General features: G+C 62.1%; 47 protein-coding genes and 2 pseudogenes (1 of these 49 running past the window's edge). 32 read left to right on the top strand and 17 right to left on the bottom strand.

Annotated elements, in window-relative coordinates:
* From IN820_RS05175 to IN820_RS05160, 4 genes are all read left to right on the top strand, one after another.
* A protein-coding gene (locus tag IN820_RS05175) for a D-amino acid dehydrogenase (protein WP_193679956.1) crosses the window boundary here: on the top strand, positions 1 to 1167 show its 3' portion. The gene continues 78 nt to the left of window position 1, outside the view; 1167 of the gene's 1245 nt are visible here — the last part of the coding sequence; its start codon lies off the left edge, out of view; it ends in the stop codon at positions 1165 to 1167.
* Between the two features lie 52 nt (positions 1168 to 1219).
* Complete coding sequence (locus tag IN820_RS22760; RefSeq protein WP_268939432.1) at positions 1220 to 1345, top strand: RidA family protein; 126 nt, start codon at positions 1220 to 1222, stop codon at positions 1343 to 1345.
* 57 nt (positions 1346 to 1402) lie between these two features.
* On the top strand, positions 1403 to 2377 hold the full coding sequence (locus IN820_RS05165) for a TAXI family TRAP transporter solute-binding subunit (RefSeq protein ID WP_193679955.1): 975 nt from the start codon (positions 1403 to 1405) through the stop codon (positions 2375 to 2377).
* Positions 2378 to 2583: 206 nt separating this feature from the next.
* On the top strand, positions 2584 to 3030 hold the full coding sequence (locus IN820_RS05160) for a hypothetical protein (protein ID WP_193679954.1): 447 nt from the start codon (positions 2584 to 2586) through the stop codon (positions 3028 to 3030).
* Positions 3031 to 3149: 119 nt separating this feature from the next.
* Here IN820_RS05160 and IN820_RS05155 read toward each other — a convergent pair whose 3' ends face one another.
* Positions 3150 to 4730: a winged helix-turn-helix domain-containing tetratricopeptide repeat protein gene (locus tag IN820_RS05155; RefSeq protein ID WP_193679953.1), complete on the bottom strand. Its 1581-nt coding sequence runs from the start codon at positions 4728 to 4730 to the stop codon at positions 3150 to 3152.
* 203 nt (positions 4731 to 4933) lie between these two features.
* Between IN820_RS05155 and IN820_RS05150 the strand changes: the two genes are divergently transcribed.
* The 10 genes from IN820_RS05150 (at position 4934) to IN820_RS05105 (ending at position 18325) form a co-directional block, all read left to right on the top strand.
* Entirely contained in the window at positions 4934 to 5689 is a 756-nt protein-coding gene (locus tag IN820_RS05150; protein ID WP_193680010.1) for an SDR family oxidoreductase, read from the top strand.
* Between the two features lie 109 nt (positions 5690 to 5798).
* The gene (locus IN820_RS05145; protein WP_193679952.1) at positions 5799 to 6278 is read left to right on the top strand and encodes a carboxymuconolactone decarboxylase family protein; all 480 of its coding nucleotides are present in this window, start codon (positions 5799 to 5801) and stop codon (positions 6276 to 6278) included.
* A gap of 64 nt (positions 6279 to 6342) precedes the next feature.
* The gene (locus tag IN820_RS05140) at positions 6343 to 6741 is read left to right on the top strand and encodes a cupin domain-containing protein (RefSeq protein ID WP_193679951.1); all 399 of its coding nucleotides are present in this window, start codon (positions 6343 to 6345) and stop codon (positions 6739 to 6741) included.
* 455 nt (positions 6742 to 7196) lie between these two features.
* On the top strand, positions 7197 to 7676 hold the full coding sequence (locus IN820_RS05135; protein ID WP_193679950.1) for a chemotaxis protein CheW: 480 nt from the start codon (positions 7197 to 7199) through the stop codon (positions 7674 to 7676).
* The gene (locus IN820_RS05130) at positions 7663 to 9201 is read left to right on the top strand and encodes a CheR family methyltransferase (RefSeq protein WP_193679949.1); all 1539 of its coding nucleotides are present in this window, start codon (positions 7663 to 7665) and stop codon (positions 9199 to 9201) included. The genes IN820_RS05135 and IN820_RS05130 overlap by 14 nt, the downstream gene beginning before the upstream one ends.
* Positions 9198 to 9800: a chemotaxis protein CheW gene (locus IN820_RS05125; protein ID WP_193679948.1), complete on the top strand. Its 603-nt coding sequence runs from the start codon at positions 9198 to 9200 to the stop codon at positions 9798 to 9800. Before IN820_RS05130 ends, IN820_RS05125 begins: the two co-directional genes overlap by 4 nt.
* 18 nt (positions 9801 to 9818) lie before the next feature.
* Positions 9819 to 11453, top strand: a complete 1635-nt coding sequence (locus IN820_RS05120; RefSeq protein ID WP_207793500.1) for a methyl-accepting chemotaxis protein — start codon at positions 9819 to 9821, stop codon at positions 11451 to 11453.
* Between the two features lie 6 nt (positions 11454 to 11459).
* Entirely contained in the window at positions 11460 to 13658 is a 2199-nt protein-coding gene (locus IN820_RS05115; RefSeq protein WP_193679947.1) for a hybrid sensor histidine kinase/response regulator, read from the top strand.
* Positions 13659 to 13673: 15 nt separating this feature from the next.
* Complete coding sequence (locus IN820_RS05110) at positions 13674 to 14729, top strand: chemotaxis protein CheB (RefSeq protein ID WP_193679946.1); 1056 nt, start codon at positions 13674 to 13676, stop codon at positions 14727 to 14729.
* Positions 14730 to 14731: 2 nt separating this feature from the next.
* Positions 14732 to 18325 carry an EAL domain-containing protein gene (locus IN820_RS05105; protein ID WP_193679945.1) on the top strand — a complete coding sequence of 1198 codons (3594 nt, stop codon included), beginning with the start codon at positions 14732 to 14734 and terminating at the stop codon, positions 18323 to 18325.
* A 35-nt stretch (positions 18326 to 18360) separates the two neighbouring features.
* On the opposite strand, the gene IN820_RS05100 is transcribed toward IN820_RS05105, so the two are convergent.
* Positions 18361 to 19839 carry a sensor domain-containing diguanylate cyclase gene (locus tag IN820_RS05100; protein WP_193679944.1) on the bottom strand — a complete coding sequence of 493 codons (1479 nt, stop codon included), beginning with the start codon at positions 19837 to 19839 and terminating at the stop codon, positions 18361 to 18363.
* 253 nt (positions 19840 to 20092) lie between these two features.
* On the bottom strand, positions 20093 to 23290 hold the full coding sequence (locus tag IN820_RS05095) for an EAL domain-containing protein (RefSeq protein WP_193679943.1): 3198 nt from the start codon (positions 23288 to 23290) through the stop codon (positions 20093 to 20095).
* A gap of 212 nt (positions 23291 to 23502) precedes the next feature.
* On the opposite strand from IN820_RS05095, the gene IN820_RS05090 reads away from it, so the two are divergent.
* Entirely contained in the window at positions 23503 to 23931 is a 429-nt protein-coding gene (locus IN820_RS05090; RefSeq protein WP_193679942.1) for a response regulator, read from the top strand.
* A gap of 67 nt (positions 23932 to 23998) precedes the next feature.
* On the opposite strand, the gene IN820_RS05085 is transcribed toward IN820_RS05090, so the two are convergent.
* The 6 genes from IN820_RS05085 to IN820_RS05060 form a co-directional block, all read right to left on the bottom strand.
* Positions 23999 to 24625, bottom strand: a complete 627-nt coding sequence (locus tag IN820_RS05085) for a response regulator transcription factor (protein WP_193679941.1) — start codon at positions 24623 to 24625, stop codon at positions 23999 to 24001.
* 61 nt (positions 24626 to 24686) lie between these two features.
* A complete protein-coding gene (locus tag IN820_RS05080; RefSeq protein WP_328822073.1) occupies positions 24687 to 26849 on the bottom strand; it encodes an ATPase, T2SS/T4P/T4SS family in 2163 nt (720 codons plus the stop codon).
* Between the two features lie 100 nt (positions 26850 to 26949).
* Positions 26950 to 28074 (bottom strand): sensor histidine kinase, encoded by a 1125-nt coding sequence (locus IN820_RS05075; RefSeq protein WP_193679939.1) that lies wholly within the window; start codon positions 28072 to 28074, stop codon positions 26950 to 26952.
* The gene (locus tag IN820_RS05070) at positions 28074 to 28727 is read right to left on the bottom strand and encodes a GTP-binding protein (protein ID WP_193679938.1); all 654 of its coding nucleotides are present in this window, start codon (positions 28725 to 28727) and stop codon (positions 28074 to 28076) included. Before IN820_RS05070 ends, IN820_RS05075 begins: the two co-directional genes overlap by 1 nt.
* 142 nt (positions 28728 to 28869) lie before the next feature.
* Entirely contained in the window at positions 28870 to 30246 is a 1377-nt protein-coding gene (locus tag IN820_RS05065; protein ID WP_193679937.1) for an HD domain-containing phosphohydrolase, read from the bottom strand.
* The gene (locus tag IN820_RS05060; RefSeq protein WP_193679936.1) at positions 30246 to 31526 is read right to left on the bottom strand and encodes an ATP-binding protein; all 1281 of its coding nucleotides are present in this window, start codon (positions 31524 to 31526) and stop codon (positions 30246 to 30248) included. Before IN820_RS05060 ends, IN820_RS05065 begins: the two co-directional genes overlap by 1 nt.
* Positions 31527 to 32633: 1107 nt before the next feature.
* On the opposite strand from IN820_RS05060, the gene IN820_RS05055 reads away from it, so the two are divergent.
* From IN820_RS05055 to IN820_RS05015, 9 genes and pseudogenes are all read left to right on the top strand, one after another.
* Entirely contained in the window at positions 32634 to 33845 is a 1212-nt protein-coding gene (locus tag IN820_RS05055) for a PepSY-associated TM helix domain-containing protein (protein WP_193679935.1), read from the top strand.
* Positions 33842 to 34384, top strand: coding sequence for a thiamine pyrophosphate-binding protein (locus IN820_RS05050; RefSeq protein WP_193679934.1), 543 nt, complete (start codon positions 33842 to 33844; stop codon positions 34382 to 34384). Before IN820_RS05055 ends, IN820_RS05050 begins: the two co-directional genes overlap by 4 nt.
* Before the next feature lie 149 nt (positions 34385 to 34533).
* Complete coding sequence (locus IN820_RS05045) at positions 34534 to 34860, top strand: hypothetical protein (RefSeq protein WP_193680008.1); 327 nt, start codon at positions 34534 to 34536, stop codon at positions 34858 to 34860.
* Entirely contained in the window at positions 34857 to 35423 is a 567-nt protein-coding gene (locus IN820_RS05040) for a DUF6162 family protein (RefSeq protein WP_193679933.1), read from the top strand. Before IN820_RS05045 ends, IN820_RS05040 begins: the two co-directional genes overlap by 4 nt.
* Before the next feature lie 14 nt (positions 35424 to 35437).
* Complete coding sequence (locus IN820_RS05035; protein WP_193679932.1) at positions 35438 to 36376, top strand: metal ABC transporter solute-binding protein, Zn/Mn family; 939 nt, start codon at positions 35438 to 35440, stop codon at positions 36374 to 36376.
* Positions 36373 to 37131 carry a metal ABC transporter ATP-binding protein gene (locus tag IN820_RS05030; protein WP_193679931.1) on the top strand — a complete coding sequence of 253 codons (759 nt, stop codon included), beginning with the start codon at positions 36373 to 36375 and terminating at the stop codon, positions 37129 to 37131. Before IN820_RS05035 ends, IN820_RS05030 begins: the two co-directional genes overlap by 4 nt.
* Complete coding sequence (locus IN820_RS05025) at positions 37128 to 38033, top strand: metal ABC transporter permease (protein ID WP_193679930.1); 906 nt, start codon at positions 37128 to 37130, stop codon at positions 38031 to 38033. Before IN820_RS05030 ends, IN820_RS05025 begins: the two co-directional genes overlap by 4 nt.
* Entirely contained in the window at positions 38030 to 38923 is an 894-nt protein-coding gene (locus IN820_RS05020; RefSeq protein WP_193679929.1) for a metal ABC transporter solute-binding protein, Zn/Mn family, read from the top strand. The genes IN820_RS05025 and IN820_RS05020 overlap by 4 nt, the downstream gene beginning before the upstream one ends.
* Before the next feature lie 288 nt (positions 38924 to 39211).
* Positions 39212 to 39750 (top strand): annotated as a pseudogene (locus tag IN820_RS05015) (REP-associated tyrosine transposase).
* Positions 39751 to 39831: 81 nt separating this feature from the next.
* Here the strand turns inward: IN820_RS05015 and IN820_RS05010 are convergent.
* The 5 genes from IN820_RS05010 to IN820_RS04990 all read right to left on the bottom strand — a co-directional run bounded on the left by IN820_RS05010 (position 39832) and on the right by IN820_RS04990 (position 47210).
* Complete coding sequence (locus IN820_RS05010; RefSeq protein WP_408005193.1) at positions 39832 to 42042, bottom strand: TonB-dependent siderophore receptor; 2211 nt, start codon at positions 42040 to 42042, stop codon at positions 39832 to 39834.
* 318 nt (positions 42043 to 42360) lie between these two features.
* Positions 42361 to 43326 (bottom strand): FecR domain-containing protein, encoded by a 966-nt coding sequence (locus IN820_RS05005; RefSeq protein ID WP_193679927.1) that lies wholly within the window; start codon positions 43324 to 43326, stop codon positions 42361 to 42363.
* Positions 43323 to 43832 carry a sigma-70 family RNA polymerase sigma factor gene (locus IN820_RS05000; RefSeq protein WP_193679926.1) on the bottom strand — a complete coding sequence of 170 codons (510 nt, stop codon included), beginning with the start codon at positions 43830 to 43832 and terminating at the stop codon, positions 43323 to 43325. The genes IN820_RS05005 and IN820_RS05000 overlap by 4 nt, the downstream gene beginning before the upstream one ends.
* Before the next feature lie 376 nt (positions 43833 to 44208).
* Positions 44209 to 46515 (bottom strand): bifunctional acylase PvdQ, encoded by a 2307-nt coding sequence (gene pvdQ / locus IN820_RS04995; protein ID WP_193679925.1) that lies wholly within the window; start codon positions 46513 to 46515, stop codon positions 44209 to 44211.
* A gap of 167 nt (positions 46516 to 46682) precedes the next feature.
* A complete protein-coding gene (locus IN820_RS04990; protein WP_207793498.1) occupies positions 46683 to 47210 on the bottom strand; it encodes a sigma-70 family RNA polymerase sigma factor in 528 nt (175 codons plus the stop codon).
* Between the two features lie 194 nt (positions 47211 to 47404).
* On the opposite strand from IN820_RS04990, the gene IN820_RS04985 reads away from it, so the two are divergent.
* The 6 genes and pseudogenes from IN820_RS04985 (at position 47405) to IN820_RS04960 (ending at position 52908) form a co-directional block, all read left to right on the top strand.
* A complete protein-coding gene (locus IN820_RS04985; protein ID WP_193679924.1) occupies positions 47405 to 48400 on the top strand; it encodes a FecR family protein in 996 nt (331 codons plus the stop codon).
* 355 nt (positions 48401 to 48755) lie between these two features.
* Positions 48756 to 50411 carry a cyclic peptide export ABC transporter gene (locus IN820_RS04980; protein ID WP_193679923.1) on the top strand — a complete coding sequence of 552 codons (1656 nt, stop codon included), beginning with the start codon at positions 48756 to 48758 and terminating at the stop codon, positions 50409 to 50411.
* 327 nt (positions 50412 to 50738) lie between these two features.
* The gene (locus IN820_RS04975) at positions 50739 to 51143 is read left to right on the top strand and encodes an antitoxin Xre-like helix-turn-helix domain-containing protein (RefSeq protein WP_193679922.1); all 405 of its coding nucleotides are present in this window, start codon (positions 50739 to 50741) and stop codon (positions 51141 to 51143) included.
* A pseudogene (locus IN820_RS04970) lies at positions 51137 to 51833 on the top strand (RES family NAD+ phosphorylase). Before IN820_RS04975 ends, IN820_RS04970 begins: the two are co-directional and overlap by 7 nt.
* Positions 51834 to 51997: 164 nt before the next feature.
* Positions 51998 to 52543, top strand: coding sequence for a zeta toxin family protein (locus IN820_RS04965; RefSeq protein WP_235989074.1), 546 nt, complete (start codon positions 51998 to 52000; stop codon positions 52541 to 52543).
* A gap of 203 nt (positions 52544 to 52746) precedes the next feature.
* The gene (locus IN820_RS04960; RefSeq protein WP_193679921.1) at positions 52747 to 52908 is read left to right on the top strand and encodes a hypothetical protein; all 162 of its coding nucleotides are present in this window, start codon (positions 52747 to 52749) and stop codon (positions 52906 to 52908) included.
* Positions 52909 to 53091: 183 nt separating this feature from the next.
* Here IN820_RS04960 and IN820_RS04955 read toward each other — a convergent pair whose 3' ends face one another.
* Entirely contained in the window at positions 53092 to 54219 is a 1128-nt protein-coding gene (locus tag IN820_RS04955; RefSeq protein WP_193679920.1) for a cupin-like domain-containing protein, read from the bottom strand.
* A gap of 39 nt (positions 54220 to 54258) precedes the next feature.
* Positions 54259 to 55863 carry a pyoverdine maturation tyrosinase PvdP gene (pvdP, locus tag IN820_RS04950; protein ID WP_193679919.1) on the bottom strand — a complete coding sequence of 535 codons (1605 nt, stop codon included), beginning with the start codon at positions 55861 to 55863 and terminating at the stop codon, positions 54259 to 54261.
* Between the two features lie 384 nt (positions 55864 to 56247).
* Between pvdP and IN820_RS04945 the strand changes: the two genes are divergently transcribed.
* Positions 56248 to 56529, top strand: coding sequence for a type II toxin-antitoxin system ParD family antitoxin (locus IN820_RS04945; protein ID WP_193679918.1), 282 nt, complete (start codon positions 56248 to 56250; stop codon positions 56527 to 56529).
* Positions 56526 to 56945, top strand: coding sequence for a type II toxin-antitoxin system RelE/ParE family toxin (locus IN820_RS04940; protein ID WP_193679917.1), 420 nt, complete (start codon positions 56526 to 56528; stop codon positions 56943 to 56945). Before IN820_RS04945 ends, IN820_RS04940 begins: the two co-directional genes overlap by 4 nt.
* A 249-nt stretch (positions 56946 to 57194) precedes the next feature.
* On the opposite strand, the gene IN820_RS04935 is transcribed toward IN820_RS04940, so the two are convergent.
* On the bottom strand, positions 57195 to 57671 hold a 477-nt coding region (locus tag IN820_RS04935; RefSeq protein WP_193679916.1), incomplete at its 5' end, for a DUF4351 domain-containing protein.

Here is a 57671-nt window from a genome sequence, read left to right as displayed (position 1 = left end):
GACCTGATCGAGCAACGCGACCAGGTGGCGCTGGAAACCAGCTTCGCCAATGGCGGCCAACTGAGCTATCGCTACGTCTCGCCGCTGGCCGATACCGGCGTGCCGCTGCAGGCCCTCGGCTGGATGCTGCGCGGCGACGAGGCGCCGCTGCATTTCCGGCCGACGATGAGCCTGCGCCAGTGGCGCTGGTGCCTGCGCTTCCTGCTCGCCTGCCGCCGCTCGACCAACCGCCGCAACGCCGCGCACCTGCTGCGCCTGGCCCTGCACAGCCAGCAGGTGCTGCGGGGCTGGCGCGAGCAGGATGGGCTGGACGACTTCGCCTGGCGCGCCAACGGCAAGCTGGTGATCTACCGCAACCGGGCGCACCTGGACAAGGCCGCGGCCGGGATCGATGCCAGCGCCGACCAGCAACTGCTCGATGCCCGTGGCTGCGGCCTGATCGAGCCAGCGCTGCTGCCGCTGGTCGACAGGCTGCAAGGCGGCATTTATTCCCCCGGTGACGAGGTCGCCGACTGCCACCTGTTCTGCAAGCGGCTGCTGCAGCGACTCGAACGATCAGCGAACTTTCGCCTGCATTGCGGGCAGGCGGTCAGCCGGCTGCATCGCGAAGGCGGCAGGATTCGTACGCTCGTTCTCGGCGAACGGGAACTGCCGGTGGATCATCTGGTCATCGCCGCCGGCACCGCCAGCGTGGCGCTGCTGCGGCCGCTGGGCATCGAGCTGCCGATCTACCCGCTCAAGGGCTACAGCCTGACCCTGGCGCTGCACAGCCATACGGGCATCCCCGAAACCAACGTGACCGACTACGACAACAAGGTGGTCTACGCGCGTCTCGGCGAACGACTGCGGGTCGCCGCCATGGTCGACATCGGCGGCTGGGACGCCAGCCTCGATAGCCGGCGGATCGCCATGCTGCAGCGCCTGGCCAGCGAAGCCTTTCCCGCCGCGGGCGACTACCGCAACGCCACGCCATGGGCCGGCCTGCGCCCGGCCACCCCCGAAGGCACCCCTCTGCTGGGCGCCTGCGGCATGGACAACCTCTGGCTCAACGTCGGCCACGGCAGTCTAGGCTTCACCCTGGCCTGCGGCAGCGCCGACCTGCTCTGCGACCTGATCGACGGCCAGCGTCCGGCCGTGGCGCTGGATGGCCTGGTGCTTGCTTCCTGAAACCGACGAGAACGATTCACATGCTCCTGCAACGCTTCACTCGAACGAACGCATGTCCGCCGCGGTGACTTTCGCCAATCTGCTGTTTCTCTCCGGCCAGGTGCCGGACGACCGCACCCAGGACGCAGCCGGGCAGACCCGCCAGGTGCTGGTCATGGTGATCGCGGCCAGCAGTTGATTCGCCGCGTCAGTGGACGTACCCCATTTCGACCAACCACACGCAAGAGGAAAAACAATGAACAAGAAAATACGTGTCGGCCTGCTTGTCTGCACCCTCCTCGCCGGCGTCCTGGGCGCGACCACCGGCATGGCCCAGGAGCGCTTCGTGACCATCGGCACCGGCGGCCAGACCGGCGTCTACTACACCGCTGGGCAGTCGGTGTGCCGCTTTCTCAATCGCGCCGAGACGCAGCCGGCGATCAAGTGCAACGCGCCCTCCACCGCCGGCAGCGTGACCAATATCGTCTCGCTGCAGAACGGCGAATTCGAGTTCGGCTTCATCCAGTCCGACCACCAGCACAAGGCGCTGAACGGGCTGGCCCCGTTCGACAAGGGCGGGCCGATCGAAGAGCTGCGTGCGGTGTTCTCGTTGCAGACCGAGATCCTCACCGTCGTCGCCCGGCGCGACAGCGGCATCGAGACCTTCGACGACCTCAAGGGCAAGCGCGTGAACATCGGCGTGCCCGGCTCCGGCAGCCGCGACACCTTCGACGAAGTCATGAAGGCCAAGGGCTGGACGAATGCCGACTTCGCCCTGGCCGGCGAACTGAAGCCGGCGGAAATGGCTTCCGCGCTGGGTGACAACAACCTCGACGTCATCACCTATGTGGTCGGTCATCCCAGCGGCGCCATCCAGGAGGCGCTGACCAACGTGCAGGCCGAGCTGATCCCGGTCAGCGGTCCGCAGATCGACGCGTTCCTCAAGGGCGCCGACTACTACACCGCCGCCGAAATTCCAGCCGGGCTCTACCCGGGTGTGGACACGGCGGTACCGTCGCTCGGCGGCAAGGCGGTGCTGGCCGCCACCACGAAAACCGATCCGGAGGTGGTGTACCAGCTGGTCAAGTCGGTGTTCGACAACCTCGAGCGCTTCAAGCGCCTGCATCCGGCATTCGCCGATCTGCAGGCCGAAGACATGATCCGCGTCGGCCTGACCGCACCGCTGCACGAAGGCGCCGAACGCTTCTACAAGGAGAAGGGCTGGCTCTAAGTCCGGCACCACCACGGCCATCGAGCACTCGATGGCCTCCGCTACACGCTGGAGCAGATACTGCAGGGTCCGAGCCCACTCTGCAGCGGTCTGCCGGCCGCTCGCCGCTTCTCGCAACCACGAGCTGCCAAGAAATCCGAACCCACGCTCAAGTTCAGGGCATTCAGGTCGATCTGGAGGCTATGAACGGTGCGAGGAACCGCGCGATGCATATCGAATCCAGCCGTCCGCTGAACAACCTGGCCAGGAGTGTCCAGCGACAAGCCAGCGCAGCCGAGCGAACCCCGGAGGCGTTGCGCCAGGGCTTGCGCGTCAGTCTTTCCGAGCTGGGCCGGAGCCTGTCCGCCAAGGCCGGGGAAAAGAACCGGGACATCGATGAAAGCGGACTGCCCGACAGCATCAAGCAACTGCTGAAGATGATCCGTGAACTCAAAGCGCAGATCGCCGCGAAGGAAGCCGAGCTCAAGGCCCTGATGGCGGATCGGAACCTCGACCCGGAGGCCAGGCGGCTCAAGGTTGAGGCCCTGCAGTCGGAGCTGGCGATGCTCAACGGCGCCTGGGCTTCGGCCAATGCCAGCCTGATCACGCAGATGCACGAACAGGGTCTCGGCGATGAGCAGATGCTCACTGCCACGTCCCTGGCCATCGCCTGAAACCGCCCCGCTCGCAGACCCAAGCCGGTGTTCGGCAACCTCGAGCGCATCGAGCGCATGCCCCTGCCTTGCAAGCCAAGGACATGATCCGCTGCGGCCAGAGGCCGTGCCGCCCTTCTTCATTCGGGCAGCCCCGCCCTGCGTAGCCCCTCCACCAGGGTGGCGAGATTCTCCGCCCGGTGGATCGGCAGCCAATCCGCGATATTGGACAGGCGCAGTCCGGGATCGAACTGGCGCAATTGAGCCATCGCCCGTTGCGCTTCGATCCTTCGCCCCGCCAGTGCATGGCTCGCCGCGAGAATCGCGGCCGCCAGCAGAAACCCCGGCAGCTCCCGGGAGGCTTTCTCCGCCCACGACGACGCGACGTCGAAACGCCCCAGAAAGAGATTCGCCAACGCCATTCCACCCTGCATCCGGTACAGCTCCGGATCGAGGGGGCTCAGGCGCATGGCGTGCGCAAGGTGCTCGATGGCCGCATCGGTTTCGCCATGCCAGATCTTGAGGAACGCCCCGAGGAACCACGCCGCCGCGAGATTCGGATTGAGTGCAAGCGCCTTGTCCAGCAAGGCGATGCCGCCTTCCAGATCGCCGGCCAGATGGCCAAGCGCGTGACCGCTTCTGGTGAGCGCGACTGCATCGCTCTTGTCCAGCTCCACGGCCCGTCGAGCCAGCCGGATTCCTTCAGCCACCTCGCGGGGGCGATCCGCCATCCAGCCATTGATCTTTCGCCAGCAATGGCACCAGGCCGCCATCGCGTAGGCCGAGGAAAAGTCCGGATCGATATCTATCGCCTTGTGGAAGAGCTGCAGCGCCTGCCCGATCTTCTCCTGGGAGCCGTGGTGCAACGCGGCCATGGCGCGCAGATAGTAATCGTAGGCGTCGAGGCTTGCGGTTGGTTTGTGCCGCGCCCGCTCGATCTCGGCTCGTTCGAGCTGGGGCGCGATCGCACCGACCACGCTCTCGGTGATCTGGTCCTGGAGCTCGAAAATGTCATCGAGGACGCCTTCGAAGCGGCCCGCCCAATGGTGCGCCCCGGTCGTCGCATCGATCAGCTGGCCGGTGATGCGTACGCGATTGCCCGCCCTGCGCCAGCTGCCCTCGAGCAGATAGCGCACCCCCAACTCCCGGCCGACCTGTTGCGCATCGACCACTCGGCCCTTGTAGGTGAAGCTCGAGTTACGCGCCACGACGAAGAGCCAGCGATACCGCGACAACGCCGCGATGATGTCCTCCACCACGCCGTCGGCCAGGTAGTCCTGCTCCAGGTCGCCAGTCAGGTTCACGAACGGTAAGACGGCAATGGATGGCCTGGCCGGCAACGCCGGCGCAGCGGCCTGGCCTTCGGGGGCAGGCGTGCCGGGGCCGGGCGAATCGACGCCCTGCATTGGCTCGATCGCCCTGAGCTCGGCGACGAAACGGAACCCCTTGCGAGCGATCGTTCGTATCACGCGTTGATGCTGGCCGCTGTCGCCGACCGCCTTGCGCACCGCATTGATGTGACTGGCCAGGGTCGATTCCGAGACGATTCGGCCGGCCCATATCGCTTCGATCAGATCATCCCGGCTGACGACGCGCTCGCGGTTCTGCGCCAGATAGACCAGCAGATCGAAAACCTGGGGCGCGGTCGCAACGCTTCGGGACTCCCGCGAGAGCTCCCGCCGGTCCAGGTCGAGCACGCAGTCCTCAAACAGCAATTGCATTCCGGGCTCCTTGCTCCGCATTCGCGTGTCGGGCACCTGGCACGACCGCTGGCGGGGACGCCGGTTCTGGGGTTTCCAGAGGAATATTCAAGCCAAATTCAATGGAAACCCAAGGCACCGGCAAAGCATTCGTATTGCACGACCCGCAAGCTGAACCCATCGATCGCCGCAACGAGATGATCGACAGCAGCGAGGGACAGAACATGAAAATAGTCGTAATTGGCGGCAGCGGCCTTATCGGGTCGAACATTGTAAACAGGCTGCGTCTCGATGGTCACGAGACCGTCGCGGCCTCGCCCAGCGCCGGTGTGAACGCCATCACCGGACAGGGTCTGGCGCAAGCCCTGGAGGGCGCCCAGGTCGTCGTCGACGTGGCGAACTCGCCGTCGTTCGAAGACCGTGCCGTGCTGGAATTCTTCGAAACGTCCTGCCGAAACCTTCTCGCCGCCGAAGCCGAGGCCGGTGTCGAGCACCACGTCGCGCTTTCGGTCGTCGGCGCCGATCGCCTTTTGCAAAGCGGCTATTTCCGCGCGAAGGTCGCCCAGGAAAACCTGATCAAGGCCTCGAAGACGCCCTACACCATCCTGCGCTCGACGCAATTCTTCGAGTTCATCGGGAGCATCGTCGAATCGAGTGCCGACGGCGACACGATTCGTCTTTCGCCGGCGCTCATGCAACCCGTCGCGGCGGACGATGTCGCGGCCGTGCTGGCCGATCTGGCGGTCGGCGCGCCGCTGAACGGCACCGTCGAGGTGGCCGGCCCGGACTGTTTTCCGCTCGACGAACTGGCGCGCAAGTGTCTCGCCGCACGGGCGGACAAGCGCCAGGTGATCGCCGACGTCCATGCGCGCTACTTCGGTAATGCATTGAGCGATCGCTCGCTGACCGCCGGCGCCAACCCGCGCATCGGCCCGACGCGCTTCCAGAACTGGCTCAGCCGTGCCTCGGCACGAGGATGAACCGACCAGGCCGCCCACGTTCCTGCCCGGCGAGCAGAGCCGCCGGGCAGACCATGGCGGCCGCTCGCCCCTTTCCTTCAACCGTCGTTCCACCTATCGAGGTTTCACCATGACCCAGCGCATCGATTACCAGCAGCAATCCCCCGAGCTGTTCAAGAAACTCGTCGAGTTCAGCTTTGCCCTCAGAACGTCCACCATCGAACAGTCGATCCGCGATCTCGTGGAAATCCGCGCCTCGCAGATCAACGGCTGCGCATTCTGCGTCGACATGCATGTCAAGGAAGCCACGATGCATGGCGAGCGCGCGCTCAGGCTGCACCACATCGCCACCTGGCGCGAATCGACCTTGTTCAGCCCACGCGAGCGCGCCGCCCTGGCCTGGACCGAAATCCTGACCCTGATTCCCGCCGAAGGCGTGCCTGACGACGTCTATGAGCGCGTTCGCACGCAATTGTCCGAGAAGGAGCTGTCCGACCTGACCTTCCAGGTGATGTCGATCAATGCCTGGAATCGCGTCAACGTGGGCTTCCGGGTCGTGCCCGGCACCTATGACAAGGCGTTCGGCGTGGACAAGTCCGGACTGGCATGACCGCGGGCGGGGCACTCCGGGGCCCCATCCCACCCACTTCGCGATCGATAACGAGGAACAAGCCATGTCCAGGTTCAGAATCTTCGCCATCCTGATGCTGGCGGCCTGCACCGCCAACGCAGAGCAGGCGCCCCCGCAAGTCCAGGTATCGCTGCTGATGAGCAAAGCGCTGGCCGAGTATCCGGGCAAGGAAGCCGTGGCCATCGAAGTGACCTATCCGCCGGGCGGCAAGGACCCCGTGCACAAGCACGACGCACACGGATTCGTCTACGTGCTGGAGGGCTCGATCGAGATGGGCGTGCGCGGCGGCAAGAGCGTAACGCTGACACCGGGCCAGACCTTCTACGAAGGCCCGGACGACATCCATACGGTGGGACGCAACGCCAGCCTCACGGAGCCCGCCCGGTTCCTGGTCTTTCTGCTGAAGAACAGCGATGAACCCATCCTGACGCCGGTGCCGTGACGCCGACTCGCACTGCCATGCAGCTGAACGGCAGCGTGCCCGATATCAGGGCCTGATGGCTAATCAGAACTTCGATCAAGACGCTTGGTGGGTCAAGACCGAAGCCCTGCCGTCGGAGCTGACAAGGCTCAACGGTGCAGGGCTTCGGCCCTGTCAACCCGCTCATCGCCGAGGCACGAATCGAGCCTCGGCGATGAGCGGATACTCACTTCCTTCTTCATGGGCATCACCTCCGGATCGGGGGCGGTTCACCATGCTGGCACTTGCATGGCCAGGGTTTCTGGGCCAGCCTCATGAACGGTTGCTCAATCCGGGGCTGACTGGCGCCTGAGCCCTATCGTTTTCGTTTTTGCCCGTGTCGTAAAAAGCCTTGCCTAATTCATTCCGAGGGCGTATTTAGCTCCCACAATATCCGGGTTCATCAGAGCAAAAAAAACCTTTGGAATTATAAGGTTATGGACACATATTCAGTGCTGCCCTTCGCCATCTCGGGGCATCAGCTAGCCGTTCCTGTCCACGATGTATTGAAGGTACTCCCGGCATTGCTGAGTACCCCCTTGCCTGGAGCACCCGATACTGTTCACGGACTTGTGAACGTTCACGGTCAGTTGCTACCGGTAGTCGATCTTGCCCGCCGCTTTGGCTGGGCTTCACCACAGCGATCGTTATGGCAACCCTTCATCTGGCTGAAGAGCAGTCGCAGGGAGCTGTTGTTGGCAGTTCAAGCGGTTGAACCCGTGCGCTCATACCAGGCGGCCGACTTTTCTCCAGCGCCGGACCCCACCGTCCCATCCGACCTGCTGCGCGGTGTGGTCCGCACCGCGGATGGCATGCTGCTGATTCAGGATGTCGAGAAAGTGCTTTCTGCGACAGATGAAGAGTGCTTGGCCCGTGCCATGGCTCAGCATGGCGGGGCCTTCGATGACCACGATTGAGACCGGCAATTCGCTGCATCGCTCGCAACGTCTGCTGGATGCGCTGAGCCACAAGGTCCATCAGCACCTGGGAATGGATTTCTCCGGCGCGCGCCAGGCAGAGTTGATCAAACGCCTGACCGGCCTGGCTCAGGCGCGGGCGCATTCCGATGTCGATAGCTGGCTGACCGAGCTCGCCTTCGCCGACTGGAACGCGAATCGGATCCAGACACTGGTACCGGCCTTCTCGGTGGGCGAAACCTATTTCCGACGCGATGCCGACGCCTTCGACTGGTTGGTTGAGCATCACCTCAAACCGCTGCTGGCACGTCGCCGCGGTGAGGGTCAACGGCATTTGCGCTTATGGAGCGCGGCCTGCTGCACCGGCGAAGAAGCCTATGGCCTGTTGTTTCTCATCGACGACCTGCTGGGCGCAGAGAGAGATGGCTGGACGGTGGAACTGCTCGGGACGGATATCAGTGAAGACTTCCTCGCTCAGGCGAGGACAGGCATCTACGGACGCAACGCCTTTCGAGGGGATGACGATGCCTATCGCCAGCGTTACTTCGAACCGCACGGCTCTCGCTGGCGCGTGCGCGCCGCCTGGCGCGGGCGCATCCGCTTTGCCCGGTTCAACCTGGCCGACGGTCGGCAGGCCTGTCCAATGCCGGGGGCCGACCTGGTGCTCTGCCGTAACGTGCTGATGTATTTTTCGGCCGCGCGGGCCAGCTCCGCGTTGCGGCGGTTGCTCGCGGGGATGGACCAGGACGGTCTGCTGATGCTGACGTCCGTCGAGGCTGGCATAGCGACTCAAGCGGGACTCAATGGCCGTCTTGCGGGAAGCAACTATGCCCTGTCCAAGCAAGCCGCGACTGTCGCTCAGCGCTCTCGCATAGCGCAACCGCGAACGACATCCAGGCTCAACGCTGTGGCGCCCCCTGCGCCACGACGGCCTGTGTCCGCGCGAACGTTGCAACCGAAAGCCGCCATCCCCGTGCCCCGGGAAAACCTCGAGGATCGGGCTGGCAGCAAGCCTGCGGATCCATTGGCCCTGGCGGAGCAGGCATTGGCAGCGGGCCAGCCCCGAACGGCGCGAGAAGCCTTGCGGAGCTACCTGGAGTCGGCCGATCTGGCCTCTGCTCTGCGCCATAGGGCTTGCTTGCTGGTGGCCCGAAGCTGGGCCAATGAACAGAACATCGAAGCGGCCAGGGAATATTTGCAACTGGCCTTGGCGACAGGGGTAAATTCACCGGAGGCGTACTGGCTGCAGGCCCTGCTCGAGCAACAGTGCGGAAATAGCCAGGCCACGCTGAAGGCGCTGCAGAAAGCGCTGTACCTGAACCCCGGGTTCATTCTTGCCTACTTCCTCCAGGCCCGCCTGTTCAAAGCCGAGCGGCGCATGCCGGCCAGCCGCAAGGCCCTGCAGGTGTGTCGACAATTGCTGACCGAACGGAACGACGATTATCTGGTGCCGCATTCGGATGGCATGAGCGCTGCCCAGTTGCTGCGCCTCTGTGAGCAGCTACAGGATGAGGGAACCGAATGACCGATTCGATGCACGACAATCAGCGCTGGGAGCAAGTCAATGCCAGGCTGGCCGAGTTCGGCAGGCGTCTGACCGCTGACTTTGCCCCCGGCGCTGAAGAGCGCGATGAGCGGTTACGCCAGCGCACTCGCCAATGGGCGGCGACGCCGGAAGCGACGCAATCAGACGACTGGATCGAAGTGCTCACTTTCAGCCTCAGCGGTGAAACCTACGCGGTGGAAAGCGAGCATGTGGCATTGGTGATGCTGCTCTCCCAGTACACCCCCCTGCCCGGCACGCCACGCCATGTGCTGGGCATCGTCAACGTGCGCGGGCGCATCGTCTCGGTACTGGATTTGCGTGTGCTTCTCGAGCTGCCGATGAGCGGATTATCCGACAAGAACTTTCTGGCAATCCTGCACGGTTTCGGAATGGAATTCGGGGTGCTGGTCGATCGCGTGCTGGGCATCAGACAGATCCATCGCAGCAGCCTGCAGGCCGAAGTGGCGAATCTTTCGGGCATTCGTGCAGCCTATCTGCTCGGTGTCACGCCGGACCAATGGACGGTACTGGACGGCGCCCGGCTGCTGAGCGACCCCTCGATGCGCATCAACAATTAAAAAGCGGAGACAAATGGCATGGGGAACCTGTTGCGGTTCAGCATCGGTAATAAATTGGTGATCGCGTTCGCCGTGTTGATTCTCGGTTTCGGCGGTCTGCTGTTCGGCACCCTGCAACGCTTCGTCGATCTGCAGGCAGCCGAGGAGCGACAGTTCCAGCGCAACTATGAGCTGGTCACCCAAGTGGGCCAATTGCGCATCAATCTCGAGCAAATGCGCGCCGTGGTCCTGCAGACCGCCAATGACGCGGCAGGTGCCGACCTGGCCAGCCTCGAACAGGAAGTTCGCCGTGGCAGCGAAGCCAATGACCGGATTCTTCAAGAGTTACAGGCCAGTGCCGCCAAAGACACGGAAACCGGTCGAATCATCGACCAGATAGACAGGCTTCGCAGCGAGGTGGTCGAGGCTCGCGCCCAGCAGTTGCAGATGCTTCGCAATGGCGAGGTGGAGACCGCGGTCCGCTGGCAGGCTGACGAGCAAGCCGAGCGGCTCCAGCGCATCAACGAACATGGCATGCAGCTTACCCAACTGACGGATCAGCGCATCGCCGAAGCGCTCGCGGCGTCACGCCAGGAACTGGAGAGTACCCAGCAAAAGATCTTTGGGCTCTGTCTGTTACTGGTGGGTCTCGGCGCGCTGCTGGCCTGGTTGCTGAGCCGGCATATCGCGAAACCGCTGGCAGCGCTCACGCGCCTTGCCGAACAGATCGGGCGCGGCGAGATCCCGCAGTCGGTCGCAACCAGCAAGCGCCAGGACGAGGTCGGCAGCCTCGCCCAGGCATTCGCCGACATGAGTCACTACCTGCGCGACATGGTGCAGGAAATCGATGAAGGCATCTCGGTGCTGGCCAGCTCCAGCGAGGAGATTCTCGCAGCCACCAGCCAGTCGGCTTCCAGCACCCAGGAAACGGCGACCGCGGTCAGCGAAATCGTGACCACGGTCGAGGAAGTCAAACAGACCGCGATGCTCGCCAGCGACAAATCCAAGACGGTGACCGAAAGCGCCGAGCGCACCAGGCAGGTGGCCCAGGGCGGTTTCCAGGCGGTGGACGAAGCCCTCAAGGGCATGCAGCAAATTCGCGAACAGATGCAGGCGGTGGCCGAAAGCATCATGCGCCTCGGGGATCAGACCCAGGCCATCGGCGAGATCGTCGCGACGGTAGGCGACCTGGCCGAGCAATCGAACCTGCTGGGCGTCAACGCCTCGATCGAAGCCGTCAAGGCGGGCGAAGCGGGCAAGGGCTTTTCGGTGGTCGCACAAGAGGTCAAGGCGCTGGCCGATCAGTCCAAGCAGGCCACGGCACAGGTACGCGGCATACTCGGCGACATCCAGAAAGCCACGACCAAGGCGATTTTGCTGGCCGAACAAGGCAGCAAGGCGGTGGAGATCGGCTACGAACGGGCCAGAGTCAGCGGTGAATCGATCCGTACGCTGAGCGTCAGCATCGAGGAGTCGAGCGACGTCGCCCAGCAGATCGCGGCCACCAGCCAGCAGCAGATGGTAGGCATGGATCAGATCGCCAGCGCGATGGAATACATCAACCAGGCCAGCCAGGACAACGTGGCCGGCACCCGCCAGGTGGACCTGGCAGCTCGCAACCTGCATGAAGTGGGTCTCAAACTCAAGGCTTTGACCAGCCGTTTTCGGCTCTGACCGATCATGAGCCTGGATCGCGCTGCGCTGCAGCAACGCCTGCTGGAAAGCTTTCGCATCGAAGCACGCGAGCGGCTGATCGTGCTGGCCGACGGGCTGGCCGACTGGCACGAGGCCGCGGCCGATCAGGCGTCGATCGAGTCGGTATTTCGCGAAGTTCACAGCCTCAAAGGAGCGGCCCGGGCCGTCGGACTGCAGCCGCTCGAGCAGCTCTGCCATGCCTGGGAAACCCTGCTCGGCGCTGTGCGCAACGAAAGGTTGCAACTGAGCGCCACGTCCATCGAGCTTTGCCGACAAGCCCTGAGTGCCGTACAGAAGCTGAGCGCTGCCCAGCCAGTGGAAACCGAAGAACTCCAGCAACTCGCCGAGATGCTGGAAGCTGCCGGCCGTGGCGAGACGGTGCGGTTGAAAGAGACGGCACCTGTGCGAACGCAACAAGCAACCGACTCGAGCATGGTCAGGGTGTCGGCGAAGAATCTGGATGCTCTGCTGTTTCATGGCGAAGCACTGCTCCAGCACAAGCTCGAAGCCCAGGCCCTGGCGCAGGGCTTGCACGAGCATGCGCTGGCCTTCGATGCGCAGCGCAACAGGAAATTCGTCGGCCAGCATGGCTGGAAACAGCTGCGCGATGAGCTGGAAAGCCTGCCGATACAGAACCGGGACACGCTGAAAAGCCTGTTCGATTACCTGGATTGGAGCCAGGAACAATTCGATCGGCTGCATTTCGAGGCGATCAATCTCGACAAGTCAGGCAGGCACCTGGCCCAGGGCATGTCGCAGCTATCCGATGCGCATGCCGAAGACATGCTGGCTGTGTTGCTGCTGCCCGTCGGCACGCTGGTCGAAGGCGTTCCGGCCATGGTACAGGACCTCGCCAGGCAAGCCGGCAAGCGCGTGGAACTGCAAATGCACTGTGCCAACCTGCAGGTGGACAAGCGTATTCTCGACGAACTGCGCACCCCGCTGACGCATCTGCTGCGCAATGCCATCGATCATGGATTCGAGGTGCCCGATCAGCGCGAAGCCTTCGGCAAACCGCCCGTTGGGCAATTGCAGATCGAATTGCAGCAGGAGTCGGCCGGCTGGTTTCTGCTGAGCGTGCGCGATGACGGCAGCGGCATCGACATCCCGCAGTTGAAAGCGAGGGCCATCGGCGCCGGCTTGCTGGACGAGGCGGAAGCGGCCCAACTGAACGACAGCGAAGCCCAGAAGCTGGTGTTCGCCTCCGGCCTGTCGACCGCCGCGATGATCACCGACCTGTCCGGACGTGGATTGGGCATGGCCATCGTCCAGGATGCCGTCGAGCGCATCGGCGGCCATGTCGAGCTGGAGTCGCCTCCCGGCCGCGGAACCTGGTTCCGCTTGTACCTGCCGCTGACCCTGTCCGCCTTCCGTGCCGTCATCGTGCGCAATGCCGAACGCCTCTTCGCCATACCGGCACTGGCGGTCGAGCGCTGCCTGCGCCTGCCTCCGAGCGCTGTCCGCATGCTGGAGAACCGGCCTTCTCTGGTGTGGGAAGAACGCGTGCTTCCCGTCTGGCCCCTGGCCGACATCCTCGGCCTCGACAGCGTCGAGCCGGATGCCGGCGAGCTGACGCTGCTGTTGCTGCAAGTGCGCGGCGAGCGCTTCGTACTGCTCGTGGACGAATTGCTCGGCGATCAGGAAATAACGGTCAAGAGCCTGGGGCTGCAGTTGCAGAAGGTGCGCAACCTGATGGGGGCCAGCGTGCTGGGCGATGGCCGACTGGTGCCCATTCTCGAGCCTGCCGACCTGTTCCAGAGTGCCCTGGCGACGAACGTCAGCTCCCTGTCCAGGCAGGAAAGAGAAGGCTCTACGACGCGAGCCCAGCGGCTGCTGATTGCCGAGGACTCGTTCACTTCGCGAGGGCTGCTGAAGGCAATCCTCGAGGCCGCCGGCTATCAGGTGGCCACGGCCAACGACGGCCTGGAGGCATGGAGCGCGCTGAAACAGGAGCAATACGATCTGCTGGTTTCCGATGTGGAGATGCCCCGTATGGATGGCTTCACCCTGACCGATCGAATTCGCGCCGACCGCGAGCTCGCCCAGCTGCCGGTGATTCTGGTGACGGCTCTGGAGTCGCCGGAGGATCGGGCGAAAGGGCTGGAGGCTGGTGCAAATGCCTACCTGGTGAAAAGCGGTTTCGCGCAGGACAACCTGCTGGACGCCATTCGCCGTTTGATTTAATCGAGGTTTTCGCTGATGCGGGTATTGGTCGTTGATGATTCCCCTGTAGCGTGCATGCTGCTCTGCGCCATTCTCGAAAGCGCTGGGATTGATTCCCGTATCGCCGAAAGCGGCGAGCAGGCTCTGGACATTCTGGATAGCTATACGCCGGACATCGTCACCATGGACGTGAACATGCCGGGCATGGACGGCTATGCGACAACCGCTCGGATTCTTCAGAAGCATGCCTTGCCCGTGGTAGTGCTGACCGCCAGTGCCCAGGTTGCCGACGCGGCCATACGCGCTCTGGAGGCCGGCGCGTTAGCCGTGATACAGAAGCCAGCCGGGCCGGAGGCACCGGATTTCGATCAGCGCGTCGATGAGCTGCTGAGGACGCTGCGCGTCATGTCACAGGTCAAGATCGTCAGGCGTAGCAGCACAGCGGATCGCATGCCGTCGACGGTATCGAAACGGCCGGCGCCGGAATCGACCGACATACCGAAAATCGTCGGCATCGCTGCCTCGGCCGGCGGACCGGCGGCGTTGAAAACCCTGTTGCAGCGGCTAAATCCTGCGCAACCCTGGCCGATATTGCTGGTGCAGCACATCGCCGCGGGATTCATCGACAGCTTCCGGGAGTGGCTGGAGCGTATAGCTCCCATTCCGGTGAAGGTCGCCGAAGCCAACCAATCGCTCGAGCAGGGCGTGCTTTATCTGGCCCCCGATGATTGCTCGATCGGCGTGACATGCAGGAACCATGTGCAGCTTGAGTCCTGCCGCCCAGAGCAACTGATCTGCCCTTCCGCCGATCATCTGTTTCACTCCATGGCAAAAGCGTTAGGCCAATCGGCTATTGGTATCCAGCTCTCCGGCATGGGCCGTGACGGCGCCTCGGGACTGCTCGACCTCAAGAACCACGGCGCGCTGACGCTGGTCCAGCAGCCAAGCGATGCGGTTATCGACTCGATGCCTCGGACGGCCATTGACATGCACGCAGCATGCGAAGTGCTGCCTGCCGAACAGATTGCCGACATGCTCAATACACTTGCGAGGCAATACCTGAATGACAACCGACCCAGGCAAGGACGCTAGTCATGCTCAACAACGCTGACATCCTGGTTGTCGAAGACAGCCCGACCCAAGCCCTTGAGTTGCAACTCCTGCTCGAAGCATCCGGTTGCCAGGTACGCGTCGCATGTAACGGCGTAGAAGCCTTGGCGATGGTCGCGGAAAAACATCCAACCCTGGTGATCAGCGACATCCTCATGCCGGAGATGGACGGCTACGAGCTTTGCCGACGGCTGAAGGATGCGCCGCATACCGCTTACATTCCGGTAATTCTGGTCACCCGCCTGAGCGACGCACGGGACGTGGTGCATGGCTTGTCAGCCGGCGCCGATAATTTCATCGTCAAGCCCTACGACGAGAAATACCTGCTTTCACGCATTCGCTACTTTCTCATCAATCTGGAACTGCGCTCCCATGGGCGCATGCAGATGGGTGTCGAGATCATGCTGGAGGGGGAACGGCATTTCATCACGGCAGACCGCCAGCAGATCTTCGATCTGCTGATTTCGACCTACGAACAGGGTATCCGGCTGAATCAACAGCTGCAGAGCAAACATGACGAAGTCATGCAAAGCAATCGGCTGATCGAATGCATGTTTCGCTTCACCGCCCGCTTGAGCGATGCCAGCAGTAAACAGCAAGTCATCGACGGCGCCCTGCAGCAAATCCTCACCTTCCCGGGCGCAGGCGGGGCATGGCTGCTACTGAAGAACAACGCTCAGCCCGACCAACCACCAATCCTGGCAGGGGCTCTGGGCCCGGGATTGGAACAACTGGGCGAACGCCTGAATGGCTGCGGCAGCACCTGTGCATGCGTGAGCGCCTGGCAGCGTGGCGGCTTGACGGAACCTACCGATATCCCCTGCTGCGTCCTGCTCGATGGCCACCACCCCACGACGAGCGCCCATACCAGTATTCCATTGCTGCTGGGTGACAGGACCATCGGCGTCTTCAACGTGCTACAGGAGCAAGGCCAGAGCTGGTCGGACGAGGCGCTCAGTGCCTTGACCTCCATCGGCCAGCAACTCGCCATGGCACTGGGCCGGGCGCGCCTTCTGGAAAGCATGGAGCAGGAGATTCAGCTGCGAACCCAGGAATTGCTGCGCAGCGAGTCACTGCTTCGCAGCGTCGTCGATGATCTGCCGGTCGGCGTTCTCGTTACCGATAGCGATGGCAAGATGCTTCTGAGCAACCCCGAAAGCGGTCGGATCTGGAACTCCAACGAGCCGCTGCAGACGGCCGACCCCACGTGCTTTCAAGGTGCATGGGCCGAGACCGGACAGCGGATCGAGGATGCGGACTGGCCCTTGATTCAGGCGCTCCGGCAAGGCACGACATTGCGAAACCAAGTGCTGGACATTCAAACCTTCGATGGTGCCGGGAAGACCATCGTGGCCACCGCGATGCCATTCGACGACCGGCGAAACAATCCGCAGGGCGCCATCGCGATACTGCAAGACATAAGCGAACAGCGTCAGCGCGACCTCGAAATGCGGATGCTTACCCAAGCGGTGGATGTCAGCGTCAACGCAGTCATCATCACCGATAACAAGCAGCCCGACCAGCCGATCATCTACGTCAACCCGGCATTCATTCAGTTGACCGGTTACTCGCGCGACGAAGTCATGGGCAAAAACTGCCGTATCCTCCAAGGCAAATACCAGGACCAGCCGGAGCTGGCCAATATTCGGCGCGCTCTGGTTGGTAAACAGCGCGGTTCTGCCACGCTGTTGAACTGTCGCAAGGACGGCTCGCAATTCTGGAACAAGCTCAGTATCGCCCCGGTGATCAATGACCGGGAGGAAGTCACCCATTACGTCGGGATTCTTCATGACATCACCGAAGCCAAACGTTACCGCGAAGAGTTGGAACACCAAGCCAACCACGACGGCCTGACCGGGCTCGCCAATCGCAACCTGCTTCGGGATCGACTGCAACTGGCGATCGCATTCGCCAGCCATAGCCAGCAAGCCTTTACCGTGGTGTTCATCGATCTGGACCGATTCAAGGTGATCAATGACAGCCTCGGCCACGGCGCCGGCGACCATCTGCTCAAGCTGATCGGCGAACGCCTGCGTCATGGCACCCGAGACATTGATACGGTCGCCCGCTTAGGCGGTGACGAGTTCGTCATCGTATACGGCGATGGTGGCGCTTCCAGCGAACTGATCGGCTGGCTCGAACAGTTGAAGAGCAGCATCGCCGAGCCGCTGGTACTGGATGGGCAGGAAGTCGTGATTAGCGCCAGCATCGGCTTCTGCTGCTACCCCGAGAATGGGTCGGATGCCGATACGCTTCTGCGCAATGCCGATACCGCCATGTATCGCGCCAAGCAGCAGGGACGCAACAGGGTGTGTGCCTTTACCCCGGAGATGAACGAGCACATCCAGAAGCGCTTGCGGCTCGAGCAGGATATCCGCCATGCACTGCAACAGCGCCAATTCAGGGTGGTTTATCAACCCCAGCTGGACCTGGCCAGTGGACGGTTGTGTGGTTTCGAGGCGCTGGTCCGCTGGCAGCGTGACTGCCAAACGATCGCGCCTTATGAGTTCATTCCACTGGCAGAAGAAACCGGCCAGATCGTTGCCATTGACTTCCACGTGCTGGATTCCGTATGCCAGCAGCTGCAGCTCTGGTTCGACACCCTGCGTGGGATGTGCGTCGCGGTGAACGTTTCTGCCATCACGCTCATGGAGCCGTCGTTCATCGATCGAGTGACGTCGACCCTCGATCGGTACCAGCTCTCCCCCAGCCTGCTAAAACTGGAGGTTACCGAATCCATTCTCATGAGCAATACGGACCAGGCCTTGGTGAAAATGAACGCCCTCAGCGCCCTGGGCATTCGCTTTTCCATCGATGACTTCGGCACCGGTTATTCATCGCTCGGCTACCTGAAGCGCTTCCCTTTCAGCCAACTGAAAATCGACCGAAGCTTCGTCGACGACGTGCACCTGAATCCGGATGCAGCGGCCCTGGTGCGCTCGATGATCTCCATCGGGCATGACCTGGGCATCAAGGTGATCGCCGAAGGCGTCGAAACCCTTGAACAACTCAGCTTCCTGCACCGCGCCGGCTGTGATGAAGTACAGGGCTATTACTATTCCCAGCCTCTCCCACCCGAGGACTGCCTGAAGTTTCTCACCCATAATCTGAAGCAACGCTTGCCCGCCAACATCGTCGATAAGCAGGAACGCTACCTGCTTGTGGTCGATAATGAGCAAAGCATTCTCAATGCACTGAAGCGTGAGCTACGTCTCGAGAATTACCAGTTCCTCGCCGCCAGCAGTCCACAAGAGGCGCTCGCCTTTCTCGCCACCCATCCGGTGGACGTGGTGCTGACCGATCTGCAGTTGCCACAGGTAAGCGGGGTCGAATTGCTAGGAAAGATCAGAAGCCTTCATCCGGATGTCGTCCGTATCGTTCTGAGCGCGTCCACCGAGGTCAGCAGCATCCTGAAAGCGGTCAACGAGGGAGTCATCTATCGTTTCATCACCAAGCCCTGGGAGGCGGATGACTTGCGGGCTCAGATACGTGACGCGTTCCAGCAACGGGATCTGCTGCGCCAGAACATGCGCATGCGTAACCAACTGGCTCGAACGGACACACCGATACCCATGTGACTCCTCCCCATGAATGGCGTGACAGCGATCCAGGATCAGTCCTGAACCTGCACGCCATTTCGTCCGTTGGCTTTCACCCTGTACAGAAGCGCGTCTGCACGCTCGAACAGTTCACGTGCCGTATCATTCTGCTGATAGGCCGCGATACCACAACTGAAGGTGACTGGAAATCCGATAGGCTCCTCGGCGTTGGCTTCACTATCGAGCAACGCTTTTTGGATCCGTTTGATAACCGTTTCAGCCGCGCTGCCATCTGTTTCTGGCAGCACGACGATAAACTCCTCTCCGCCGAATCGGTAGGCCATATCCGCCTCGCGAATCGTGTCGCGTATCAGCTTGGCGATCTGTCGAAGCACGCGATCACCGGTTTCATGGCCATGGAGATCGTTTATTTTCTTGAAGAAATCGATATCCAGCAAAGCGACGCTCAACGGATGCCCATAGCGTTGTGCTCGTTGTATTTCCCGCGCCAGATCGTTCTGATATGCGCGGCGGTTATACAAACCGGTCAACGCATCGCGGCAGCTCAACTCCCGATAACGTTGATGGCTACGGCGCAGCCGCTTGTGAGCAAGCTCTCGCTTTCTGACCGAGACCGCAGCCCGTCGATAGAACCCGATCATCCCGACCATAACAGCGCACAGCAGCAAGAGATAAAGCCCCCCTGTCTGGGTCATCAGCGGCGACAGCGTATCGACCAGCCAATGTCGGGTCGGCTGCAGGCGAAGCAGGTGCCAACCTGGGAAATCTTGCAGTTCCACGCTGGTGGCCGTGTAGGTGGCCCCCTCGAACTCGAGCCGTCGATGCCCCTTGCCAGCCAGGGGCACACCAGCCAGGACTTTTCCAATCCATCCATCACGGTTCGAGGCAACTATCCTGCCTCCGGGCCCGACCATATTGACCACCGAGACCGTGTTGACTTTTAACGCAGCAATCTCCTTCTTTGCGCTGCCCAGCAACGGTAGCTTGAACGAATCCTTGATGACCAAAGCACCCAGGAACCGGGACGAATCCCCGCCGACAGCCGAGTCGCCGATGATCGGATAGCTGTAATAGGCACCGAAGCGGCCGGTTAGCCGACCATTGTCGATCTCCTGAGCGGGCAACCCCAGCAGGCTCTGCCTGAAGTAATCACGCGTCTGAAAATTTTGGCCTACATGACTGGGTGTTTCGTTGTAATCGCTGGATGCGAGCGTCAGCCCGGTCTCGTCGAGTACATAGATCGCGCTCACCGCCAGGCTATCGCGCAATTTTCGCAGTCGTGTATTCATTGCCGCCGTCGCTTGCGGCGACGGCTTCAACAGATAACGCTCGATATTGGCTGCATAGCTGACGGTTGCTGTGCTGCGCTGGCGACTTAGCACGAGCGTTTCGACGAAATCGTTGAGCCGAAGCAGCTCCTCATGCGCCAGTTGGCGATCGGCAGCACGGCGGCTGCGCTGACTTTCCTGATAGAGCAACAACCCGCTCGTGATAGCAGCCAGCAATCCGAGCACGCAGACCTGCAGAAACATGTTCCGAATGGACACTCAAGCACCACCCTGCCAGCAGTCGCTACTGGCATGCCAATTAATTGTTATTAAACGAAACGCTGGAAACCGAGCCAGTGGCCTGTGCGGTTAGTTGGTTACTCAGTTTGGATGATCAAGGTTCCGAGACAAGGCGCCGCGACGAGCCATAGTAGGGCTATGGCAAGGAATCACAACGCAGTGTCGAGGGCGTGAGCGCCGAAATTGATTAACTAACCTGAAATAACCAAACGGGTCGCTAGCCACCCGTCTCCTTATGCTGACTGAACAGCTGCTCCCTGAAGGCTTGGGCGATATCCTGGCGCAACTGGTCGTCGTCCCATGGCTTGGTCAGAAACTTGTAGATCGCGCCGCGGTTGATGGCATCCGTGACGGAGTTGAGATCGGTGTAGCCGGACAACACGAGCCGCACGGTATCCGGGTAGATTTCCTTGACCCGACTGAGAAACTCCGTACCGTTCATTTCCGGCATGCGCTGATCGGACAGGATGACCTGCACATCATGGGTGGCGAGCAGGGCGAACGCATCCTTGGCATTCGTAGCAGTCAGGATCCTGTAACCCTCACGGCGTAGTAGCCGCGCGAGGGCCTTCAGTATGTTTTGCTCGTCATCCAATAGCAGCAATGTCTGTTCGGTGACATCGATGGCGTTCTGCTTGATGTCCGATTGATCCTTTTGTAAAAAACGCTGCAGCTCTGCAAAGGGCATCGGCCTCGCAAAATAATAACCCTGAAACTCATCGCAGTTACTTCTTTTGAGGAACGCGATCTGCGATTCGAACTCCACGCCTTCGGCAATGACCTTGAGATTCAGATGGTGAGCCATAGCGATAATTCCCTGGCTGATGGCCGCATCATGCTGATCACTGATGATTTCCCGGACAAAAGAGCGGTCTATTTTCACCTTGTCGACCGGTAGCCGTTTCAGGTAGTTAAGGCTGGAAAAGCCGATGCCGAAGTCGTCGAGCGACAATTTCACGCCCAGCTCCTTGAGCTGCTGGAGCGTTTCCAGCGCTCGCTCCGCGTTGTGCGCCAATACCGTCTCGGTCACTTCCAGTTCCAGTTGCGCAGGATCGAGCTGATGTTTATGCAACATCAGCGTTATTGTCTCGACGAAATTCATTCGCTGAAAATGCAGCGGTGAAATATTCACCGCCACCGACAGTTCGCCCCCGCCCCTGCTGCCGAGCAGCCTCATTTGCTTGCAGGCCGTGTCTATCACCCATTCGCTCAGCGGGATGATTTGCCCCGTGTGCTCAGCCACCGGGATGAACACATCGGGCGGGATGAAGCCTTTCTCCTGATGGTGCCAGCGTAACAGTGCCTCGAAACCCACCGTGCGCCCGTTACGAGCGTCAACTTGCGGCTGGTAATAGAGTTCGAACTCCTGATTTTCGATGGCCTTCTGGATATCGCTACGTAGTGTGACTCTTTCCAGAATGCGCAGATTGAGGTCGCTGGTATACCATCGGTAATTGTTCCGGCCTTCCTGCTTGGCTTCACACATCGCGATGTCGGCTTGCTGGAGCAATTGTGTGGGTTGCGCGATATCGCCATCGGTAATCGAAATCCCGATACTCGCGGTCAGGTGCACGTCCCTTTCCTGGATGCGATAGGGCCGTGCGATCTCGGCCATAAGCCGTTCGGCCACCTGCACGACGTCCTCTTGCTGGGCGAGGTCCGGCAGCAGGATGATGAATTCATCGCCGCCCATGCGCGCTACCGTATCGCCAGGACGTACCTGCGCGCTCATGCGTTGTGCGACCTGCACGAGGATCGTGTCGCCGAGCTCGTGGCCGAACGAATCATTGACCGGTTTGAAACCGTCCAGATCGATGAACATCACCGCCAGGCTGCGCTGGTATCGCCGGGCAATCTTGCAACCTTGCGAAAGGCGGTCTTCCAGCAAGGCGCGGTTGGGCAGTCCGGTCAGTCGGTCATGATTGGCGTTGTGACTGAGCTCGGCCTGGTAGTGTTTCTGTTCGCTGATGTCGTTCAACACACCGACGTAGTGACTGACGTCGCCACACTCATCGGCAATCGGCGAGATGAACAGCTGATTCCAGAAGGCTGTGCCATCCTTGCGGTAGTTACGCAGCACGGTTTGCACTTCGCCCGGCGCGCTCAGATTATCCCGGAGTTCCGTCAAACCAGGTTGGTCGCGCTCGCCGGCCTGAAGAAGGCGGCAGTTGCGACCTATCACTTCCGCCGGCGAATAGCCGGTTATTCGCTTGAATGCCGGATTGGCATAGATGATGGGTTGATCCGCTTCGCGTGCGTCGGTGATAACGATGCCGTTATGGCTCGACTCCAGACTGCACTTGAACAGACGCAACTGTTCCTGCTCCTGCTTGCGCAGGGTGACGTCGCGCAGCGAGAGGAGCTTCGCCGGACGGCCTTCCCACTCGGTTTCAACGCAATGAATCTCTACCGCAACGGATTCTCCATCGAGCGTTTGCAACGTCCGCTCGTAAAGGCCAGCGCTGCAGGGCATGACGTACTTCTGGTGCGACAGCTGCTGGCGTGAGCCGCGAAGTAATTGCTCAGCGGATGGATTGGCATAACAGACGGCGCCATCCTGCTGATCCACCACCAGCACCGCATCCCTCAGATTGCCGAGCAGCTTCATGAAGGCGTTGCTGTGCTTCGCCTCATCCCGCGCCTTCAGCTCATCGCTCACGTCACTTATAAAAGCCAGGTAGCAGGCCTGGTTATCGAACTCTACGTCATGAAGCCTGATGCTCACCTGCAGTTCTTGACCGTCCTTGTGAAGAAGAGCCCATATCCCGATGTCCGGGCGCGTGACGGCATAGCGCTGGCGCTCTGCGAAAAGCTCGGAAAAACGCTTCTGCTCATGGGGAGACTGGATGTCCAGTACTGTCATCTGCAAAAACTCATCCCGGTCGTAGCCATGGCGGTCGCAGGCGGCCTGATTGACTGCGAGAAAGCGCAGGCTCTCCTTGCTGAACACCCACATGGCCCCGGGGTTGGCTTCGAACATCAGCCGCTGGCGCCTCTCGCTTTCCGCCAGCCGCGCAATGGCCTGACTACGTTGCAGCGCATAGCGAATGCTACGCGCCAGCTGATGGCCATCGAACTGGCCTTTGACAAGACAATCGGCCGCGCCCAGTTCGGTGGCATGGGCATCCAGGTTCGCATGGCCCGCCCCGTCCAAAAGAACGAAGGGCTTCGCAACCCCGGCCGCACGTGCATTCGCCATCAGTTCGACGCCCCACTTTCCGCCCGAACCGCACCCCAGGAGGTAGAGATCATGCTCCTGCTTCAGGATCCGTTTCAGTGCCTCGCAGGCATCGCTCTCCCATTCAAGCTCAGCATCCAGCTCCTGCACATCACCTAGCAGGTCGCGAGTCATAACGAAGCCACGCTCGTCATCATCGATCAGTAACAGCCGCAACCGACCGCTTATGGGGCTCATGGAGAATTCCTGCGAGGTATAAACCGGGACAAGCCAGCCTTGGTTTCACGAGTGCATGCAGCGCGCTCGGCAGTGAAACCTGGGAAGTGCTGGCGAGACCATTATTAACACAGGGGACGCCGAGCCACCATCCATACATAAGGATGAGTACCTATTCCCTGGCTATCCAGAGCAATGATTCAATAAACCTGAATTCATTGAATGGAAGCACTATGAACAATAAACAAATGTCTGAACGTTACGACACCGAAACCAACGACAAAGATGCCGCCTCGAGTGCGAATGCACCGCTTACTGTTCTGCTTGTAGAAGATGACCCCATCGTACGCGTGATAGTGCATTCCATGCTTGATGAGCTGGGGCATACCTGCATTGAAGTAAAGTCCGCCGAGCGCGCCCTCGACATACTTGCTACTAACGCATCAATCGACCTAGTGGTGACCGATTACTCCATGCAGGCGCTGACGGGCGGTCAGCTTATCGAGATCATCAAACACATCTACCCCCAGGTTTCGACGATCCTCGCAACGGGCAACCCCACTAACGCCACCGGTATGGATGTCACTGTTCTGCACAAACCGTTTTTCCAGGAACATCTCGATCGCGCCATCAAGGAAACGATGGCACATAACGGGCTCTGATGTTCCGCGAGCACCATACGCTTCTACAAAGATTTTCAGTTCGCTGAAATACAGTAGAGCCGGAACGCTACTTTCCTAACGTCGTCCAGTCGATTATCAGTTCTGCCGTGGACCCGGCGCCCATTTTTCGCATCACCCGTGCGCGATGAATGTCGATGGTCTTCTTACTATTACCCAGGCGAGCCGCGATGTCCTGGCTGGTCAGCCCCGCCAGTATCAGATCCATCACGTTGCGTTCGCTGGGCGTCAGGCTCGCGTGTCGTTGCTGGTAATCGTTGACCAGCGCCTGGCGCGCGAAAATCGGTTGAGCCTTGCACAACGCGTTGCCAAGTGCGGACAGCAACTGGTCGTTGTCAAAGGGCTTTTCCAGCAGATCCAATGCGCCTGCACGGGTGACGCGGATGGCTGATTCGATCGTGGCATGGCCGGTCAGAACAAGCGCGACCACGTTGAGACGACGACGGGCGATTTCTTCGAGCAGCGCCTCGCCTCGCATCTGAGGCATCGCCAGATCCAGGATTACACAGCCGGGAGCTCCGTCGTAGCTCTTCAGAAATGCCGCTCCGCTGCTATGCGATCTGCTCTCATAGCCCGCGCGGTAAAGCAATCGACGCAGGGCTTCACGGATGCCACGGTCGTCGTCGATTACATGGATCGTCACGCTGTTGTGGCTATCAGTCGAGGGGGTGGTCATTTCGCGGCAAGGGGGCAGTAGCAGTCTGGATGCGACAGACTAATAACTCAGGCACACCCGATCAACTGCTTGCGATCTCGGGCTCCACCTGCGGGCCGAGCAAACGCAGGACCTCATCCACCGTGGTCAGGCCAAGGTGGATCTTCTCCCGCGCATCATCGAGAAGGCTGGTCATGCCCTGCTCGGTGGCAATGGCCTGCAACTGCATGGCGCCGGCGCCCTGTGAAACCGCATCGCGCAGGGAGCCGGTCATCAACAGAACCTCATGAATCCCGACCCGGCCCTTGTACCCCTTGTGACAATGATCGCAGCCGCGCCCCTCGAAAAAATTCAGTGTGGGGTCGAAGAAATCCGAGCCAAGACTGCGCAGGTGATGGTCCTTGGGCTTGACGGGTACACGGCAATGCGGACAGATGCGCCGTACCAGCCGCTGGGCGATGATCGCCTCCAGGGCCGTGGCCAATACATAAGGCTTGAGCCCCAGGTCGAACAGGCGAGCGATGGTTGCGGTAGCGGAGTTGGTATGCAGCGTGGAAAACACCAGATGACCGGTGAGCGCCGCATGAAAGGCGACCTCGGCGGTTTCGCCATCACGGATCTCACCCAGCAGGATGACATCCGGATCCTGGCGCAGAATCGCCCTGAGCACCCCGGCAAAGCTCAGGCCGATTCGCTCACGCACCGGTACCTGGCCGGCGTGATCGATGTGGATCTCCACCGGATCCTCGATAGTGACGTAATTCTTTTCCGCGGTGACCTCATGCTGCAGCAGGGCGAACAGCGTGGTGGTTTTGCCACTGCCGGTCGGCCCGGTTGCGAGGACGATACCCTGCGGCTTGTTGATCACATGCAGCAGGCGTCTCAGATTGTTCGCCGAGAGCCCCAGGTCCTCCAGCGACTGCGCCGATGACTGCCGCTCCAGCACGCGCATCACGACTTTTTCGCCGTTGATCGTCGGCAGGGTCGAGATTCGCAGATCGACGATGCGCATAGGCGTCTTCACGGTAATACGCCCATCCTGTGGGCGCCGCCGCTCGGTGATGTCCATCTCGGCCATGACCTTGATCCGTGAAACCAGCGACATCAGCACGGAGCTGGGAATCTGAATCTTGTCCTGCAGCACGCCGTCTATGCGATATCGCACGACCACATGCTTGGTCCGCGGGTGAATGTGGATATCGCTCGCCCTCAGACGCAAGGCTTCCAGAATGATCGCATTCACCAGGCGGATTGCCGGAGGATCTTCCGAGCTGCCAAGCAGCTGTTCGAGACTTTCGCTAGCCGGATCGTCGTCGAGAACGATCTCTATGCCCTCGTAGGGATCGCTGTTACCGATCACCGTGGCCATGTCATCGAACTGCTGGTCCTGCTCGCCGAAGAGAGCCCGGAACTGCGCCTGCAGCTGTTCCAGCTCGCAGAGCAACGGGTCGATGCTATAGCCGGTCATGAAGCCCAGCTCTTCGATCAGGCCCATGTCCATCGGGTCGGCCATGGCCAGGCGCAATCGCCGGCCAACGACGCGAAGCGGCAGCAGCATCTGCCGCGTGCAGACCGATTGCGGGACCAGCGCCAGCAGCGCCGGGTCGACCTGGAACTCGCGCAGGTCGATTTCCTCGAACATCAGATCCTTGCGCAGCAGGTCAAGGATAGCCTGGCTGCCGATCCAGTCGTGCTGCATCAACTGGCGTATGACCGGCGTCTTGTGAGTCTGCATTTCCTTGTGCAACTGCTGAATCTGCTGGGCATTCAGCAAGCCTTTCTTGTACAGCATGATGGCCAACTGGCTGCGATTGGTGACAGCCAGTTTGGAAATCGTTTCGAACTCGCGATGCTGTTTCTGATTCTCCTGCTCCAGCGCTCGGGTACGTTGCAACAGTGCATGCTGCTCCAGCGCCAGTGCGATGGTCAGCCGCAAGTCATCGTCATTCCATGGCTTGAGAATGAATCGATAGACCGCGCCATCGCGCACCGAGCCCATTACCGCTTCGGTGTTGGCGTGCCCGGTCAGCATGATGCGAATGGTATCCGGCCAGCGCTCGCGGACCTTGGCCAGCAGCTCGCTGCCATTCATCCCAGGCATCATGAAGTCACTGATGATCAGCTGGATGGGTTTGCCTTCGAGGATCTTCAGCGCCTCGACACCGTTGCGCGCGAAATGCAGCTGGTAGTTCTCACGCTGGAATATCCTGCGCAGCGCGGCGAGGATATTGGGCTCGTCATCCACCAGAAGCAGTGAGTAAGGAGTGTCAGGCGCCTCCTTGGCTGGAGCTGTTTCATCCCCCCCCAGAAACAACGATGCATAACGTTTGGCCACGCCAGGCTCCCTATCCAAATTTCAACGTCACACGGGTTCCGATGCCTTCGCGGCTACGAATCGAAATTTCGCCCTGATGCGCCATCATGGTTTCGCGTGCGACGGTCAGTCCAAGACCTGTACCCGAACCGACCGGGCGTGTGGTGAAAAAAGGATCGAAGATCCGTTCCAGCGAGGCGGTGGATATACCGCAGCCATTATCCTCGATCACCACCTCCGGATGGCCCGCGGCGCCTTGCCTGCTGATCACGCGGATACGCCCTTTCCCTTCCACGGCTTTTGCTGCGTTGTCGAGGACGTTAAAGAACACCTGGGACAGTTTGGCCGGGTAGCCGGAGATGGAACCGATGTTTCCGAGCTGCAGCTCTATGTCCAGCATATGACTGAATTCGGCCTGCAGCAGATGGCAGCTTGTGTGCAGAAGATCGTTGAGATCACAGGAAATGAAATCGGCCTGATCGATGTTGGAGAAGGTCTTCAAGTCAGAAACGATCGACGCGATGCGCTGCGTTCCACTGGCTGACTCCTTGAGCAGCGCCTGGAAATCCTCGATCAGCGCGTTGAAAGCGCTATCGCCTGCGATCCCCTGCTTGATCTCTTTGACGTAATCCTCTGCCACCCTGAGATTGCTGCTGATAAAGCCGATGGGATTGTTGATTTCATGCGCGACACCAGCGGCGAGCTGACCGATCGCGCGAAGTCTCGCCGACTCGTAAAGCTCCTGCTGGGTCTGCTCGATAACCTTCACCTGCGCGGCCACTTGAGCCTGCAACTGCTCGGAGAGTTGCCTGTACCGAGCCTCTGAATCCTGCAGAGCGGCATGCTGGCGTTGCAGCTCGGCGAAACTCGCTTCCGCGATATCGTGGTGCAGGTTAGCGGCCAATCGATATTTGCCCACATAGGTCAGGATGAACTCGATGAGCCGCGCCGTCGGCGCCTGCAATTGAGGATCCGCGGCACAGCTTAGCCACGCCACGCCATCCAGATTGAATTCCACCGTTTCGGCATCAGCCTGCGGCTGGTCGCTGAGCGCAAAGCGATGACCCGTGACGCCCTGCAGCAGTCGCAACAGGTCTTGCTGACGCTCGGGCGCAAGCAGCTCCGCCAGTGCTGGATCGTCGTCGAAGTTGCGCATCAACCCACCCTGCTCAGTTGGCGGACGAAAGCGTCGGCACTGATGTGTTCGACCTCCGCCAACTGGAATTCCCGGTCGAGGACTGGATACAGACGCTCCAGCAGGACCCGATAGCTCTCGACGACCCCCTCGCCATTGATCGCCGCCGCCATGCACAAGGGCGACCAGGGCGTATCCGACCAGCGACTCTGCAATTCGCCTTCGCCGACCGCTCCGGGCGCATCACGCTTGTTGAATTGCACGACCAAGGGAAGGTTCTCGATATCGATACCGACCTTCTGCAGGTTGTCAGCCAGATTGTCGAACGCATTGGCGTTGTTGTCCTGCTGAGCGGGCTGGGAATCGGCGACGAAGATCACCCCATCGACCCGAGCCAGCACCGCCTTGCGGGTACTGTCGTGCTGGACCTGGCCCGGCACGGTATACAGCTTCAGTCGCAGTTCCAGCCCACTCTCGCTACGCAGGCCTATGGGCAGCATGTCGAAGAACAGGGTGCGGTCGTCACGGGTTTCGAGCACCATCAGCTCGCCCTTGCGCTGCGGTTGCAACAGGGTGTGCAACTGCATCAGGTTGGTCGTCTTGCCGCTCAGTGCCGGCCCGTAGTAAACAACCTTGATTGTCAGTTTTCGTTCATGCGGAATGTATTCAGACATATTTGCGAAGGCCTTCTTGATCAATCAGAACGGCCTCATGTTCTGTGAGTGCGCCCGAAGTCTGGATATCGCTGAACATATGAAGCTCCCCAATGCTGGCGACTGAAGGATGCGTTGCAGGGCGCCGAGAACATGCGGTTCGTCATCCGGCAACTGGATCGTGCTCATCACGGCGCTCCATTTTGAAGGGGGCATCGCTCTCCGGTTTCCGGATGAATACCGTGTAACGGCCTCCTTCCGAGGCCTCGAACGTTATCAGTTTCGATATCAGCTGTTGTGTGAGCTGTTTACCTTCGTTGAGCAGCAGCATACCGTTGGTGGCATGAAGGTTGCGCGCCAGTATCATTCCGGCGCTGAGCCTTCGCGTATCCAGTGCCATGATGCTCGCATCGGCGAGCACAAGGTCCGGCGCAAGTGTCGTACAGAGCTCGATGAAACAATCGCAAAGCTGGGGATCGTAGAGCCGCCCCTTGTATTTCTTCATCAGAAGAAGCGCTTCGTCGCGACTCAGTCGTCGCTCGAGGAACATGCCTCGCTGCAGCTCGATGAAATCAACGCAAAGTTTCAGCAAACGAGAACCGAAAGGTATCGCTTCACCTTCCAGCCGGTCGGGAAATCCATGGCCATCCCAACGCTCCTGATGATGCCGAATCAATCGACCGGCATCCTGCACGGGCTCCAGCGTCATCAGCAGGTTTTCACCCAGCTCCGGGTATTTGCGGTAACGAGCGCGCTCTTCCTTGTATAAAAGGTCAGACGGCCTGGCGAGCAGCTGATCGCTCCAGGTCAGCTTCCCAATGTTGTACAGGGCCGCCGCCATTGCCAGGTCGTTACTGGTTCGTTCATCCAGTTGATAGTGTTCAGCGTACCCCTTTATCAACGCGACGACTTGCGCATTGGTCTGGCGGTCTTTGTTGAAGCGCTGATTCACGAGACCCGCGAAAACCTCGGTGGCGGTGACATAACTGCGACGTAGCTCGGCATAGGCCACATCGAGCATGCCCGCTGTTTCTTCGAGTTCCGCCGTTCGTGCCTGCACCCGACGCTCGAGCGTCTCGTTCAACTCCTGCAGATGGGCGTTCTGCTCCTGAGTGAGGCGTTCGAGTCGTTGACGCTCCCGTTCGGAGAACTCAAAGGCCAGGGCCTGACGAATGATCAGCCGTAGCTCGTCATCGTCCCAGGGTTTGCTTATATAGCGATAGATCTGGCCCTCGTTGATCGCCTTGATGGTGGTGGTGATGTCGGCATAGCCGGTCAGCAAGATGCGTAGGCAACCCGGCCAGCCCTGCTGGACTTTCGCCAGTAGCGTCGCACCGTCCATGCCTGGCATGCGGGCATCCGAGACGATCAGGTCGACCTCGTGCTGCTCAAGCAACTCCAGTGCCACAGCACCACTGCTGGCAAAGAGAAGCAGATAGCGCTCGTTACGCAGCACGCGCCGCAAACTGCTGAGAATATTCTCCTCGTCATCGACCAACAGCACGGTGGCGATCGGCCCATCGTCTCGCTCGACAATCATTACTTGGCATCCTTTCCAGTCAGGGCGGTCGGCTGGCAGACCGGCAGCCATACCCGAAAGCATGTACCCTGCCCTACCTCGCTATGTACTTCGATCCGCCCATTGTGTTTTTGCACGATGTTATAGGAAAGCGCCAGCCCCAGACCGGTTCCCTTGCCTACCGGCTTGGTGGTGAAGAACGGTTCATAGATCCGATTGAGCAGCTTTTTCTCGATGCCTTTGCCGGTGTCTTCGACTTCGAACCAGGCCCAGTCCCCCTCGCACGCTGTGCGTAGCGTAATACGACCGAACTGCTCGATCGAGTGAGCCGCATTGACCAGCAGGTTCATCACGACCTGATTGATTTGCGAAGGGATACATTCCAGTTCCGGCAGCTCGCCAAACTCCTTGACCACCTCGGCCTTGTACTTTATTTCGTTGTTGACTACGTTGAGCGTCGTTTCTATCCCGCGATGCAGGTCGGCGGGACGAAACTCCTCCTCATCGATATAAGAGAAGTCTTTCAGGGCACTGATGATCTGCTTGACCCGATCGATGCCATCGCCGGACTCGCAAATCAAGGCTTTGATATCTTCTCGAATATAGTCGTATTCCAAGGCGCGTTTGACCTGGCGCAACTCGTCCAGACTGGCGACTTCGTCCACGGCATCGATGATCCGCAGCATGTCGAGGACATAACCATCCAGCGTCTTGAGATTGGAAAGCACATAACCAATGGGGTTATTGATCTCATGAGCGACGCCGGCGGCCAACTGGCCAATGGCCGCCAATTTCTCGGATTGGAGCAATTGGCTGTTGGCTGCTTCAAGCTTGCGTATCAATTGATCCTGTTCTGCCTGCTTCTTGCTCAATGCCACCAGCGCGGCTTCGAGTTGCCCGCTCGATCTCGCAATAGCGCCTGTGTCATACATGATCAAACCATAACGACGTACTCCGCCGAAATGATCGTAGGGAAACAGTAGCGTGCTATGCAGCGGGAGCATATCACCATCAGGACTTTCGACCCGCAAGGGAATCAGGTGAGACAGCTCCAGCCAATGATGATAGACATGCCGACCTTTTGACCGTACCAGCTCGATCATCTTGTGAAACCGCTCATTGTTCGTTTCGGGAAAGACCTTGGCGATCGGTCGCCCCCGAACGTCATCGAGACACTTTCCGGTCCGCTGGGTGACGAAATGGTTCCAGTGCAGGATCTGCAAATCAGCGTCGAGTGCGATTACACCGATATTAAGCCCTTCGACGAGCGTTTCGAAGAAGATTTCCGAATTTGTTTCCATTTCATCCTTTCCTTGAGCGCAGGATACGGCCTTTTCGACACTGTCTGAAAACCGATACATCGCTGGGATCACCTGTTAGATAGCAAAATGCCATCTTCAGCACTTCCATTATGGCCGTAACCGAGCACACGCTCCATCCACCGTAAGGATAAGTACCTATGCCCTAGCAGGCGTTTAACAATAACAACTCTCTCGCCAGATAGTTTCTTGGATATCGGCCGCATCCGATGCCCCCTGCCCCGAAGCCATTCGAAAGCCACGGCCTTCCGTCTGATTTACCTTGACGAAACGCATGTTTCATCATTCCTGCCCACCTCGACACTTATCGGACAGCAAACTTAACCTGCATGACGAGAAAACACTTGAAAGCCCAAGCCGCCCAATATAAGCAATGCCTGACTCAATAAGGCCCTGGAAAAATATACAATTCGCCGCTGCCGGCAACACGCCTTGATATGCGAAACATCTTGCGCTCCCGACGACTTGTCGATCTGGTAATAACCGATCTCTGCCCAATGGCATGAGCATGCGAAGTTGACCGAAACAGCCCACGAAGAGCGAACGGACTTCCCACTATCCTGGCGCAAATGATCGTTGAACCGCGCTACGAGAGTTACCCCTCATCGTCACGGCGTCCGCTTCGCCCGCGAGCAGCCTCCGCACAATGCGCGCCACGCGCATGCAACCATGTGTCTAATGACTGGCATGGCTCCAACCTTCATCACTAATAGCAGGGTGGTTGCAGGTTGTGCTGACCCAATATGCCTGCTGGATCGATAGTGAAGGTGGCTGGGCCGCGAGCGACTAAGCTACGAAATCCAAAAAGCCCAAAACTGCCTTCCTTGGTAACCCGGTAAAGTTGTATGCCTATCCAGTACCGCGGGCACATCGAAATACCTGGCCAGGAGCGGATCACGATATTTTTCCTTTTTGATGCAGGTTTTCCCGCTCTCATCCGTCTTACTCCTTGAAAACTCTGAACCTCGCCATGCCCCGCATGCAGGTTGTCCGGCTTGCCGAGCGACACGGGAGGTTTACTTGCTAGCGCAGCAACAGAGTCTCTGAATCCACCATCTACTCGCCTTTTAACCATAGACCTTGCTCCTCATGTCCAAGAAGTCCCGCTCCAGACTCTGGTTCCTCGTTCATAGCTGGCTGGCCCTGCCGATCTGGTTCTTCCTGCTGATCATTTGCGTGACCGGCACACTGGCCACGGTCAGCCAGGAAATCATCTGGCTGGCCAACCCGGACGTGCGTGCCAGCAAACCCTCGGCCGATGCCGAACGGCTCAGCTACGGCCAGGTTCTGGAAGCGGTCCAGCGCGCCGAACCCGAGATCATCGTGCAGTCGATCAGCCGCCCCCAGGAGGACCACTTCGCGCTCAACGCGCGCGTCAGCTACCCCGACGGCACCTCGCCGACCTTCTACATCAACCCCTACACCGGGGCCATCCAGGGCGTCAGCCCGCAATTCGATTTCCGCCAGTTCACCCGCGCCCTGCACGGCTGGTGGCTGGTGCCCTTTACGAACGGCTTCAGCTGGGGCTGGTACCTGGTATCGTTGACAGGCCTGCCGATGCTGGCCTCGCTGGCCACCGGGCTGGTGGTCTACAAGAAGTTCTGGAAAGGCTTCTTCAAGCCCACCCTGCGTTTTCGACATGGCGCGCGCATCTTCTGGGGTGATTTCCACCGCCTGTCCGGCATCTGGTCGATCTGGTTCATCGCGATCATTTCCATCACCGGCATATGGTTCCTGATCCAGGCAATACTGGCCGACAACCATATTTCCATCTCCACCGAAGGCGTGCCGCCGGTGGTGGCGCGCGAGGATGCGCCGATAGTCGCTGCCGGCGGCAGCGTGCCGCGCCTCGACGTGGACCAGGCGGTGGCCGCCGCCAGCCAGCGGATCCCCGGCCTGGAGGCCAGCTTCGTCAGCCTGCCGGGCAACGCCTACAGCCATATCTTCGTAGGAGGGCGCGGCTGGTACCCGCTGATGTTCCAGTCGGCGGCGGTCAACCCCTATACCGGCCAGGTCGACTCCACCCGCCTGCTCAGCGACCGCTCCGCCCTGGAGTTCGTCACCGAGTCGATGCGCCCGCTGCACACCGGCGACTTCGGCGGCCTGTGGCTCAAGCTGGTGTGGTTCCTCTTCGGCCTGATCCTCAGCATGATGGTGCTCAGCGGCCTGCTGATCTGGAGCAAGCGCACTGTCCAGGCCACCGCCGCCCTGGCCAAGCGCCCGGCACGCGCCACCCGCCAGCCCAAGCCGGCCAAGCCGGCACCGATCCGCATCAGCGAAGCCACGGAGAGTCAGCCATGAGCAGGGCGGCAGCAACCCCCGCGCCATCCCATCTGGGCCGCCTGTGGTACAAGTGGCGCTTCCACCTGAGTGCCCTGCTGGTGATCATTCCGCTGGCCTTCATGCCCAAGTACTTCAAGGACGTCGCCCTGTTTCGTGGCGAGAGCGGCCTGGGCGAACGAGAGGTCGGCGAAGTGCAGGTCGGCCCCTGGAGCCTGCGCCTGGCCGAGTTCCGCCAGGAACCGCCACGCCTGGAAGGCCCCGCCGGCTATATGAAGAGCTTCAACGCCGCGCTGTGCCAAGCCTGCATCGGGCAGGTCAAGGCCACCTACCTGCGCATCGGCAAGCCGCGCAGCCTGCGCGCGGCCGGCGCCCTCTTCTTCGGCAGCCCCTACCGCATGGGCGCCAGTCTGCCCATTCCCGCCCGCACCAAGGCCGACGCCGAGCTATGGATCACCATGGAAGGCTGGGACGGCTCCATGCACCAGGCATCCATTCCCCTGGCCCAGGCATCGCCCGCGACCCTGGCCTGGCTGGACAAACAAGGAGGCAAGCCATGATCACCGCCGCCCGACTATGCCTATTCGGTGCCTCTAAAAACGTTGGCGAGGCAGTCAGCGCAATACCGACGGCGGCCCCGCAAAAACAGGCGAAAAAGCGCAGTTTACGAGCTGTAAATGAGCATTTTGAGCCTGCTTTCAACGTAGCGATGACAACGCAGGTAGTTTTTAGAGGCGCCTTGCTGACGCTCTGCGCCGGCTTTGCATCCTTGGCCCAGGCGCACAACCCGATCTGCCAGTGCGAGCCGCTCGACGGCGAGGAAATCGTCTGCACCGGCGGCTTCTCCGACGGCAGCGGCGCCCCGGGAGTAACCCTCGACGTGATCAGTTACGACGAGGAAATCCTCGTGCCCGGCAAGCTTGGCGAAGACTCGAAACTGCGTTTCAAGCGCCCGGACGGCGAGTTCTACGTACTGTTCGACGCCGGTCCCGGCCATGTGGTGGAGATCGACCACACGGAAATCGAAGCGCCATGACCACCCAGGTGATACGCCCCGCCGGAGCCGGCCACGAAACCCTCTACGTCCTGGCGCTGTGCCTGGCCATTCTGCTCCTGGCCAGCTCGGTGGTGGTCTGGCGCGCGGAGCCCGAGCAGCACGCCGCCGTCTCCGGCCATCAGCTCGACGCCCGCCGCGACCTCAACGCCGCCGAACAGGGCATCCATGCCGACCTCAGCGTGGCCGTCGACGAGATCCATCTGTACCGGGAGGAAGAGCAGCGCCTGCCCAGCCCGCAGGAGCTGGCCGAGGACAGCTTCCCGCCCTTCGTGGATAACGCCAGCGCCGCCAACCGCGGCCAGCACCGCTGGCAGTTGCTCGACCTTGCGGGCGAAGAGGTCTATCTCGGCCTCAGTCAGGCCCACGACGTGGCCGGTTCCTTCCTCCTGCGCCTGGAGGGCCCGCAGGCCGATATCTGGATCAACCGCGACGCCCATCCCACACCACCGACCGACCTGCAGCAGCAGGCGCTGATCGCGGCTGGCTGGCGCCAGGTGGTGGTCCAATTCGACGCCGGCGTGACTCGCCAGCACCGCCATTGAACTTCGGAAGCCCCATGCAGACATTCCTTCGCTCCCCGCTGCGCCGCCAGTTGCTGGCCACACTCCTGCTCGGCCTGGCGGGCGCCCTGCTGCCCACCCTGGCCAGCGCCGCCGACGGCAAGCGCCTGCGCATCGGCATCACCCTGCACCCCTACTACAGCTACGTGAGCAACATCGTCGGCGACAAGGCCGAGGTGGTGCCGCTGATTCCCGCCGGCTTCAACCCTCATGCCTACGAGCCGCGCGCCGAAGACATCAAGCGCATCGGTAGCCTGGATGTGGTGGTACTCAACGGCGTCGGCCACGACGACTTCGCCGACCGCATGATCGCTGCCAGCGAGAAGCCGGACGTCGCGCTGATCGAGGCCAACGCCAACGTGCCGCTGCTGGCGGCCACCGGCCAGGCCGCGCGCGGCGCCGGCAAGGTGGTCAACCCGCACACCTTCCTCTCGATCAGCGCCTCCATCGCGCAGATCAACACCATCGCCCGCGAACTGGGCAAGCTCGACCCGGACAACGCCAAGGCCTACAGCCAGAACGCCCGCGCCTACGGCAAGCGCCTGCGCCGCCTGCGCGCCGAAGCCCTGGGCCAGCTGAGCCAGACGGACAACCCCGAACTGCGCGTAGCCACCATCCATGGCGCCTACGACTATCTGCTGCGCGAATTCGGCCTGGAGGTCACCGCCGTGGTGGAACCGGCCCACGGCATCGAGCCCAGCCCCAGCCAGTTGAAGAAGACCATCGACCAGCTCCGGGACCTCGACGTGCAGGTGATCTTCTCGGAAATGGACTTCCCCTCCAGCTACGTCGACACCATCCAGCGCGAGTCCGGTGTCAAGCTCTATCCCCTCACCCATATTTCCTACGGCGAATACACCGCACAGAAGTACGAGGAGGAAATGACCCGCAACCTCGGCACCGTGGTGCGCGCCATCCAGGAGTCCGGCGCATGACCGCTGCCGAAGCACTGGTGGCGACGCCGATCAGCGGCCCCGCCATCGACTTCGCCGACATCAGCCTCGACCTCGGCCGCACCCGCATCCTCGACCGGGTCGAATTCCAGGTCCGCGCGGGCAGCGTGCACGCCTTGGTCGGGCCCAATGGCGGCGGCAAGAGTTCGTTGATCAAGACCCTGCTCGGCCAGATGCCTCACCAGGGCGAACTGCGCCTGAGCTGGCCGGACGCCCCCGGCACCATCGGCTACGTGCCCCAGGCCCTGGAGTTCGATCGTGGCCTGCCGCTGACGGTGGACGACTTCATGGCCGCCATGTGCCAGCACCGTCCCGCCTTCCTCGGCCTGTCGCGCCGGCATGCCCCGGCCATCGAGCAGGCTCTGGCGCGGGTCGGCATGCTCGACAAGCGCAAGCGGCGCATGGGCGCCCTCTCCGGCGGCGAGCGCCAGCGCGTGCTGCTGGCCCAGGGACTGGTGCCGGAAGCGCAACTGCTGGTGCTGGACGAACCCATGTCGGCGCTGGACGAACCCGGCGTGCGGGTATTCGAGCGATTGCTGGCCGACTGGCGTCAGGCTGGGGTGACGGTGCTGTGGATCGAGCACGACCTGGAGGCGGTGGGCCGTCTGGCCGACCAGGTCACCGGGCTCAACCGCCGCGTGCTGTTCGACGACGCGCCGACCCGGGCACTGACTCCGGAGCGCCTGCTGCAACTATTCTCCAGCCATCCGCGGATTACCGGGGAGGCCACCGCATGAACTTCGACTACGAGCAACTGCGCCTGCTGATCCAGAGCTGGGCCAGCGCCGGGCACCTGCCGCAGGCCCTGGCCTACGGCTTCGTGGTCAACGCGCTGCTCGCCGGCCTGCTGATCGGCCCGGTGTTGGGTGGCTTGGGCACCCTGGTGGTGGTCAAGCGCTTCGCCTTCTTCTCCGAAGCGGTCGGCCATGCCGCGCTGACCGGCGTGGCCATCGGCATCCTCCTCGGCGAACCCTATACCGGGCCCTACGGCAGCCTGTTCGGCTACTGCCTGCTGTTCGGCATCCTGCTCAACTACCTGCGCAACCGCACCGGCCTGGCGCCGGATACCCTGATCGGCGTGTTCCTCTCGGTATCCCTGGCGGTCGGCGCCAGCCTGCTGCTGATTCTGGCCGGGCGCATCAACATCCATATCCTGGAGAACGTGCTGTTCGGCTCGGTGCTGACCGTCAACGGCCAGGACCTGGCGGTGCTGGCGCTGGTCGCCCTGCTCGCCCTGAGCCTGGCCCTGCCGCTGTACAACCGCATCATGCTGGCCAGCTTCAACCCGCAGCTGGCCAGCGTGCGCGGCGTCGCGGTGAAGCGCCTTGACTACCTATTCGTGCTGCTGGTGGCGCTGGTCACCGTGGCCTCGGTCAAGGTGATAGGCGCCATACTGGTCGGTGCCCTGCTGGTGATCCCGGCGGCCGCCGCGCGCCTGCTCAGCCAGTCGCTGAAAGGCTTCTTCTGGCTGTCGGTGGCCATCGCCACCCTCAGCACCCTGGCTGGCATCCTGCTGCCGGTCACGCTGGACCTGCCGATCCCCTCGGGTGCCGCCATCATCATCGTCGCCGGCATCGCTTTCGCCCTCGCCGCCATCGCTCGCGGCACACTGCCCCACCTGAAAGGGAACCTGGGATGACCCACCACCCGCTACGCCGACTCACCCTCGCCCTGGCCGTCAGCGCCCTGCTCTGCGGCCCGCTGCAAGCACAGGAAAACCCGCCGCGGATACTGGCCGCGCTGCCCGTGACCTACGGACTGGGCGCCGTCCTGCTGGACGGCAGCGACGTACAGCTGCAACGCGTCGCTCCCGCCAACCTGCCGGCCAGCCGCCAGATCGCCTACTTCAGTGGGCGTGGCGCCGCCAGCCTGGGCAAGGCCGCGAGCCAGGCCGACGCGGTGATCGCCCTGCGCTCGCTGTGGCCGGACGACCCGCTCTACCCGCTGGCCCGGCGCAGCAATATCCGCATCGTCGAGATCGATGGCGCACGTCCGGTGGACGGCGCCCTGCCCGGCATCGCCCTGCAGGTGGAAGGCGAAGACGCCCTGGCCGAGCAGCCCTGGCTGAACATCAACAACCTCGGGCGCATGGCCGACGTGATCGCCGCCGACCTGGTGCGCCTCGCACCCGCCGACAAGCCGCAGGTCGAAGCCAACCTGGCTGCTCTCAAGCAGCGCCTGCTCAAGCTCAGCGCCGACAGCGAAGCGCGCCTGGCACGAGCCGACAACCTGACGGTGGCCAGCCTGTCGCCGCACCTGGACTATCTGATCGGCGGTCTCAACCTCGATCTCGTCGAACTGGATCTGCCCGAAGACGGCCAGTGGACGGCCGAAACCCTCGCCGAACTGAGCGCCAGCCTACGGGAAAACGACGTCGCCGCCGTGCTCGCCCAGCGCAAGCCCTCGGCCGAACTGGCCCAGGCGGTAGCGGATGGCGGCAGTCGCTTGGTACTGGTCGAGGAAGGCCAGGACGACCCCGCCGCTGGACTGGAAGCGGCCATCGGGCAGGTATTGGACGCATTGTTGTGATGTTCGCACGCTGGAGCGATTCCTAGGTCAAGTGATCGTTCCCACGCTCCGGCGTGGGAACGCAGCCTTCGACGCTCCAGCGTCCACCCGCCGCACCTCGCGTGGCGGAAACCGCATGGCGAGGCAAGGCATCCCGAGCTAACCTCCCACGCTTGAGCGTATGGAGCTATCGATCAGCTGCTGGGCTGCCTCACGCAGAGTGTTACCGGCGGCGTTCCCACGCAGAGCATGGGAACGATCGGAAAGCCCTCTCGCTCAATTCAGCCAATCGATTCAAGGACGAATCCCATGGGCCGCAGCCGTTACGTCATCACTGAACCCGAGAACCCCCACTTCCTGACCTGCACGGTGCTGGAGTGGTTTGCCGCTATTTCACTCGCCCCGCACTCGTCGACATCCTGCTTGACTGCTGGCGCTACCAGCAGGCGAATCAGGGTTTGTGTCTTTACGGTTATGTCGTGCTGGAAAATCATCTGCACTTCGTCGCTCAAGCCCCGGGTCTGGGCAAGTGCGTGAGCAGCTTCAAGTCCTTCACAGCGCGGCGGATCATCGACCATCTACAAGAGCGCGGAGCAGAGCGAGTGCTGGCGCGCTTGCGTTTCGCCAAACGTGCGCACAAGGCTGACCGTACCTACCAGATCTGGCAGGAAGGCTCCCATGCCGAGCTCATCTACAGCCCGCAGGTGATGCGAGAGAAGCTCGATTACATCCATCACAATCCGCTGAAGCGCGGCTATGTGGATCTGGCGGAGCACTGGCGCTACTCAAGCGCCCGAAACTATGCGGGGAAAACGGGGTCGATCGAGATCGACCGCTGGGATGCGTGACGCAGAGCGTCACAGGTGGCGTTCCCACGCAGGAGCATGGGAACGATCGAGCCTCTCCACCATCAGGTAGCCAGGATTACCTCAGAAGGTGTATTTCGCCGTCAGCAGATAGCTGCGCGGTTCGCCATAGGTATCCGTGGAACCCCAGGAGATGTCATAGCCGATGGCCGAATAGTAGGTCCGGTCGAAGACATTGTTGAGGTTCAGTTGCAGGTCGAGATGCTCGTTCGCCCGGTAGCCCAGCAGCAGGTCCGCCACCGCGTAGCTGCCCTGGTCCAGGCGATAGGTCCCGCCGCTGAGGGCGACATCGTTGTAGACGCGGCTCTGCCAGTAGACGCTGCCGCCGACACGCCATTTCTCCAGTTGTCCGGGCAGATGATAGAGCGTGGAAACCTTGACCAGGTGCTCGGGCTGGTCGGTGTCGAAGCGTTCGCCCTCGTTGGCTGGATCGTCGTCCTTGCGGTAGCGGGCGCGGGTGTAGGTGTAGCCCGCGCCGACCTGCCAGTTCTCGCTCAGCGCGCCCTGCAACTCCATATCCACGCCCTGGCTGCGCACCAGACCGGCGGCCTCGTAGCAGGAGCTGGTCGGGAACGTGCTGCAGCCACTCTGGTCGGCCAGCAGGCTGGCGCGGTTCTTCTGGTCGATCTGGAACACGGCCAGGCTGGCATTGAGCGCACCGTCGAAGTACTCGCCCTTGACGCCGATCTCGTAGTTCTCGCCGACGACGGGCTCGAGCAGTTTGCCGGCATTGTCCTTCTGCGTCTGTGGCTGAAACACGTCGGTATAGCTGAGGTACAGCGAATGGTGCGCATCCAGGTCGTAGACCAGACCGGCATAACGGGTGAGGTTGCGCGTGACCTTGTAGTCGCCGTTGCCGCTGCGATTGTCGTACTCGTACCAGTCGAGACGGCCGCCAAGAATGAGCTTGAGCGGATCGGCCAGGCTCAGGCGGGTGGTCAGGTAGGCGCCTTCCTGGGTGGTGATGTTGTGGGTCTTGCCGGCACGGACGAAATCCGGCCTGGCACCACCGACCGGAATGAAGCCGTTGCCGGTGTATTCCTGGGTGGTCATTTCATTTTCCCGGCGGCTGACACCGAAGACCAGTTCGTGGCTGCGCCCCAGCCACTGCAGCGGGCCGCTGGCATACAGGTCGAGGGCGTTCTGATCCTCGTCGTGACCGGACTGGTAGGCGTAGTGGTACATGTCCAGCGCTGGGTCGCGCCGCAGGTAGGTGCCGGAGAACAGCGCGTCCTGCCAGGAAGACATGGCCGCCAGGCGCAGCCTCCAGTCGTTGTCGAAGCGATGTTCCAGGTCGCCGAACAGGGTATTGACCTTCTGCTCCTTGTTCTCCCAGTCGGTGCCCGGGTAGGCCGAGCGCGGCAGGTCCAGGTGGCGGCCGTCGATGCCGATGGGCAGGCCGCCCCAGAAGAAATTGGTCTGGTCCTCCTGACGCGAGAAGCCCAGGGCCAGGGTGGTGCGCTCGCTCAGGTCGGCTTCGGCGATGGCGTAGAACAACCCATGGTCGTGTTCCTCCTCGTCGCGGAAGCTGTGCGCATCCCGGTAGGCGCCGACCACCCGGCCGCGCAGCGTACCGCTGTCGTTGAGCGCACCGGAGACATCCACTTCGCCACGGTAGTCATCCCAGCGCCCGGCACCGCCACTGAGCCTGACCTGTGGATCGATCGTCGGGCGCTTGCGCACCATATTGATCGCCGCCGAGGGGTTGCCGCTGCCGGTGACCAGCCCGGTGGCACCCCGCACTACCTCGACCCGGTCGAACATCGCCAGATTCGGCTGCACACCCACCACCCAACCTTGATAGGCGCTCGGCAGGCCGTCGTACATGACGTTGTCGATATCGAAGCCGCGAGCGCTGAAGGCGGGCCGGCCCGGGCCGTTGGAGCGGCTGAGGAACAGCCCGGGCGTATTGCGCACCACATCGGTGATGCTGGTCATCGCCTGGTCGTCCATGCGCTGGCGAGTGATCACCGTGGTCGCCTGGGGCGTCTCGCGCAGCGACAGCGGCATGCGGGTGGCGGTACCCATGACGCCGGTGGTGTAGGAACCACTGCCTCCGGTGGTGGCGTCCAGCCGGCTGCCGGTCACCGTGGTGGCATCCAGCTCCAGGGCGCCCTGGGCGTCGAGGTCGATCAGGATGTAGCTGCCGCTGGCCTGGCGGACCGCCCGCAGCCCGCTGCCGGACAGCAATGCGGCAAAGCCCTCGTCCACCGCGTAGACGCCGCGCAGGCCGGGCGACTGGCGACCCCGGGTCTGCGCGGCATCGAAGGACAGGGCGACGCCGGCGGCACTGGCGTAGCGTCCCAACACCTCGGCCAGGGGCCCTTCGGCGACGTCGTAGCGCTGGCCGGCCTGGATCGTTGCGCTTTCGCTGCCGGCTGCAACGGCCGGCAAGGGCGCCAGCAGGGCCAGGCCCGGTCCCAGTAATGCCAACTGCAATGCCACAGCCAGCGGATGACGTCGATCGATGAAAGGGTGCCACATGTTTTTCTTCCCCCCGGACAAGTGGCCAACCAGGCCACGGACTGGGGTGAAGCCGAAGCGGGATGCGAAAAAGTGCAAAGTTCAAAAAGAAAGGCATCCGCCCAACCGTCAGCCGCGCGGCGAAACCATGACCCAATAGGCCGTGCGCCGCTCCACCGTCAGCGCAAAGGCACTCTCCAGTGCGGCCAGCGCCCGGTCGGTATCGTCCAGCGGAAAGGCGCCAGAGACCTTCAGCCCTGCGACCCGTGGATCGCAGCGCAGCCATCCGGTCCGGTAGCGCGCCAGTTCGGCAAGCAGCTCGCCCAGTGGCCGGTCGATGGCGATCAGACTGCCCGTTTCCCAGGCCACCACCGATGCATCGTTGGCCCGTGGCCGATCGCTGACGCCGGCCGAGAAGCGCAGCCGCTGCCCCGCCTCCAGGCGCACCGGCGCGGCGGTTGCCGAGACGCTCACCTCGACGGCCTTCTCCAGCACCGCCACTTCGCTGAAGCCTTCCGCCCTGCGCACCGTGAAACGGGTTCCCAGCGCGCGTATCCGGCCATGCGGGGTTTCCACCCGGAACGGCCGGCCCAGCGGATCGGCTGCAGTAGTCACCAGCAGCTCGCCGGCGCGCAGGTGCAACAGACGCTGGTGCGCGTCGAAACGCGCATCCACCGCACTGTTCGTATTGAGCATCAGCTGACTGCCGTCGGCCAGGGTGAATTGCCGACGTTCACCGATCGCCGTACGGTAGTCGGCAAACAGCCGTTGCCCCGCCCCGCTACGCCAACCGATGGAGCCCAGGGCACCGGCGGAAGCCAGCAACAGCAGACCGCCCAAGACCTGCCGCCGCGAACGGTCGCGGCCCTGCAGGGTCGGCATGGCGAGTTGCCCGGGAACCCGCGCGAACTGTTCGCGGACCGCCTCGATACGCTGCCAGGCCTGACGGTGCAGGGGATCGGCATCGTGCCAGCGCTGCCACGCCCGATGCTCGGCTTCGCCACCAGCACCCGAGGCCAAGCGCGCATACCAGAGCGCCGCGCTACGGATCGCCTCGCGCTCCGCCACATCCGGTCCGCCGTGAGCGGCCGTCATGGCGAATCCAACTGCATCAGGCAGCAATGCTCCATCGCCTTGGCCATATAGTTGTTCACCGTGCGCAGCGAAATTCCCAAGCGTTCGGCGATCTGCGGATAGGTCAGCCCCTCGAACTGGGATAGGATGAGCGTCTGCTTGACCTTGGCGCCGAGCCCGGCGAGCAGGCGATCTATTTCCAGCAACGCATCGAACAGCAGCGCCTGTTCCTCCAGCGAAGGCTGCACCGCCACGGGCATGGCGGCCAGCGCCTCCAGGTAGGCCTGCTCCAGCGAACGACGCCGGTACAGATCGATCACCAGACCCCGAGCAATAGTCGAGAGGTAGTGGCGCGGCTCGCGCAGGCTGTCGGCGGTGCGGGCAACCAGCACACGGACGAAGGTGTCCTGGGCCAAGTCGGCGGCATCGGCGGAATTACTCAATCGCTGGCGCAGCCAGCCACGCAGCCAGCCATGATGGTCACGGTAGAGCGCGTGCAAAGCCGTGTCGGTGGATGCCGTGGACATCCCGCCCTCCAATAGAGATTACGATGCAAATAGGAATGCTTCGCAATTCTACGGATGAGACGGGCCGTTGGGAATGGGAATCGCTCTTGTTGACTAAATCAGTTGGAGGCGATGGGATGGGTAACGGTCTGTTTTCCCCACCATTTGCGCCTGGCGCCAGGGAAACACTTTCGCGGGTTTGTTTTAATGTCTGAAAATTCCGAGTGTATCGAAGCGGTCGATACGCCAGCCCCTTTCTGGCGTATCGATCAGAGTTCGTCACGTCGAACGATTCAGAGTGACCAGCGGATGGGCAGGCAGGTGTCCAAATTGTTGTCGTCGGCATCTTTCCATGTGAGCGTCGACTCCACCTCGCGTTTATGAAATCGACATCACATCAGTCGGGCTCCTCGATCCTCATGAGCTGCAGGTTGGGGTCGGCGTCGATCTGCTCGCGTGTGAACGGCAACCCCCGCCACTCCTGGCGTGAGAACAGCTCCGTCTGGTCCTTGTAATGCGGCGATGCCGGATCGCTGGACTGCGAGAAGGCCAGCAGCCCCTTGGCCACAGGGCCGCGCTCGTCGAAGCTGACCAGTTGGATGTAGCTGCTGCCGCCGACCACCTCCAGCCGCCCGTCGGCATCCGGCCGGCTCTGGATCGCGTTGTAGATTCCCATATGCCCGTCGCCTCCCGGAATCGAAATCCGCGCATCGCCGCGGGTGGCGAACTGGATCTGCCCCCAGCGGGTTCGCTCCGGCCAGCGCGCCTGCTCGATCTCATGCGTCGCCTCGCGCAATGCCTGCTCGAGCTGCCGGGCGACCTGCGGCTTCTGCCAGGCGAGGCCGCGTGGCGTATTCAGGGGGTGCTGGGGATCGAAAGGGTGACTCCAGGCTGCATCCGGCTCGGCCAGCGCCGCCACGAAGCGCTGGAAATACAGCAGGCCGAGCCCGCTATCCAGAGCCGCGCGGCGGTCCCACGACGCCAGCGCCGAACAGGCGGCCGTCAGTGCATGATCCGCCGCGCGGGATGCGCAGAATGCCAGTAGATCGTCGAGGATCAGGTCGGCCAGATGCACGCGATTGTCCGTCACCAGCCGGATCAGGAAGTCTTCGCTGAGCGGCCGCTCGCCGTGCCCGCCGATCCTGGCCAGCGCGTAGCGGGCACGGGCGCCCAGTGGCCGATTCTCACGGCTGACCAACGGTGAATAACCGACCAGCGGCGCGGCAGGGTTGCTCATCCAGGCGCTGTCGTTCGAGTTCTGCACGAAATCGCCACGCTGCAGCAGCGGCAGATGCCGGCCAGCGACCACGCCGGGCTGGGCCGCCCCGGGATCGGGCTGCCAGTCGCAATCGCTGCGGCTACCGTCCAAGCCGGGCAACCCCTGGGCCAGCAACGCCTGGTCGGCACATTCCGCCAACCGCTCGGCGGGTACGTTGGGCACCAGCGAGGCATTCATGTACAGGGCATTTCCCTGGTCGTCCACGGCCAGCGTATTCACCCAGGGCACTCCCTGGATGTCCTGCAACGCCGTGCGCAAGTCGTCCAGATCGGACGCCTGGTTCATCGCCATCCATTGCTGCAATGCGCGGGTGTTGCCGAGGTTCACGTCCTGCAGGGCATAGGCATGTCGTGGATTCCAGTCGAGCATTCCAGGCCAGTTCAGCACGGGGCCGAAGGAAGACTCGTAGACGTCATGGGTCTGCCTCGACAGGTGGCCGTCCGGCTCGCGCACCTCGATGGCCAGGGTGGTCTTGCGCAGCGGCAGGCTGCGCCCGTCGACCAGGTGGCGCGTCGGATCCTCGGGGTCCAGCGTCAGGCGGTGCAAGGTAAAATGACTCGAAGTATCCACCGTATGGGTCCAGGCCAGATGCCGGTTGAAACCGATGTTGACCAGCGGCATGCCTGGTAGCGCGGCGCCCATCACGTCCAGCTTGCCAGGAAGGGTCAGGTGCATCTGGTAGAAGCGCAGCCCCCCGCTCCAGGGGAAATGCGGGTTGGCCAGCAGGCGTCCCCTGCCATTCTCGGTACGTTGCCCGCCCACGGCGATGGCATTGCTGCCACGCTCCAGGGCGAAGCCCTGCAGGCGCTCCAGGCTCAACGTAGAGACCCGAGCGGCAGGCGCCGCGTCTTGCGGCGGCGCGGCGGCCAGCATGGCCTCGGCGAACTGTCCGATCCCACCTTCGACCAGCAACCGGCGCACGAGCCTGGCCATGTCCTCTTCCTGCAACGGACGTAGCCAGTCGGCATCGCCGCAGGCGGCCGGCCGCCGAGTCTCGGAAATCTCGCCCAAATAGCGGTTGTAACCCGCCACATAGCCGGATAGCAGCTGTCGGATGGCCGGCGGCTGGCTGGCCAGAAAAGCGGCAACCGCCTCGTCGTCGTTCAACCAGCGAAAGAAGAAGTCCGAGCGCAAGTTGTCCAGCCCCGCGGACGATCGCCCTTCCCGGCCCAGGAAACGTGCCCGCTCGCCCCGCACGGTCAACACCTCGTCGGCGAGCAGGCAGAGGTTGTCGCGGGCATAGGCGTAGCCGATGCCATAGCCGAGGCCATGCTCGTCGGCCGCCCGGATATGTGGCACGCCGAACGACGTCCAGCGAATCTCGGCCTTGTAGCCGGGATCGCCGTCATTACGCGCGTTCGTCAGACAGCCCGTCAGATAGCAACACGCCAACAATGCGGTGGCCGCGGAAAGAACCCTGTTCATGCCTACTCCCGTCCCAGCGGTGAAATGTCGCACCTCGGTACGACACGAGAACCACTAAGAGACGCGGGAAGGGGCGAGGAATTTAAGGCGGGGACGATCAGGGCAGCGAGGCCCGGCGGTGCGCGTAGCGCACCCTACGAAAAGGCCGAGCGTCTCAGTATCTGGACCTACAGGGGGCGCTGAGGGGTGTAGCGGCGCGCCGCATCATCGGGATCGGCTATGGAATACTCCATTTCCCGGACCCGGATACGGCAGTGCTTCATGGCGTTGACGATGTGCTTTTCCACCATGTCCTTGGAAATACCCATCTGCGTCGCGATCTCATGGTGCGCCAGGCCGTCCAGCTTACGCAGCAGGAAGGCCCGGCGGCAGTTTTCCGGCAGCTCGTTCAGCGCCCGCTCCACCAGGCTCACGCGTTGCCGCAGATACAGGGACTCCTGCGGCGTGGACTGCTCCTTGGCCTGCGGTTCGACGTCCTCGATCGATTCACAACGCCGCACCACGCCGCGGCGATGGGCATCGGTGGCAATATTGATCGCCGTGCGGTACAGATAGGCCTGCGGGAATTCCACTGCGCTCTGGCGGCCTCCTTCGAGGATTCGCAGGTAGGCATCATGGGCCACATCCGCTGCCAGATGATGATCCCTCAGCCGGGTAGTCAGATAGCGAACCAATTGCTGGTAATACTGTTCCATGATCCCCCGCACCCCAAAAACGTCGCCATTCGCGGGAACACACGCTCATCGCGGCCTCTTCCTACCGCCTTGAGCCAAGCATGCGCGGCATTTTATACTGGCAATCAGCCCTAATTATAATAATTCTCATCTTTATTAGAAGACCTCTTTTGAGGCCGTGCCTATTTTTCCAGACACTTCGAATCGGTAGCCTGATGACTCGCCACGCTTCGTCCCCTGTCGCAAGTGACAGCCTCATCGATAGTGCGGCCTACTGGTGCATGCGCCTGCAGGCCGACGACTGCACGGACGAAGAACGCGCGACGTTCGAGCACTGGCTGAAGAGCGATCCGGCGCACGCCCGCGAATACCAGGCCATGCTCGATATCTGGCAGGTCAGCGAACACCTGCCCAGGCGCGCCACCCCGGACACCGGCGGCGCCCCTCCGGCATCCCGGATGCCTTCCCGGCGCCGCCTGTTCAGACCTGCCGCTGCCGTAGCTGCCGTCCTGTTCCTGTCGCTGGGCATCGCTCTGGGCTGGCGTCAGGGTTGGCTGCCCAACGACATCCAGCACTACCACGCCGCGGAACAGACCCGCGAAGCCGTCCTGCCCGACGGCTCGCGCATCCAGCTGAACCTGGGCACCACGCTGTGGTTCGGCAACTTTCGCGATCGCCGCAGTGTCGTCCTCAGCGAAGGCGAGGCTTTCTTCGAGGTCCAGCACGATTCCCGCCAGCCTTTCGTGGTGTATGCAGGCAAGGGCAGCGTCACCGTCACGGGCACCCGGTTCAACGTATGGAAATATGACAACCAGGTCGTCGTCACCCTGTTGGAGGGTTCGGTCAAGGTGCGCAGCGACATCGAGGAATCCGACCAAGTCGCCCATCTCTCCCCCGGCATGCAGGCGCGCTACGACACCAGGAGCGCGCTGCCGCGGGTTTCGGCCGCCAGGGCCGGCTCCCTGGCCTGGCGCGAGGGCAAACTGGTGCTCGACGACCTGATGCTCAGCGAGGCCCTGCCGCTGATCAATCGCTACCTGGACAAGCCGGTGCTGCTCGCCGATCGGGCCACCGGCAACATCCGGGTCGGCGGCATCTACGACATCCACAACGTCGGCCAGTTGGTCCGGACGCTGCCCAGGGTGCTGCCGGTCTATCTCAGTCGCAATGCCGACGGCAACACCGTGATCAATAGCCGCGAGCAGCTTTAGAGACCGTTCCCTTTTCGTTGCGAACCATCCCTCGGACCGCCCCCGTAGGAGCGGGCCATGCCCGCGAACCGCACCGCTGCAGAAGCTTCGCGGGCATGGCCCGCTCCTACAGTTCTCCGTGCAGGGTGGAAAGCCGCGAAGCGTTTTCCAGCGAACCGCGCGGGGCCATTCCCGCGCACGCTCGCGCCTGCGAGGAGATGTACCGACACGCCCGATGCAATCGGCGGTCTGCGACGAAACCTCGCCAGACCTAAATCCAGTCCCCACCTTCTCGTCTCATTGACTCGAGGCGAAGTCGATAACGTGCCCTCTCGCCTCGTCCTCGACCCTCCGCCACAGCATCAGAGAAGGCCTCATGACCCCCGACGCAGACAGCCTCGCCCGCGAAACCATGGCCATCCTCAGGCCCTTCTGGACACAGGTCGTCCTCTCGATGCTCCTGGGTATCGCCGGCGGCCTCAGCGTCACCGCGCTGTTGGCCACCATCAACACCGCGATGAACGTCGAGGGTGGTCCCGACCTGCGCCTCGCCCTGCTGTTCGCCGCCCTGTGCGTGCTGACCCTGGCCTGCTCGACCCTGTCGAACCTGCTGACCAACTACATCGGCCAGCGCGTGGTAGCCACCCTGCGCCGGGACCTGGCGGCCCGGATCCTGGCCGCGCCCATCGAGCAGTTGGAGCGTTACCGCGCGCACCGCCTGATCCCGGTGCTGCTCAACGACGTCGGTACGCTCAGCACCTTCGCCCTGAGCGTTGCCCCCATGGTCATCGCGTTCACCGTGACGATCGGCTGCCTGAGCTACCTGGCCCTGCTGTCCTGGCAGATTCTGCTGCTGACGGTGGCCACCGTGCTGATCGGCAGCGGCGCGCAATACCTGGCCCATCGCTACGGTACGCGCAGCATCCAGACCGCCCGTGACGGCGAGGACGAGCTGCAGAAGCATTACCAGGCCATCTCGGCCGGCGCGAAGGAACTGCGCATCCAGCGCGAACGCCGGCTGCACATGCTGGACCGGCAGATTCACGACACCACCGAGCGCATCTGCCGCGCCAATATCCGCGCCGCCGCCATCTTTGTCAGCGCCGAGACCTTCGGCTCGATGCTGTTCTTCGCGGTGATCGGTATGGCCATCGCCTTCCAGGCCCTCTGGCCCGGCACCGACAGGACCGTTCTGGGTGGCTTCGTGCTGGTCATGCTGTACATGAAAGGACCGCTGGAACAGCTGATCAGCAACATTCCCAGCCTCAGCCGGGCCGAGGTCGCCTTCCGCCGCATCGGCGAGCTGTCACGCCGCTTCTCCTCGCCCGAACCCCATCTGCTGAGCGGCGAGCGGGCCTCTCCGGCGGCGCCCCTGGAGCGCATCGAACTGCATCGGGTCCGCTACGACTATCCCCAGGCGGAAGGCAGCCAGCCCTTCCACCTGGGCCCTGTCGACCTGTGCATCCAGCGCGGCGAGATCGTCTTCATCGTCGGCGAGAACGGCTGCGGCAAGACCACCCTGATCAAGCTGCTGCTGGGCCTCTATGCGCCCCAGCACGGCGAGATCCGCCTCAACGGCCAGGCCGTCCACGATGCTCGGCGCGATGACTACCGGCAGCTGTTCACCACCGTGTTCACCGACTACTACCTGTTCGACGAACTGCTCCAGGGCCGTACCGAGTTGCCGCAGGAAGCGCTCAAATACCTGGAGCGCCTGGACATCGCGCACAAGGTCGGCATCCGCGACGGCGCCTTCACCACTACCGACCTGTCCACCGGCCAGCGCAAGCGCCTGGCGCTGGTCAACGCCTGGCTCGACGACCGGCCGGTGCTGGTGTTCGACGAGTGGGCGGCCGACCAGGACCCGGCCTTCCGCCGGGTGTTCTACACCGAGCTGCTGCCCGAGTTGAAACGACAGGGCAAGACGATCATCGTTATCTCCCACGACGACCGCTATTTCGACATCGCCGACCAACTGGTGCATATGCTCGCCGGCCAGGTGCTGAGCGAAAGCGCGCCGCAACCGGCGTGAGAGACCTCCATCGTCCATGCAGGAACAGCAAGGGTGGGCTTCAGCCCACCAGGACGCATTGGGACGTATCTGGTGGGCTGACACTTGGCTCCCCAAAAAAAGCAGCACGTGCACACCGCCCCAGGGGGACGCCGAGTCCTTGCCGGCGATCATCGGCGTTGCGGCGGATCGCCAGCAAGCGGGCTCCTACACCCCCAGGGCTTCAACGAGTGCGTAGTGGGTTGAAGCCCACCTTGCAACTCTGCGGCATGATTGCCCCCGCGCTTAATCTGTAGACTCTATTTATATTAAAATTGAGTCCATAGACCAAGAGCAGGACCGCCAGCCATGACAGTAGCCATACCCGCGCAGGGCTTTTCGAGAGCGCAATGCGTTGCCGGCCTTCGTACGGCACTGAAGATCCTGGACAAGTGGGGCGCCTCCGCCGAGCAGGCTTGCCGGGTGCTACGCATCGCGCGCAGCACCTACACCCGCGCCAGGCAGGATGATTCGCAGTGGACCGTCAGCCTGGACCTGGATCAGTTGCAGCGCATCAGCATGGTGCTGAATATCCACGCAACGCTCCGCCTCGTCTTCGACAACCCCGAGAACGTCTACGGCTTCCCCTCGATGGAAAACCACAACGCCTTCTTCAACGGGCGCACGCCACTCGAGATCATGGCCCAGGGCGACATGATCTCGCTGTACGAAACCTTCAGGCGCATCGATGCGCTACGGAGCGCTCAATGGTGATGCTTGCCAAGTTCGCCGCTTCGAGCGGCGAACAGCTGCGGGCCTACCGCCTGGTCAACTCCAAGTTTCCACCCATCGCCCTGTTCGAGGACGTTGCCGACGCCAGGGACTTCGAAGCGCTCTACCAGCTCCAGGCGATGACGAACCCGAGGCTGCAGAACGAAATCGGACGGATGGAACTGCTGGCACGGGACGAGATTCCTTTCGGCATCCCCGGATGCTCGTACGCCACGGCGCCCTTTACCCATCTGAACCCCGAGGGCTCACGCTTCAGCGATGGCAGCTTCGGAGTGCTCTACCTGGCGGACCGGATGGATACGGCTGTGGCCGAGGTGCGTCATCATCAGGAGCGCTACTGGACGAACGTGCAGAGCCTCAACTACGAGCGCTTCGTCTTCGGAGGGCTGAGCTGCAACTTCAACGATGCCGGAGTGAGGGATGCCACGGTTGTCGCGCTGGATGATCCCATCTACGCCCCCGACGACTACAGCCACTCTCGCCGGCTGGGCCATGAAGCGAAGCGCGAGAGCTGCCCTGGCTTGCACTACCGCTCGGTCCGCTCCCCGGGCAATACCTGCTGGGCCCTGATGACCCCGAGGGCGGTCATCGATCATTCAGACCGCCCATTACGAGATGATCTGGAGCGACAGGATCATCAGCGTCAGCCAAATCGCCACGCTGGGAATCTAGAAGCTGACCGGCTGCTCGCGGCAATACCGATCATGCACTCCCTTCGCTTCTCATGATGAAAGCCCGACAACTGCTTGTCACCGAGCAGCCCGCCAAAAGGAACAGGCTGCCATCCGTTACAGCATCGTGCGATTCTTGCGCTCAGAGTGAACGAGGAGGCAGTCATGTACGGCCAGGACGAACGTATTAAGCGTGCAGCAATGGAATATGCCAAGAGCAATCGTGCTCGCATAGCACGCGAGATGGTCGATCTGGCTGTTTATCCACCAGAGGAAGTGCCAACGTGTGTGTTCATGGCCGGTTCGCCGGGTGCTGGGAAGACAGAAGTTTCGAAGCGTTTCGTACAGAGCCTGGAGCAACTGGCTGAGGAAGGGTTTGACGATTTGGGACATGTTCTTCGCATAGACCCTGATGATTTTCGGGAGGGAATGCCTGGGTACACAGGTGGGAACTCGAGCCTTTTCAATGATGCTGTCGTAAAAATCCTGGAAAAGGTGCTTGATCGAGCTTACGAAAAAGACGTGTCATTTCTTTTGGACGGCACGCTATCAAGCCAGCAGGTGGCGGAAAAAAACATACGCCGCGCCTTGGGGCGAAATCGGTATGTGCTCATCATGTACGTCTATCAAGACCCACTGACCGCATGGAATTTTGTTGAAAGTAGGCGCCGAGTGAATGGCAGAAGCATTCCTTTGTCCGAATTCGTATAGCATTTCTTTGCAGCACGTCGGAACGTCATCCATCTGAAGAATCTGTTTGGACCGCAGGTAAGCGTGGATTTGGTAATCCAAGACTCAAGCGCTGATGAAGAATCGACTATCGAAATGAACGTTTCGGCCGAGCAAATTGACGAATTCATCCCCGTTGAATACGATGAACCCACGTTGCTGAGGATTCTCGAAAGAAAAAGCACATGAGCACATCGAACCCAAAACCAGCAAAGAGTAGCGCTCTCAGCGATTTCTACAGAAAGCAATCACCGATGACGCGCAAGGCTATCTACAAAGAAGCCGCTCGGAAGGCCCGGCTCGATCAGCAAGAGATCATGGACCAAGCCGCACGAAGCTGTGCTTGATGGCTCAGGAAACATAAACCCCGCTGCGGCGGGGTTTTGTGTTTCTGGATTCCAGGTTTCGTGTTGGCCATTGCCTCTATTGAAGGCTGAGATGCGATCGATGTATGTGGTGGCGATGCTGGTGAGCCCGCTCCCCCTGCTCTCGGCACATCGGCCAGCGGGCGCGACCTACCCCGCTACGGCTCACCAGCCACGCCCCCAGTTGACCCAGAAGTTGACGGACAGCGACGTCGACACCGATTCGACCTGGTGGAACCAGCCGTCCGGCAGGAACAGCAGGTCGCCCGCTTCGAGCACGATGCGCAGGAAGGTCACTTCGCGGGCCCCGGGAAAGCGATCGTAGTCGGGCACATCGGGATTCACCTCGCAGCCCTCCAGCCCACCTTCCGGCGAGGTCGACCAGGTGCCCAGCGCCTCGCGGTGGTGCGGCGCGGCCAGGATGAAGGATTTGCGCCCCCATACCTGGGCGAACAGGTTGTCGGAATCATCCCGGTGCAGGGGCGTTAGCGTACCCCTGGGACCGATCCAGATGCGCGGCTTGATGTACAGCGAACGGTCGAAGTATCCGGGAAAGCGGATCTGCTCCAGCAACTGCTCCGGCACCGCGTTGTTGCCCATGTACGGCGGCGGGCCGTCCTCCCCACTCTCCCGATCGAGCGAAGCGATGAAGTCGGCCATCGAGGCGGAGCGGAAGTCACGCTCGCTGGAAAAGGTCTTGCCCACGTAATCGCCATGGCGGGTGATGCCCTGCAACTCGGCGAAATGCACCAGCGATTCCTCGCGGCTCATGTTGAACAGCGGCCAGTCCCGCAGGGCATCGCTGATGATCAGTGGCGTGCCCTGGGGAACGTAGCGCGCCTGGAATTCCTCGACGGACAGGCCGTCGCGTGGACGGCGCTGCACCTCCAGCAGCGCGGTCTGTTCCGCCGAAATCCGGTCGGCGATGCGCTCCGGCGCGGGATAGCGCTGGTTCGGTTGCCGCGCCTGAGGAGCCGCCGCGACACCCCGACGGGCCGCATTGATGATCTGCGGCAACAGGGTGGCGAGGCCCATCCGCCCGCCGATCCTCAGTCGGCCGTCGGCGAACAGCGCCTCGACATCGCGGGTGCCCGCCAGCACCCCGGCGAAATCCTCCTCGTCGAGTTCGATGGTCACGTCGGCGGCCGGATGACGACCGGCGCGGACCTCTACCCGCTCGCCCACCTCCACCCAGAGGCACTTCTCGGGGCCAAAGACGAACTGGAAAATCCCCTGTGCGCCGACCACCCGCGCGCCGGCAAACAGGCTGGAGAGTACCTCGGACAGAATCATGTGATGGCCTCCTGTAGCGGTGAATGTCGGCGCACGGCCCTAGCCGTGCGAGGGCCCGGCGGCCAGGTGGCGGGCATACCAGGGGCGGCGCACTACGCGACCCTCGAGACGCGCAGCTTCCTCTTCGTCGGCGAAGATGATGCGTAGGGCGAGCTTCATGGTTTCGATGTCCAGATCGCCGGACTCCGCACGATTGCCGCGCCCCCAGGCACCACAGCCGGCCCGGTCCGGACCCACCCACGGCTGCGCGATCCGCACCCAGCGGCCAGGCGCGAACCAGGGCACGCCATCCACCATCTTGCGCACTACCTGGCCAGGATGGGTCTGCTCGTGGGCGAGGAACCAATCCTCGATACGGTCGTCGATCCAGCCATGGAATGACCAGAACACGGGGTCGACATGGGAAGAGAACGGATCTCCCAGATAGTGGTTGCGCCGCTGGAACCAGCGCTGGGCGAAGTCGGCCGAGCCGCGGCCATAGGGCACCGGCACGGCGCTGTGCATGTCGCGAGGCAGCGAGGCCCAGCGCATGTGTAACCAGTCGTGGATGCCCAGCTCGATGCGCGATCCCAGCTCGCCCAGACACAACTCGCTGAGATACTCGGGGTCGCGGTACAGCGATTCCCAGGTCTGGAAGTCGTTGTAATAACCCTCGCTGCTCTTGATGTAGTAGAGCCACTGGTTGAAAGCATCGTCGCCCTCGACTTCCCAGGCCGGGGGAACGGCCGTGCCATCGCGGTTGGCCATGTAGTCGGCGAAGGCCTGTACGCCGTGCCCGATGAAGGGCCTGGGCGCCGGCAGGCTCGTCCAGGATGGCAACGCCTGCAGCGAACGCGCCTGGCGCAGCATCTGCCGGTGCATGAAGAGGAAATCCTCGCCGGAGCCGTTGCGATGACGATGCTTGCCCCGGGCGTCGCGCTCGCTGCCGAGCGGGCCAGCCTGCCAGCCGAGGCTGCGCAGCAACTGACGGCGATCCTCGTCCAGGCGATGCCAGCGATCGCGGGAGGCATGCCACAGTTGGTGAAACAGGCGATGGCCCGGCGACACCAGCCAGGCCTCCAGCTCCGGTTCGTAGGACCGCCGCACACTGGCCGGCACGAACGGTCGGCGCACCGCGACGAAGCGCGACTCCGGCGCCGAGAAGCCTGCCTGGACACCGGCACGCCGCAGGCTGCCACTCAGCGTGGCCTCGCCACCGCCACTGCTCATGGCGCCCCAGATCTCATCGTAGATCGCCGTGCATGCCAGGGCGTGCCCGCGGCCATCCCGCAGCCCCAGGTGCAGCATCGGCGCCTTGTCGCTCGACAGCCGGCCGATGACCGAAAGGCCCTCGCCGCCGAAGGGCGTCGCACCCAGGTGGCCGCACAAAGCGCGGCCGCCGGGGCCGACATCCAGCAGCAACTGCAGATCGCCCGGAGGAATCTCCGGGAAAGCCTCGCGGCCGGACAGAAAACGCACGTCCCATATGCCGACCAGGCGGTTGGCCAACAAGGCATCGGGCAACGCCGGGACCGGCGTATCCGGCTCGTCGGACGCCAGCTCGGCAGCCTGCTTCTCTTCCCATTGTCGATGGGCATAGAACCCCGCCGGCAGGACCGCCGCCATCGTCAAGCCCGCCACGAACCCCCGCCGAGAAACCTTCATACCTTCCCTTCGCTCGCTATCCAGTCCACTCCAACGAGAACGAATGCGCAAGCGTCGGATTTACGCCGAGGCCAGACTTGGCCATGCCAAACCGAATGCCATGACATCACCTCGCAATCGCCGCGAGGGCGCGCTCACAGGATGGCTCGGTGTGCACCTGCCGCTTTTGTGGGAGGCCCGCCCCCGGGGCGATGCTTTTCAAGCTTCAGGCAGGCCTGCGGCCTGCAATCGCCGCGAGAGCGCACCTCCTACAGGGGTCGGCCTTGGCTTGCTGCTCTTGTGGCCTTTCTCTGGGGCCGAAAAGCCGGTTCGGAGGCCTCGTTGGCATAATCTGCCAGCGATGCTAGAGTCCGGTCGTATTATTCCCGCTTCAGAGGCCGTGCCATGCCTACCCGTAATGTCGTATTGAGCGACCACCAGCACGAAGTGGTCGAAAAGCTGGTCCAGTCAGGCCGCTATCAGAACGCCAGCGAGGTGTTGCGTGATGGACTGCGTCTGATCGAGCGGCGAGAGGCCCTCGATGCCGCCAGGCTCGCTGCGCTGCGAGAAGCCGCTCGAGCAGGATGGACAGACATTGCTGAAGGTCGCTACGTGGATGTAGTGGACGAACAGCTCGATGATTTCATGGGTGAGTTGGGGCGCCAGGCTCAAGAACAGATTCGATGATGCGATATCGACTGTCGGATGCAGCGCGGGCAGACATCATCGAAATTCTGGCATGGACGCATAACCACTTTGGGGAGCTTGCTCGTAGGCGTTATGAACATCTCTTGGCCACGGCGCTGCGCGACATTTCGACCAGCCCCGAACGCCCCGGCAGCAAGGATCGCGGGGAGTTGGGCGCTGGAGCGCGATCCTGGCACTTACGGTTGAGCGGTGAGCGAGCGCGAACCGAGAATGGTGTCGTACATCGCCCCCATCACTTCATCATCTACCGGGTGGAGCCGGCAGACCTCGTTGTCGTTGGGCGGGTGCTGCACGATGCGATGGAGCTCGAACGTCATATGACTCAAGGGGGAGCCTCGGGAGTAGCCGGGCAGCAGGCGGCACGAAACCCCACGTCAGCAGCGCAGAACGACTAGGCCACGGGTCCGCCTTTGGAACGATGCTCTGAGCTTCCGGCAGGCCTGCATCGCCGCGGGGGCGCGCCTACAAGAATGGGCTCGGAGGGCACGGACCGCTTTCGTGGAGGCCCGACCTCGGGGCGATGCTCTTGCAAGCCTACAGACTACAATCGCCACGAAGTCGGGCCTCCCACAGGATTCACCGGCAACGTAATCGAGCAGCTACCATAGCTCTCATGGCCGGAGCCGTGAAGACTAATTCCGAGGTCACCGGCCCTGAAATACGTCTTCCAGGCTTGCTGCATCCAGAATGCGTTCGGCCCAACTTTCCAGCTCGGCACTGCTGGCGTCAGCCAGGCGTTGCAGGGTTTCCTCGTCGAGGGTGCCGAAGCGGCGGCTGAGCAAGCGGATCAACATAGCGCGCTCGCCTTCCTCTCTGCCTTTCTCCCGACCTTCCTTCCTGCCTTCCTCTAAGCCCTTCTTCCTGCCCTCCTCGATGCCCTGCTCTCGCCAATCCCGCGTCCAGTCCTTCACTCGTTCGGCCAACATGTTGTCGATCTCCTGCAGGTCGTGCAATTGGTCAAAATTTATACCACGCATTCGCGATGGTAGCAGTACCCGCTTCAGCCATACCGTGAAGTGCCGGCGTAGCTGTAATTGCTCCGGCTCGGCCAGCCAGACGAGCAACTGACCCAGCACCCGGCGCACGTCATCCGTGGTGCGGCTGTTCTCCAGGCCGAAGAG

Source organism: Pseudomonas lopnurensis (assembly GCF_015070855.1).
Lineage (GTDB): Bacteria > Pseudomonadota > Gammaproteobacteria > Pseudomonadales > Pseudomonadaceae > Stutzerimonas > Stutzerimonas lopnurensis.
Note: the sequence above shows the minus strand (reverse complement) of the source record. Positions and strands in the feature narration are given on the sequence as shown.

What these genes read in the sequence shown, in the direction of transcription:
- IN820_RS04955 (WP_193679920.1), bottom strand. Translation starts at nt 54,219, where the DNA reads ATGATTCTGTCCGAGGTACTCTCCAGCCTGTTTGCCGGCGCGCGGGTG.
- IN820_RS05045 (WP_193680008.1), top strand. Translation starts at nt 34,534, where the DNA reads ATGACAACGCAGGTAGTTTTTAGAGGCGCCTTGCTGACGCTCTGCGCC.
- IN820_RS05110 (WP_193679946.1), top strand. Translation starts at nt 13,674, where the DNA reads ATGCGGGTATTGGTCGTTGATGATTCCCCTGTAGCGTGCATGCTGCTC.
- IN820_RS04985 (WP_193679924.1), top strand. Translation starts at nt 47,405, where the DNA reads ATGACTCGCCACGCTTCGTCCCCTGTCGCAAGTGACAGCCTCATCGAT.
- IN820_RS05120 (WP_207793500.1), top strand. Translation starts at nt 9,819, where the DNA reads ATGGGGAACCTGTTGCGGTTCAGCATCGGTAATAAATTGGTGATCGCG.
- IN820_RS05005 (WP_193679927.1), bottom strand. Translation starts at nt 43,326, where the DNA reads ATGACGGCCGCTCACGGCGGACCGGATGTGGCGGAGCGCGAGGCGATC.
- IN820_RS05145 (WP_193679952.1), top strand. Translation starts at nt 5,799, where the DNA reads ATGACCCAGCGCATCGATTACCAGCAGCAATCCCCCGAGCTGTTCAAG.
- IN820_RS05155 (WP_193679953.1), bottom strand. Translation starts at nt 4,730, where the DNA reads ATGCAATTGCTGTTTGAGGACTGCGTGCTCGACCTGGACCGGCGGGAG.
- IN820_RS05035 (WP_193679932.1), top strand. Translation starts at nt 35,438, where the DNA reads ATGCAGACATTCCTTCGCTCCCCGCTGCGCCGCCAGTTGCTGGCCACA.
- IN820_RS05060 (WP_193679936.1), bottom strand. Translation starts at nt 31,526, where the DNA reads ATGGAAACAAATTCGGAAATCTTCTTCGAAACGCTCGTCGAAGGGCTT.
- IN820_RS05075 (WP_193679939.1), bottom strand. Translation starts at nt 28,074, where the DNA reads ATGCGCAACTTCGACGACGATCCAGCACTGGCGGAGCTGCTTGCGCCC.
- IN820_RS05125 (WP_193679948.1), top strand. Translation starts at nt 9,198, where the DNA reads ATGACCGATTCGATGCACGACAATCAGCGCTGGGAGCAAGTCAATGCC.
- IN820_RS05150 (WP_193680010.1), top strand. Translation starts at nt 4,934, where the DNA reads ATGAAAATAGTCGTAATTGGCGGCAGCGGCCTTATCGGGTCGAACATT.
- IN820_RS05090 (WP_193679942.1), top strand. Translation starts at nt 23,503, where the DNA reads ATGAACAATAAACAAATGTCTGAACGTTACGACACCGAAACCAACGAC.
- IN820_RS05100 (WP_193679944.1), bottom strand. Translation starts at nt 19,839, where the DNA reads ATGTTTCTGCAGGTCTGCGTGCTCGGATTGCTGGCTGCTATCACGAGC.
- IN820_RS04945 (WP_193679918.1), top strand. Translation starts at nt 56,248, where the DNA reads ATGCCTACCCGTAATGTCGTATTGAGCGACCACCAGCACGAAGTGGTC.
- IN820_RS05050 (WP_193679934.1), top strand. Translation starts at nt 33,842, where the DNA reads ATGAGCAGGGCGGCAGCAACCCCCGCGCCATCCCATCTGGGCCGCCTG.
- IN820_RS05000 (WP_193679926.1), bottom strand. Translation starts at nt 43,832, where the DNA reads ATGTCCACGGCATCCACCGACACGGCTTTGCACGCGCTCTACCGTGAC.
- IN820_RS05085 (WP_193679941.1), bottom strand. Translation starts at nt 24,625, where the DNA reads ATGACCACCCCCTCGACTGATAGCCACAACAGCGTGACGATCCATGTA.
- IN820_RS05025 (WP_193679930.1), top strand. Translation starts at nt 37,128, where the DNA reads ATGAACTTCGACTACGAGCAACTGCGCCTGCTGATCCAGAGCTGGGCC.
- IN820_RS22760 (WP_268939432.1), top strand. Translation starts at nt 1,220, where the DNA reads ATGTCCGCCGCGGTGACTTTCGCCAATCTGCTGTTTCTCTCCGGCCAG.
- IN820_RS04975 (WP_193679922.1), top strand. Translation starts at nt 50,739, where the DNA reads ATGACAGTAGCCATACCCGCGCAGGGCTTTTCGAGAGCGCAATGCGTT.
- IN820_RS05160 (WP_193679954.1), top strand. Translation starts at nt 2,584, where the DNA reads ATGCATATCGAATCCAGCCGTCCGCTGAACAACCTGGCCAGGAGTGTC.
- IN820_RS05055 (WP_193679935.1), top strand. Translation starts at nt 32,634, where the DNA reads ATGTCCAAGAAGTCCCGCTCCAGACTCTGGTTCCTCGTTCATAGCTGG.
- IN820_RS04965 (WP_235989074.1), top strand. Translation starts at nt 51,998, where the DNA reads ATGTACGGCCAGGACGAACGTATTAAGCGTGCAGCAATGGAATATGCC.
- IN820_RS05135 (WP_193679950.1), top strand. Translation starts at nt 7,197, where the DNA reads ATGGACACATATTCAGTGCTGCCCTTCGCCATCTCGGGGCATCAGCTA.
- IN820_RS04980 (WP_193679923.1), top strand. Translation starts at nt 48,756, where the DNA reads ATGACCCCCGACGCAGACAGCCTCGCCCGCGAAACCATGGCCATCCTC.
- IN820_RS04960 (WP_193679921.1), top strand. Translation starts at nt 52,747, where the DNA reads ATGAGCACATCGAACCCAAAACCAGCAAAGAGTAGCGCTCTCAGCGAT.
- IN820_RS05140 (WP_193679951.1), top strand. Translation starts at nt 6,343, where the DNA reads ATGTCCAGGTTCAGAATCTTCGCCATCCTGATGCTGGCGGCCTGCACC.
- IN820_RS05115 (WP_193679947.1), top strand. Translation starts at nt 11,460, where the DNA reads ATGAGCCTGGATCGCGCTGCGCTGCAGCAACGCCTGCTGGAAAGCTTT.
- IN820_RS04990 (WP_207793498.1), bottom strand. Translation starts at nt 47,210, where the DNA reads ATGGAACAGTATTACCAGCAATTGGTTCGCTATCTGACTACCCGGCTG.
- IN820_RS05065 (WP_193679937.1), bottom strand. Translation starts at nt 30,246, where the DNA reads ATGATTGTCGAGCGAGACGATGGGCCGATCGCCACCGTGCTGTTGGTC.
- IN820_RS04940 (WP_193679917.1), top strand. Translation starts at nt 56,526, where the DNA reads ATGATGCGATATCGACTGTCGGATGCAGCGCGGGCAGACATCATCGAA.
- IN820_RS05040 (WP_193679933.1), top strand. Translation starts at nt 34,857, where the DNA reads ATGACCACCCAGGTGATACGCCCCGCCGGAGCCGGCCACGAAACCCTC.
- IN820_RS05130 (WP_193679949.1), top strand. Translation starts at nt 7,663, where the DNA reads ATGACCACGATTGAGACCGGCAATTCGCTGCATCGCTCGCAACGTCTG.
- pvdP (WP_193679919.1), bottom strand. Translation starts at nt 55,863, where the DNA reads ATGAAGGTTTCTCGGCGGGGGTTCGTGGCGGGCTTGACGATGGCGGCG.
- IN820_RS05030 (WP_193679931.1), top strand. Translation starts at nt 36,373, where the DNA reads ATGACCGCTGCCGAAGCACTGGTGGCGACGCCGATCAGCGGCCCCGCC.
- pvdQ (WP_193679925.1), bottom strand. Translation starts at nt 46,515, where the DNA reads ATGAACAGGGTTCTTTCCGCGGCCACCGCATTGTTGGCGTGTTGCTAT.
- IN820_RS05165 (WP_193679955.1), top strand. Translation starts at nt 1,403, where the DNA reads ATGAACAAGAAAATACGTGTCGGCCTGCTTGTCTGCACCCTCCTCGCC.
- IN820_RS05070 (WP_193679938.1), bottom strand. Translation starts at nt 28,727, where the DNA reads ATGTCTGAATACATTCCGCATGAACGAAAACTGACAATCAAGGTTGTT.
- IN820_RS05105 (WP_193679945.1), top strand. Translation starts at nt 14,732, where the DNA reads ATGCTCAACAACGCTGACATCCTGGTTGTCGAAGACAGCCCGACCCAA.
- IN820_RS05095 (WP_193679943.1), bottom strand. Translation starts at nt 23,290, where the DNA reads ATGAGCCCCATAAGCGGTCGGTTGCGGCTGTTACTGATCGATGATGAC.
- IN820_RS05020 (WP_193679929.1), top strand. Translation starts at nt 38,030, where the DNA reads ATGACCCACCACCCGCTACGCCGACTCACCCTCGCCCTGGCCGTCAGC.